Origin of the sequence: Pseudomonas sp. P1.31 (genome assembly GCF_001269815.1) — a bacterium.
GTDB lineage: Bacteria > Pseudomonadota > Gammaproteobacteria > Pseudomonadales > Pseudomonadaceae > Aquipseudomonas > Aquipseudomonas rustica.
Genome location: NZ_LHVN01000041.1, coordinates 1 through 56,321, shown reverse-complemented (window position 1 = coordinate 56,321; position 56,321 = coordinate 1). Strand labels below are relative to the sequence as shown.

Sequence of the window (56,321 nt, the reverse complement as noted above, 5' to 3'; positions counted from 1 at the left end):
ATGAAGTGTTGTCCGCCGAGCAGTTGACCCAGCGCCGAGTCGGGCAGCGGGTTTATCAGGCTCAAGGCGTGCTCTACCGGGTGATAGGCGTAGATGCCGGGTTTCAGGCCGCTGACGTTCTGCACCAGCGCAAAACCTTCGCACGCATTCAAACCGCCGCCGGAAGGACTGCTGCGACGGGCATCAAGCCCGAGGGCGATACTGCTGTCACGATCCTGCTGGCGTTCGTGCAGATAACCGAGGGAAAGATAGAGCAGGGTGGAAACGTCATTCATCGTGACCGCTCCACCGGTAAAGGAACGACTGGTTTTGCGCTGGCGCAGGACGTTTCCCAAGCGGTCGTTGCTCAGCACGGCAGGCGCCGGCAGCGCGATGCGTCGCGCGCCTTCCAGCGTGGGGCGCTCTTTATCGGGCGGTGGTTTGCTCAGTACGTCATTGCAATGATCCAGATATTGTCTGGACCATTCATTAATATTCTTGGGTGTCGCTTCGCAGGGAATGTTCTGCGTGCCTATATGAAATATCTTGGATAACTCATCCCAGCCCCAAGGCGGGTTGTCTATTTTTGCAATGGTTAAAATTCCCACGCTTAAAAGTTGTATGTCTATTATGTTGCGACTGTCGAATGCGTTCGGGTTGTCGATAAGTTTCGCCAGTCTTGAAGCGTAATCAAGATCAAGTTCATGTTGAGTGTGTTCTTTATAGTTCCAGACGATTTGTCCGGGCGTGCGCGGCAATATGAATAAGTACGGATTGATGTGCATGTTCAATGCTTCACTCTGGAAAGGGCTGATGGACGCTGGGGTGCCGGCACTCCCCAGCGTCCTGACTTACTTAGCGGGCTTTAGGCGCAACCAGAAAAGCGAGGTTTGCGATTTTGTTGGTTTCCAGAGTAATTGCTTTCATAGTATGAACTCCTTGTTCATTAAGATTGAATGCCACCTCGTGGTGACAACTCAATAATAGTTTGTAATCGATTAATGGCAAGTGGAGATTAAGTAGGAAAAATCCAGTAATTTTGTCGGAGCGATCTCGGCCCTTGTACAAACTTGTCAGTTGTTTTTCGCTAATTAACAGGTGCGCGGAAAATTCCTGCAAGACTGTAGGAAGTTAATTGTAGGAGTCGGCTGGATTTGAAGTGAAATAGACGGCCTTGCACCGCCCAAAAACAAACGGGGAGCCCTTGGGCCCCCCGTTTTTACTGACCAATCAGCTATTTGGCAGCAGACGGCAGGTGATGCTTTTGATGTAGCGGGTTTCGGCGATGGCTGGGTGCACCGGGTGATCCGGGCCCTGGCCGCCGCGCTCGAGTATCTGGATGTTGCGATCCAGGTGACGGGCGCTGGTCAGCAGAATGTTCTGCAGATCGTCTTCCGGCAGGTGCATCGAGCACGACGCGCTGATCAGGATGCCGTCCTTGTTGAGCAGGCGCATGGCTTGCTCGTTCAGACGACGGTAGGCGCCTTCGCCGTTCTTCATGTCTTTCTTGCGTTTGATGAACGCCGGCGGATCGGCAACGATCACGTCGAAACGCTCTTCGCTGGCTTTCAGCTCTTTCAGCGCTTCGAAAACATCGCCTTCGATGCAGGTCATCTTGTCGGCAAAGCCGTTCAGTGCGGCGTTGCGCTCAACGCCGTCGAGGGCGAAGGCCGAGGCATCGACGCAGAACACTTCGCTGGCGCCGAAGGCAGCAGCTTGCACGCCCCAGCCACCGATGTAGCTATAAAGGTCGAGAACGCGTTTGCCCTTGGCGTAAGGCGCCATGCGTGCGCGGTTCATGCGGTGGTCGTAGAACCAGCCGGTTTTCTGACCCTGAATGACCGGGGCTTCGAATTTCACGCCGTTCTCTTCCAGCGCCACCCACTCCGGTACCAGGCCGAACACGGTTTCGACGTAACGATTGAGGCCTTCAGCGTCACGCGCGGCGGAGTCGTTCTTGAAGAGGATGCCGCTTGGCTTGAGCACTTGGGTCAGCGCTGCGATCACGTCATCTTTGTGCGCTTCCATGGTCGCCGAGGCGATCTGGACTACGAGGATGTCGCCGAAACGGTCAACCACCAGACCCGGCAGCAGGTCGGAGTCACCGTAGACCAGACGGTAGAACGGTTTGTCGAACAGGCGATCGCGCAGCGACAGGGCCACGTTCAGGCGGTGCACCAGCAGCGACTTGTCCAGTTGCACCTTGATGTCGCGGGACACCAGACGGGCGCAGATCAGGTTGTTCGGGCTCATCGCAACGATGCCCAAAGTCTTGCCGCCGGCGGCTTCGAGGATCGCCTGATCGCCGGCCTTGAAGCCGTGCAACGGGGTGGCGGCCACATCGATTTCGTTGCTGTAGACCCACAGGTGGCCGTTGCGCAGGCGACGGTCGGCGTTGGCTTTGAGGCGCAGGCTAGGCAGGGACATGACGTCGCTCCGGAAAAAAGAGCGGGAGTATAGCGCGTCAGGCCGGCTGATTGGCCGGCAAATGGACATGTGGTGCGTTCCAGCGGCGATGGGATTTACTTGTGGCGAGGGGATTTATCCCCGTTGGACGGCGCAGCCGTCCCAAATCCATCTGACACGGTATGTCTGATACACCGCGCTGTCAGGTTTTGCGACTGCTGCGCAGCCGATCGGGGATAAATCCCCTCGCCACAATAGATCAGTGTGAAAGGAGAAATGCATTCCCATGTGGGAGCAACTGCCTTGAACGCTAAGCAGACAATGTGTCGATCAGCTCTCTGCTGAACGCCGGAATATCATCCGGCTGGCGGCTGCTGATCAGGTTGCCGTCCTTGACCACTTCTTTATCCACCCAATGTGCGCCGGCGTTGACCAGATCATCCTTGACGGTTTTATAGCTGGTCATGGTTTTGCCATTCACCAGCCCCGCCGAAATCAGCAGCCAGCTGCCATGGCAGATCACCGCGATCGGTTTGCCGGCCGAGGCGCCGGTCTTGACCAGATGCTGGGCGTCCTGATCGATACGAATGGTGTCGGAGTTCTGCACGCCGCCCGGCAACACCACCGCGTCGTACTGCTCAATGCTGGCAGCCTGGAAGGTCTGATCGACCTTGAAGTCATCCGCCGGTTTGTCGTGGTTCCAGCCTTTGACCGTGCCGGTCTCGGCCGAGAGGATGTCGACCTGTGCGCCAGCCTGTTCCAGCGCTTGCTTGGGGCCGGTCAGTTCGACCTGTTCGAAACCGTCGGTTACCAAAAAAGCGACGCGCTTGCCGTTGAGGGAAGTGGCCATCGATAAGCTCCTGAGTCAGTGGGAATTTGTTGGCGCAGCGGCCAGAAAATTTTCGCCGCGCCTTACCAAATCCGAAGCCTGAGCTTGAATGAAAGTTCCTCCGATGTGCCCGTCGGTGTGTCGCCCTGCGGTCTCAGCGGTTAGAATCGCCGCCTGTCCCTGAGTGTGTACATATGTCCCAAGAGCTGACCACCGAACAGATTCAACAATCGCTGCAAGGCATCAGTGTGCCGGCGCAACCGCAGATCATGGTGGATCTGCAAATGGAGCAGTACATGCCCGACCCGGATCTGGAGGTGATCGCCAAGCTGATCGCCCAGGATCCCGGCCTGTCCGGTTCGTTGCTGAAAATCGTCAACTCGCCGTATTACGGCTTGAGCAACAAGATCACTTCGATTCAGCGCGCGGTGAATCTGCTGGGCAGCCGTTCGATCATCAATCTGATCAACGCGCAGTCGATCAAGGGCGAGATGAACGACGACACCATCGTCACGCTCAACCGTTTCTGGGACACCGCCCAAGACGTGGCGATGACCTGCCTGACGCTGGCCAAACGCATCGGCACTCAGGCCGGCGATGAAGCCTACGCGCTGGGCCTGTTCCACGATTGCGGCGTGCCGTTGATGCTGCAGCGTTTCCCCAATTACATGTCGGTGCTGGAAGAGGCGTACGCCAACGCCAGCCCGACCTGTCGCGTGGTCGATACCGAAAACCGTACGTTCAACACCAACCATGCGGTGGTCGGCTATTACACAGCGAAGTCGTGGCGTTTGCCGGAGCATGTCAGTGCCGCGATCGCCAATCACCACAACGCCTTGGCGATCTTCAGCGATGAGTCGTCGCGCAACAGCCAGTTGAAGAATCTGTTGGCGCTGTTGAAGATGGCCGAACACATTTGTGCGTCGTATCGCGTGCTGGGCAACCAGACCGAAGACCACGAGTGGAACAGCATCGGCCCGCTGATTCTCGATTACGTCGGTCTGTCGGACTACGATTTCGAAACCCTCAAACAAACGATTCGCGACCTCGGCGCGCATTGATTCGAGGACACCATGCCTGAACTGCCGGAAGTCGAAACCACCCGTCGCGGGATTGCCCCGCATCTGGAAGGCCAGCGTGTCAGCCGAGTGATCGTGCGTGACCGGCGGTTGCGCTGGCCGATCCCCGAAGACCTCGATGTGCGCCTGTCCGGGCAGCGCATTGTGTTGGTCGAGCGGCGTGCCAAATATTTGTTGATCAACGCTGAAGTCGGCACGTTGATCAGCCATTTGGGCATGTCGGGCAATTTGCGTCTGGTCGAAGCAGGGCTGCCGGCGCTCAAGCATGAGCACGTCGACATCGAACTGGAGTCGGGGCTGGCGCTGCGCTACACCGATCCGCGCCGGTTCGGAGCGATGCTGTGGAGCACCGATCCGCTCAACCATGAATTGCTGATTCGCCTCGGGCCGGAGCCGTTGACCGATCTGTTCGATGGCGAGCGCTTGTTCCAGCTGTCACGCGGGCGGTCGATGGCGGTCAAGCCGTTCATCATGGACAACGCAATCGTGGTCGGCGTCGGCAATATTTATGCGACGGAAGCGCTGTTCGCCGCCGGCATCGATCCGCGCCGCGAGGCCGGTGGCATTTCCCGTGGACGCTATCTGAAGCTGGCGATCGAGATCAAACGCATCCTCGCCGCGGCCATCGAACGTGGCGGCACGACGTTGCGCGATTTTATTGGTGGCGACGGTCAGCCGGGGTATTTCCAGCAGGAACTGTTTGTCTATGGCCGCGGTGGTGAGCACTGCAAGGTCTGCGGCACCGGGCTGCGCGAAGTGAAGCTCGGCCAGCGCGCCAGTGTGTTTTGCCCACGCTGCCAGAGCTGAAAAAGTCCTGGGGTCTATAGTGAGGTGACTCACTGTTCAGCCCGAAGGATCGTGCCATGAAATCCCTGCAAGTCCTCTTTGTCACGTTGCTGCTGTGTTCCAGCCTGGCGGTTCAGGCCACGGAAAGCGGCAGCGGCGACCCGCGCTACACCATTCAAAACCCGCCTGCCTACGCCATGATCGGCGACTTGCTGATTGCCCGACCGTTATTGGTGGTGGCGACGGTGATTGGTGCGGGGGCGTTTGTGGTGTCGTTGCCGTTTACCGCGCTGGGTGGCGGGATTGGCGATGCGGGGCAGGCGCTGGTGGTGGATCCGGCGCGGGCGGCGTTTGTAAGGTGTCTGGGGTGTACGGGGGAGGGGTTTGAGCAGCGCGAGTGAAGGGCAAGATCAAAAGATCGCAGCCTTCGGCAGCTCCTACAGGAGAACGCGATCCTGTGTAGGAGCTGCCGAAGGCTGCGATCTTTTTAGCGATTCAGGCCTTGCCGGTGATGATGCGATATTTCTCCATCAACTGTTCTTCAGTCTCCGGGTGCGCTTCATCCAGTGGGATGCAATCCACCGGGCAGACCTGTTGGCACTGCGGTTCGTCGTAGTGGCCGACGCACTGGGTGCACAGGTTCGGGTCGATCACGTAGATCTCTTCGCCTTGGGAGATGGCGGCGTTCGGGCACTCGGGTTCGCAGACGTCGCAGTTGATGCAATCGTCGGTGATGATCAGGGACATGCTAACTCCAGCCGGGGCGGCAGGCCCGGGCGCTATAAATCAATGCGCGCAATTGTGCCGCATTGGCGAGCGCAGTGCACGTTGCTGCGATCAACTGCTGTGCGTGGCTGCGATCAAGATCAAAAGATCGCAGCCTTCGGCAGCTCCTACTTTTTGAAGCGTAGGGTCAGGGCGTCGGCCACGGCAGGGTGGACGAACTTGGTGATGTCGCCGCCCAGCGCAGCAATTTCCCGCACCAGCGTCGAAGAAATGAACGAGTAACGCTCGGACGGCGTGAGAAACAGGCTCTCCACATCCGGCGCCAACTGGCGGTTCATGTTGGCCAGCTGGAATTCGTATTCGAAGTCCGACACCGCGCGCAAACCACGCAGGAACACGTTGGCGTTCTGCTCTTTGGCGAAATGCGCGAGCAGCGTCGAGAAACCGACCACTTCCACGTTCGGCAGGTGTTTGGTGACCTCGCGAGCCAGTTCAACCCGTTGTTCCAGCGGGAACAGCGGGTTTTTCTTCGGGCTGGCGGCGACCGCAATGATCACGTGATCGAACAGGCGCGAGGCGCGTTCGACCAGATCGCCATGGCCCTTGGTAATAGGGTCGAAGGTACCTGGGTACAACACTCGGTTCATCGCGTCGTCCTGGCGGGAGTCCGTTGGGGAGTCGGATGGTATCGCAGCCGCCCCGGTCGGGAAAGTCGCCTGTTGGGTAAGAAAGCACTATAGACGACGGGAATAATCGGTTTTTTCATGGGTTTTTCAATCGATCGGCGAGGGCGGTCGCCAGTTGCGCAGTGAGGCCATACACCGACAACTGCGGGTTGGCGCCAATGCTGGTGGGGAACAACGAGCCGTCGTGGATCGACAGATTGCTCAGTTGATGATGGCGGCCGAGGCTGTCAGTGACCGCCGATTTCGCCTCTTCGCCCATCGCGCAACCGCCCATGACGTGGGCGCTGCCCAATCGTGTGCGGTACAGCTCAAGGCTCAGGCCATCGATCAGCGTTCGGGCTTCGGCCAGGGTTTTCACGTAACGCGCGTCGGCGTGCATCGGCATCACCGATTTTGCGCCGCCAGCAAACTGGATCTCGGCCATGACGTGGAACGCTTTGCGCAAACCTTCCCAGGCGTAGGGCGAAACCTGATAGTCGAGCACCGGCGTGCCGTCACCGCGTAATTCCACAGCGCCGCCGCTGCTGTCCGGGTGAAAACCATCGCGCAGCAGGGCGAGCATGGCGTGGGTGTGCGGCAGGTCGGCCATGTGCTGCGCGTTCTCCTGGCCGAAACCACCGAGCAACGTCGCCGCCAGCGCCGGGTGCAGTGGCGGCACTTCAAGTTTGAACGCCATCGGCCCGGTGGTGCCGTCCTTCCACTGGAAATGGTCGGAGTAGATCGACTGCGGCGCCCCGTAAAACGGATTGACCACTTCGTCGAAGCGCGCGGCCGACATGTTCACCGGATGCAGAAATGTACGCTTACCGACATTCTTGTGCGGATCCGGCGCATCGGAGCGCAGCAGCAACGCCGGGCTGTTGATGCCGCCGCCGGCCAGCACGTAATGCCGCGCCTTGACCGTGATGGTGCGCCCGGTCGGCGCGACACAGCGCTCGTCCATCGCCACGCATTGCAGGCCGGTGACCTTGTCGCCGCTGATCAACAGCTTTTCCGCGCGGGCCAGATAAAGCAGCTCGCCGCCCTTTTCCAACGTTGCCGGAATGGTGGTGACCATCATCGATTGTTTGGCGTTGGTCGGGCAGCCCATGCCGCAGTAGCCGAGGTTCCAGCAGCCGCGCACGTTGCGCGGAATCACGTGCCAGCTGTAGCCGAGTTGCTCGCAGCCTTTGCGGATCACGTCGTTGTTGGCGTTGGGCGGCACCAACCAGGGGGCGACGCCGAGGCGCTGTTCCATTTTCTCGAACCACGGCGCCATCTCGGCAACGCTGTGGCCTTTGACGTTGTGCTCGGTGGCCCAGTGTTCAAGGGTGGGTTCCGGGGTGCGGAAACTCGATGTCCAGTTGATCAACGTCGTGCCTCCGACCGCGCGGCCCTGCAGGATGGTGATCGCACCGTCCTTGCTCATGCGGCCGATGCCTTCCTGATAGAGGCTGCTGTAGGCCTGGTCTTCGAGCATTTTGAAGTCGGAACTGGTTTTCAGCGGGCCTTCTTCGATCAGCAGGACTTTGTAGCCGGCGGCGCTGAGGATTTCCGCCGTGGTGCCACCGCCGGCGCCGCTGCCGATGATCGCGACGTCGGCTTCCAGGGTCAGGTTATCGGTGAGTTGCGCGCCGTTGTAGGTTTTCCAGCCTCGGGCGAGGCCTTCGCGGAAGGGGTCGGGTACAGGCATCGGTCAGGTTCTCTTGTTTTTGTTGTTTTTGCTGGCCTCATCGCGAGCAGGCTCACTCCTACATTTGGAATGCAATCCCCTGTAGGAGTGAGCCTGCTCGCGATGGGCGCGACACGGTCTCAGACGGTAGGCGGCCCGGGATAGCCGCAGTGCCCCCACGATTCCGCGCGGGTGTACCAGGCCATCGTGACCATTTGCTGCAACGAGCTATGCCCCATTTTCAACAAACTCAACGAACTGTTTTCCCAGCGATCGAGGAAGTTGCGCATCGCCTCGGCACTGGCATTTTCCCAACTGCCCCAGATCCCGGTGAGCGGCCCGCGCGTCACGGCCATGCCGAGCACGTCGAACAATTGGCGAGTGAGTTTGAGCATTTCCGGCGACAGGTGATCGAGGCTGTAATCCAGCGTCTTCAGCGTGCCATCCACCGCGCTCGGCATCTTTTCAGTAGCCACGGCGCCATCGAGCATCACTGGAATCAGCGCGCGCAGAAACAGCAGATCGCCGTCGCGCAAGCTGATGAAGCCGTTGGCCGCGACGCTGGAGGAACAGCCACTCAGGCTGGCACCAAGGCCAGCGGTGGCGAGGAAGGCCGTGGCACCGAGGCTGAATTTCAGCAGGCCACGGCGCGACAGGGCAGGTGTTTCGGTCAGGCTTGGGTGCATTGTTTTTATTACCCGGCGGTGACAAGTGATTAGCGAATAAACAGCTTCTGGATCAGTTTCTGAATCGATTTGCCGTACGGCGGGTAGATCAGTTTGGCGGCGTTGAAGCGCTGTTTAATCAGCACGCCTTTGGCCTTGCTGAAGGTCAGAAAGCCTTCATGGCCGTGGTAATGACCCATGCCGGAAGGGCCGATGCCGCCAAACGGCATATCGTCCTGGGCGACGTGCAGCAGCGTGTCGTTCAGGCACACGCCGCCCGAATGGGTTTCGTGCAGCACGCGGGTTTGTTCGCGTTTGTCGTAGCCAAAGTAGTAAAGAGCCAGAGGTCGTGGGCGCTGATTGATGTAAGCGAATGCCTGCTCCAGATCGCGGTAGGGCACGATCGGCAGCAACGGGCCGAAGATTTCGTCCTGCATCACGGTCATGTCGTCGCTGACATTCAGCAGCACGCTGTGCGGCATGCGTCGGCCCTGACCTTGTTCGAAGAGCGGAATCAACAGCGCGCCTTTGCTGGTCGCATCGCTGACGTAACTGTTGAGCCGGGCCAATTGGCGTTCGTTGATGATCGCCGTGTAATCCGGGTTATCGGCGAGGGTTGGATAGAAGCTCTGCACCGCTTGGCGATAGGCTTCGACGAAGCCGCCGACGCGGTCTTCCGGCACCAAAACGTAGTCTGGAGCGACGCAGGTTTGCCCGGCATTGAGGGTTTTGCCGAAGGCGATGCGCTCGGCGGCGTCCTTCAGCGGCACGTCGCGGGAGACGATGGCCGGCGACTTGCCGCCCAGCTCCAGAGTGACCGGCGTCAGGTTTTCCGCGGCTGCGCGCATGACATGTTTGCCGATGCTGGTGGCGCCGGTGAACAGCAAATGATCGAAACGCAGACGGGAAAATGCCACGCCGATGTCGGCCTCGCCGAGCACCACGCAGACCAGATCTTCGGGGAAGATGCGCGCGAACAATTCCTTCATCAACTGCCCGGTGGCCGGGGTCGATTCACTGAGTTTGAGCATCACCCGGTTGCCCGCTGCCAGCGCGCCGACCAGCGGGCCGATGGCCAGATACAACGGGTAATTCCACGGCACGATCACGCCGACTACGCCCAACGGCTGGTACACGACTTTCGCCGAAGCCGGCTGGAATGCCACGCCGACCTTGCGCCGCGAATCCTTCATCCAGCCCTTGAGATGGCTGCTTGCGTAGTGAATGCCGTGCAGGCTCGGCATCAGTTCGGCGAGAAGGGTTTCGTCGGCACTGCGATGACTGAAATCCGCGCTGATCGCCTCGATCAAAGCCTGACGTTCATTGCTCAGCAGGTCGCGCAACGACTTCAGCCATTGCTGGCGCTGCGCGGCGGGCGGCATCGGGTTGGCGGCGTATGCGGCCCGTTGCGCCTCGAATAACCGGTCGAGCTCTTCCAGGGGCTGTTGCAGCGTTTGCAGGTAGGCAATATCGGCAGTCATCGTAGGCTCCGGATTTATTGTAGTGATGAACTTTTTAGAGTCTATGCTCTATAAAGTCAAATGACTTCCGTGTGCAGCTTTGTTTTATCCATTTCCGGATAGGTCGTAAGATGCCCCTCACCGCACTCTGAATTAAAGCTCAAGCCATGGCCCCACGAATAAAAACTAGCGAGCGCATCGTGCAGAACAGCCTCGAGCTGTTCAATCAGCAGGGCGAGCGCAGCATCAGCACCAACCACATTGCCGCCCATATGGAGATTTCTCCGGGCAACCTGTACTACCACTTCCCCAACAAGCAGGCGATTATCTCGGTGCTGTTCAGCGAGTACGAAGCCTTGGTGGACAGCTTTCTGCGCCCGCCGCAGGGGCGTGCCGCGACGGTCGAAGACAAGCGTTTCTATCTCAAGGAACTGCTCTCGGCGATGTGGGGTTACCGCTTTCTGCACCGCGACCTTGAACATTTGCTCGACAGCGACCCGGAACTGGCCGCGCGTTACCGGCGCTTTTCCCAGCGCTGCGTGATTCAGGGCGCGGCGATCTACGAAGGCTTTGTCGCCGCCGGCATCCTCAAGATGGATCGTGTGCAGATTGAATCCCTGACCCTCAACGCGTGGATCATCCTGACCTCGTGGGTGCGCTTTCTGTGCACCACCCGCGAGAATTCCAACCACCTCAGCGAGCAAGCCGTTAAACGCGGCGTGTATCAGGTGTTGGTGCTGGAAGCCGGGTTCGTCACTGATGAGTCGCGGGATGCGGTCAATGCACTGTTCGACGAGTTTTATGTACCGCTGGCCCAGGCCCTCGAAGACGTAAAGTAAACATTCCGTTGAAACTCCACAGGAGCTCGTTATGCCGATTGCGCAGTTGCTCAGCCCGCAAGCCTTGGATGCCCGCAAGGAACAGCCGGGGCTGGTGATTCTCGATTGTCGTTTTGCCCTCGAAGACCCGGATTACGGGCAGCGCAGCTACGCCGAAGGACACATTGCCGGCGCGCGCTTCGCCGATCTTGAGCGCGATCTCAGCGGTAAAGTCGTCAAGGGTGTGACCGGACGTCATCCGCTGCCCGAGCCGGCGGCGTTGATCGAGCGGCTGCAAGCGTGGGGCATCAACAACGACAGTGACGTGGTTTTGTATGACGACGGCCCGGGTGCTTATGCGGCGCGGGCGTGGTGGTTGCTGGCGTGGCTGGGCAAGCGCGATGGGGTGTTTATTCTTGATGGCGGGCTGAAGGCTTGGCATGCAGCGGGTTTGCCGTTGAGTCTGGATGCGCCGGAGGTCACTCGTGGGGATTTCAGTGGTCAGCCGGACATGGGCTTGTTGATCAGTGCCGAAAAACTGCAAAAGCGTCTCGGGCAACCAGCGTTGACCTTGATCGATGCTCGGGCCTTGCCGCGATTCAAGGGTGAGGTTGAGCCGATTGATCCTGTGGCCGGGCATATTCCGGGGGCGCAGTGTGCGGCGTTTACTGACAACCTGGGTAGTGACGGGCGGTTTTTGCCGGCGGATCAGTTGCAGCAGCGTTTTGCCGCGAAGCTGGGTGATCGTTCGCCGTCGGATCTTGTTGCGTATTGCGGCTCCGGGGTGACGGCGTGTCACAACTTGTTTGCGTTGTGTCTGGCGGGTTATCCGTTGGGTTCGTTGTATGCCGGGTCGTGGAGTGAGTGGATCAACGAGCCAGCGCGCGGCATCGCCACCGGCGAATAAGATCAAAGGATCGCAGCCTTCGGCAGCTCCTACATTGGAATGCATTTCCCTGTAGGAGCTGCCGCAGGCTGCGATCTTTTAGCTTTCCAGGCGGGCATTGCGATACGCCGCAGGCCCGACGCCATAAGCCTGCTTGAACTGTCGGCTCAAGTGGCTCTGATCGGCAAATCCCAACTGCGTCGCGACTTCCAGCGGCAAGCAACCACTCTGCAACAGTGCCCGCGCCTGGGCGATGCGTTGTTGCATCAGCCAGGTGTGCGGCGGCATGCCGGTCGCGCGGCGGAATACCCGGGCGAAATGGAAGGGCGACAGATTGACCGCCGCCGCCAGTTCTTCCAGCGATGGCGGCGCCGCCAGTTGTGCGTGCATGACGTCCTTGGCCAACAGCACCGCGCGGTGTTCTTTGCCGGGGTTGGCAACCTCGCGCACCGCCGCGTGACGCTGTAACAGCAGCAACATCATCTCGCGCCACAGCGTTTGCTGTTGCAGCGCGGTCGCGGGGCTTTCCAGCAAACGGTGCAACTGGCAGAAACCGTTGACCAGATCCGCATCGCGATACAGCGTGGCGCCGAAAGCCGGCAGACTGGTGGTCGACAACTCCAGCTCATCCAGCAGCGAAACAATCTTGCCGGTATCCGGATAAAACGCCCGGTACAGCCAGCCGTCCTCGGTGCCTTTGTGCCCGGTGTGCAATTCGTCCGGGTTGATCAGCACCAATGTGCCGCTGCCCGCCAAGTGTTCAGCGCCGCGATAGCGGTAGCGCTGAGCGCCGGCCATGATCATGCCGATCACAAAACCGTCGTGTACATGCGGGGCGAAGCGTTGCTCGATATAGCGCGCCGACAACAACTCGACTCCGGCCAGTGGCGCGGTTTGCCAGAATCGGATCGACTCGCCCTGATCGCTCATGCGGGCACGCTGGCCAGCCATTGCGGGATACGGCGTTCGAGGTAATAACCGGGCTGGCGCACTGAGCCGTCGACGAATCCAACGTGCCCGCCGCGCGCCTGCAATTCAAAAGCGGTCGAGGCCGACAGTTCGCTTTCCGAAGGCAGGCTGTGCGGGAACACAAATGGATCGTCCGCTGCCTGAATGATCAACGTCGGTGTGCGGATCTCGCCGAGGAAATAACGGCTCGACGCTCGACGGTAATAATCCTCGGCATCGGTAAAGCCGTGCAGCGGTGCGGTCACCCGGCCATCGAAATCCCAGAATGTGCGCATGTTCTCCAGCGAACCGAGCGCTGCCAGAGCCGCCAGTCCATCCTCGCGCCCGTCATGCTGAAACTGCCGTTGCTTGTTCTTGATGTAGGCGACCATCTCGCGCATGAAGTGCGCCTGATACACCTTGGAAAAGCCTTGGCCGATACGGTCGGCGCATTGATCGAGGCGGAACGGCACCGATACAGCCACCGCACCGACCACGCCACTGGCGCTGCCGGTTTCGCCGAGATGTTTGAGCAACACGTTGCCGCCCAGCGAATAGCCGACGGCGTACAACGGCGCCAACGGGCGTTTCGCGCGCAGGTGTTTGATGGTTTCGGCGAGGTCTTCGCTGGCGCCGGAATGGTAGCTGCGCGGCAGCAGATTCGGTTCGCCCGAACAACCGCGCCAGTTCAGCGCAACGCTGGCCCAGCCCTGATCGGCCAAGGCTTTTTGCACGCCGGCGACGTAAGGCGAATTGGAAGAACCGGTCAGGCCATGCAGCACCAGCACCAGTGGCGCATCGGCCGTGTGCGGGCCATGCCAGTCGAGGTCAAGAAAGTCGCCATCCTCAAGCCACAAGCGCTCGCGCTCACGCTGGATATGCACGGTTTTGCGCCACAGCGGCCCCCACAAGGTTTGCAGGTGCGGATTGCCAAGGCCGAGGGCGGGGATGAAGCGTTCTGAAGAGGCGGACACGATGGTTCTCGATGCAGCGCGGCGACCCTGTGGGAAGGGCCGCCGCTTATTCAGACCGGTCGATTAACCGGCGATCTCTGCCGTACGTTGCCACAGCGCGTAGTAAACCCGGCCGGATTTCTGTTCGCGGTGCAGGCGCCAGTTGCCCGGCAGGCCCAGCGTCGATGGCGCCGTTTCACTTTCAGTGTAGATCCACGAGTCGGCGGCCAGCCACTGACGTTCTTCGAGCAAGGTGCACACGGCAGGCAGCAGGTTCTGGTTGAACGGCGGGTCGAGGAACACCAGGTCGTATGCACTGGCGGTCTGGGTTTCCAGATAACGCAGCGCGTCCGCCGTCTGCACCTGGCCGTTGGTGCAGCGCAGGGTGCCGAGGTGTTCTTTCAGGCTCGAGACCGCAATGTTGCTGGCGTCCAGCGCCTGACCCATGGCCGCGCCACGGGACAGCGCTTCGAGAAACAGCGCGCCGCTGCCGGCGAACGGGTCGAGTACCTTGGCCCCTTCAACGTACGGCGCGAGCCAGTTGAACAGGGTTTCACGCACGCGATCCGGGGTCGGGCGCAGGCCCGGCGCATCGGGGAAGCTCAGCTTGCGGCTGCGCCATTGACCGCCAATGATGCGCAATTGGTTCACACCGTTGTGAACGTTGTGCGCAGGCTTTTTAGGGGAACGAGTTGCCATTAATGCTCCGGAACCCCGAGCGGTTGCTCGGCAGGTTTATCAGATGGGGCCGGTAACGGCTTTTGCGGCACGGTCGGGCCAGCGGTGACGATGACCATTTTGTCCGTGCTCAGGTGTTTGTTCAGGGCGTCGCGGACTTGTTCCACGGTCAGGCTTTGCGACTGACGCATGAAATCGTCCAGATAGCTCAACGGCAGATTATAGAAGCCCATCGCGCCGAGTTGGCCGACGATATCGGCATTGCTCGCGGTGGACAGGGGGAAACTGCCGGCCAGTTCGCGTTTGGCGTCGTCGAGTTCTTTCTGCGTCGGGCCGGTTTTCAGGTAGTCGGCGAGCACGTCTTGCACCAGTTTCAGGGTGCCTTCACTCATTTCCGCGCGGGTCTGCAGATTAATCATGAACGGGCCGCGCGCCTGCATCGGGCTGAAACCCGAATACACGCCGTAAGTCAGGCCACGCTTCTCGCGCACTTCGCTCATCAGACGTGTACCGAAACCGCCGCCGCCGAGGATCTGGTTGCCCATCGACAGCGCCGCGTAATCCGGATCGTCACGGTCGATGCCCAGTTGCGCGAGCAACAGGTTGGTTTGCTTCGACGGGAACTCGATGTGATTAACGCTGGCTTTCGGTTCCTGCGGCTGCGCGATCTTCGCCAGCGCCGGGCCTTTCGGCAGGGCTGAGGAAACCTGATTGGCAATCGCCTCGGCCTCAGCGCGAGACAAATCGCCGACCAATGCAATCACCACGTTGCCAGCCGCGTAGGCCTTGGCGTGGAACTCACGCAATTGCGCGAGGGTGATCTTCGGCACGCTTTGCGGATTGCCGTCGCTCGAGTGCGCGTACGGGTGATCGCCGTACAGACGCTTCATCAGCTCGAGGCTGGCGAGTTTGCCGGGGTTCTGTTTCTGGTATTCGAAACCGGCGAGCATCTGGTTTTTGATGCGTGCAAAGGAGTCAGCCGGGAAGGTCGGTTTGCCGACCACTTCCGAGAACAGCTCCAAGGCCGGTTCGCGCTTGTCGGCGGCACTCAGGCTGCGCAGCGAGGCCAGCGCCATGTCTTTGAAAGCACCGTTGCCGAAATCTGCACCGAGGCCTTCAAAGCCTTGAGCGATGGCGCCGACGTCTTTGCCAGCCACACCTTCGTTGAGCATCGCGTTGGTCAGCACTGCCAGACCCGACGCGCTGCCGTCCTGGCTGCTGCCGGCGGCGAAGATCAGGCGCATGTCGAACATCGGCAGCTCATGGGCTTCGACGAACAACACCTTGGCGCCGTCGGCGGTGTTCCAGGTCTGCACGTCGAGTTTGCGGCTGGCCGGGGCCTTGCCGTCGAGTTCGGCCAGCGATTGCAGCTTCTGGCTGGTCTTGGCGTTGTCGAGGGCTTCGCTGGCCTTGCTGTCAGCGCTTGGCGACAGATAGAAAGCAGCAGAGCCGATCACCGCCACGGCGATCAGGCCCAGCAGCATCAAACGTGGGGTTTTGCGCTCACTCATGAGTCGTCTCCAGTGGCAGGACGTGGGCGACGCTGAGACGTTCGCGGGTGAAATACAGCTTGGCGGCGTTCTGGATGTCTTGCGGGGTCACGCTTTCCAGATCGGCGAGTTCGGTGTCCATCAGTTTCCACGACAGGCCGACAGTTTCCAGTTGGCCAATCGCAGTGGCCTGGCTGCTGATCGAATCACGTTCGAAGACCAGGCCGGCAATCACTTGGGCACGCACGCGCTCGAGCTCTTCGGCTGACGGTGCGGTGGTTTTCAGCTGTTCCAGCAGTTTCCACAGACCGGCCTCGGCTTGCGCCATGGTCTTTTTCTTCTGCGTGTTCGGCGTTGCCGACAGGGTGAACAGGCTGTCGCCACGGGTGTAGGCGTCGTAGTTCGACGAACCGCCGGAGACCAGCTCTTCGCCGCGCTCCAGTTGTGTCGGGATGCGACCGCTGTAGCCGCCGTCGAGCAAAGCCGAGATCAGGCGCAGGGCGTTGACCGAGCGCTTGTCTGTAGCGGTGGCGATGCTTGGCACGTTGAAGCCGAGCATCAGGCTAGGCAGTTGTGTCTGCACGTGCAGGGTGATCTGGCGTTCGCCGGGTTCGGCCAGTTCCAGCGGTTTTTTCGCCGGTGGCACGTCGCGCTTGGCGATCGGGCCGAAATAGCGCTGGGCGAGGGTTTTCACTTCGTCCGGGGTGACGTCGCCGACTACCACCAGTGTGGCGTTGTTCGGCACGTACCAGGATTGGTACCAGTGGCGCAGCTCTTCGACCTTCATGCGGTCGAGGTCAGCCATCCAGCCGATGGTCGGCGTGTGGTAGCCGCTGGCCGGGTAGGCCATGGCCTTGTAGCGCTCGTAGGCTTTGGACATCGGCTTGTCATCAGTGCGCAAGCGGCGCTCTTCCTTGATGACTTCGATTTCCTTGGCGAACTCGTCGGCCGGCAGGCGCAGATTGGCCATGCGGTCGGCTTCCAGCTCAAAGGCTACGCCCAGACGGTCGCGGGCCAGCACCTGGTAATAAGCGGTGAAGTCGTCGCTGGTGAAAGCGTTCTCTTCGGCGCCCAGATCGCGCAGGATCAGCGACGCTTCGCCGGGGCCGACTTTCTCGCTGCCCTTGAACATCATGTGTTCGAGCGCGTGAGACAGACCGGTCTGGCCCGGGGTTTCGTAGCTGGAGCCGACCTTGTACCAGACCTGCGAGACCACCACTGGCGCGCGATGATCTTCGCGCACGACGACCTTGAGGCCGTTGTCGAGGGTGAATTCGTGGGTCGGTTGCGGGTCGGCCGCCAGGGCCGAAAGGGGCAGGCAGACTGTGCTGAGCAGCAGGCCTGCGGCGCGGCGGGCTAGAGCATTCATTCGTTTTTTAACCTGTTGGGCTGCCCGCTTGGTCTTAGCGTCGGCGGGCGAGAGGGTGCTAGGATACTGATCCGTTTTACTGGCGGCCACGCCTATCAAGCCACTGATCGGTAGATAGGTTGTATGGGTTCCCGGCAGAAGCTTTGAGTTTGTCAGCTAAACTCTGCGTTTTCGCCGAAGATGCCGTTCCAGTCCTTCGTATTAATCGACCTTTGAGGTGCCTCTGGCGCCTCGACAAAATGTTGCGCGTGAACAAGCTGGATGAAACACAGTCTGTTCTGCATCGAATATTTATTTGCCGGGGCGCCCTTATGGCGCGTCGCTACCGTGAGATAGCCGTCCTCCATGTTTGGTTCCAACGACGACAAGAAGACCCCAGCTGCGGCTGGCGAGAAGAAAAGCCTGTTCGGATGGCTGCGTAAGAAACCGCAGGAACCCGTCGTCGAACAGCCGCCCGCGATTCCTGAACCCGCTCCCGCGCCGGCGCCGGTAATAGAAGAAGAGCCGGCACCGATCGTTCTGCCGATTGCCGAACCGGTGTTGCAACCGGTTGAGCCGGAACCAGAGCCGGAAGTGCCAGTGGCGGCGGAATTGCCGCTGACCCCGGCGGCCGAGCCGTGGCTGACCTTGCCAGTGGCGGAAGAGCCGGTGGCGTTGGTTGAAGAGGCTGCGCCGCACGTTACGCCGGTGATTCCTGCACCAGTCGCGTTTGAGCCGGAAGTAGCTCCCGCGCCTGTGGTTGAGCCGATTGTCGAGCCTGTGCCGGTTGTTGCCGAACCTGTTGCTCCGGTATTCATCGAGCCGGTTGCTCCGATCGTTCAACAGCCTGCACCTGCACCGGTTGTCGCTACGCCAGTCGTGCCGGTCGAAGTGGTTGCTGAAGCCCCCGTCGAAGCCCCGCGCACCGAAGAATCCAAAGCCGGTTTCTTCGCCCGTCTGAAACAAGGCCTGTCGAAAACCAGCGCCAGCATCGGCGAGGGCATGGCCAGCCTGTTCCTCGGCCGCAAGACCATCGATGACGATCTGCTCGATGACCTCGAAACCCGTCTGCTCACCGCTGACGTGGGTGTCGAAGCCACCACGCAGATCATCCAGCGCCTGACCCAGAAGGTCGCTCGTAAAGAACTGGCCGACGCCGACGCGCTGTACAAATCCCTGCAGGCCGAACTGGCCGCGATGCTCAAACCGGTTGAACAACCGCTGAAAATCGCCTCGCAGAACAAGCCATTCGTGATTCTGGTGGTCGGCGTCAACGGCGCCGGCAAAACCACCACCATCGGCAAACTGGCGAAGAAGCTGCAACTGGAAGGCAAGAAAGTCATGCTCGCCGCCGGTGACACCTTCCGCGCCGCTGCCGTTGAGCAATTGCAGGTCTGGGGCGAGCGCAACAAGATTCCGGTGATTGCTCAGCACACCGGCGCCGACTCCGCCTCGGTGATCTTTGACGCAGTGCAAGCCGCCAAGGCCCGTGGCATCGACGTATTGATCGCTGATACCGCCGGTCGTCTGCACACCAAAGACAACCTGATGGAAGAGCTGAAAAAGGTTCGTCGGGTGATCGGCAAGCTCGACGCCGATGCGCCGCACGAAGTGCTGCTGGTGCTCGACGCCGGTACTGGCCAGAACGCCATCAATCAAGCCAAACAATTCAACCAGACCGTCGAACTGACCGGTCTGGCGCTGACCAAGCTCGACGGTACTGCCAAGGGCGGGGTGATTTTCGCCCTGGCCAAGCAGTTCGGCCTGCCGATCCGCTACATCGGCGTCGGTGAAGGCATCGACGACTTGCGTACTTTTGAAGCAGAACCCTTTGTCCAGGCACTCTTTGCCGAGCGGGAGCGTTCATGATTCGTTTCGAACAGGTCGGTAAACGCTACCCGAACGGTCACGTCGGCTTGCATGAGCTGAGCTTTCGAGTCCGTCGTGGCGAGTTCTTGTTTGTCACCGGCCACTCCGGTGCCGGTAAATCCACGTTGTTGCGCCTGTTGCTGGCGATGGAACGTCCGACCAGCGGCAAATTGCTGCTGGCCGGGCAAGACCTGAGCACCATCAGCAACGCGCAGATTCCGTTCCTGCGCCGGCAGATCGGCGTGGTGTTCCAGAATCACCAGTTGCTGTTCGATCGCACGGTGTTCAACAACGTCGCGTTGCCGCTGCAGATTCTCGGGCTGTCCAAGGCCGAAATCGCCAAGCGTGTCGATTCGGCGCTGGAGCGTGTGGCGCTGTCGGATAAAACCGATCTGTACCCAGGCGATCTGTCGACCGGTCAGCAACAGCGCGTCGGCATCGCCCGCGCCATCGTCCACCGCCCGGCCTTGCTGCTGGCGGACGAACCGACCGGTAACCTCGACCCGCGTCTGGCGGCCGAGATCATGGGCGTGTTCGAAGACATCAACCGGCTGGGCACCAGCGTGCTGATCGCCAGTCACGACCTGGCACTGATCGCGCGCATGCGGCACCGCATGCTGACCCTGCAACGTGGCCGATTGATCGGCGACGGGGAGGCTGGGGTATGAGTGCGACACGCAGCCCCAAGGTTTCCGAGCGCGTGGCGCCGAAAGCCGCCGATCCGCAGCCGCAGAAAAAGAAAAAGCACGACGATGACGATGGCCCGGACTTCGCCACGCTGTTCCGCGCGTGGATCGAAAGCCATCGCGCCAGCCTGCTCGACAGCCTGCGTCGCCTCGGCAAGCAGCCGATCGGCAGCTTCTTCACCTGCATGGTGATGGCCGTGGCCTTGAGCCTGCCAATGGGCTTGTCGTTGCTGCTGAACAACGTCGAGCGTCTCGGTGGTTCGTGGCAGCGTGCGGCGCAGATCTCGTTGTATCTGCAACTCGACGCCAGCCCGGAACAGGGCGAGTCGTTGCGCGAGCAGATCAAAGGCATGCCCGGCGTTGCTGATGCTGAATATGTCGGCCGTGATCAGGCGCTGGAAGAATTCCAGCAACAGTCCGGACTGGGCGAAGCCCTGCGCGAGCTGCCTGAGAACCCGTTGCCGGGCGTGGTGCTGGTGACGCCGAACGAAGTCGACAAGCCGACCCTGGAAGCATTAAGACAAAAACTTTCCGAGCTGCCCAAGGTACAACAGGCGCAACTTGATCTAGTCTGGGTCGAGCGTCTGGCCGCCATCCTCAAGCTTGGCGATCGTTTTGTCTTCGGTCTGACGGTGCTGCTGGTTTCTGCATTACTTTTGGTGATAGGCAATACCATTCGTCTTCATATTGAAAACCGCCGCACCGAGATAGAAGTGATTAAACTCGTCGGCGGCACTGACAGTTATGTGCGACGTCCCTTCCTCTATATGGGGGCGTTGTATGGCTTCGGTGCGGGGCTGTTGTCCTGGGGTGTATTGGCGTTCGGCCTGAACTGGCTGAACGATGCGGTGGTTGGGCTGGCCGGGTTGTACGGCAGTGATTTCGCACTGGCCGGCGTGCCAGTTGCCGACGGTCTGTCGCTCTTGCTTGGCGCGGTGCTGTTGGGTTATATCGGTGCATGGATTGCAGTCGCACGTCATCTCAGGGAGCTGGCGCCGAAGTAGAATCTTTTTTGCGCGTGATTGACCTCGCGGTTTTTATGGGAACTCTCGTTTGAATTCCCGGTCAATTTTTCGCAGTGCTGAGAAGCACGAGTATGTAAGTCGGAGGTTTTTTCGTATGACCAATTCTTTGCAACCTGCGTATGCGTTGGTTCCGGGTGCGAACCTGGAAGCTTACGTGCACACCGTCAACAGCATTCCATTGCTGACGCCGGAGCAGGAGCGTGAACTGGCCGAGAGTCTCTACTATGAGCAGGATTTGGGGGCGGCTCGGCAGATGGTGCTCGCCCACCTGCGTTTTGTCGTACACATTGCCCGTAGCTATTCCGGCTACGGTCTGGCTCAGGCTGACCTGATCCAGGAAGGTAACGTCGGCCTGATGAAGGCAGTCAAGCGCTTCAACCCGGAAATGGGTGTGCGTCTGGTGTCGTTCGCTGTGCACTGGATCAAGGCGGAAATTCACGAGTTCATCCTGCGCAACTGGCGCATTGTGAAAGTCGCGACCACCAAGGCCCAGCGCAAGCTGTTCTTCAACCTGCGCAGCCAGAAGAAACGTCTGGCGTGGCTGAACAACGAGGAAGTCCACCGTGTGGCGGAAAGCCTCGGCGTGGAACCGCGTGAAGTGCGCGAGATGGAAAGTCGCCTGACCGGCCATGACATGGCCTTCGACCCGGCTGCTGAAGCCGACGACGACAGCGCTTTCCAGTCGCCGGCCAACTACCTGGAAGACCACCGGTACGACCCGGCGCGTCAACTGGAAGATGCTGACTGGAGCGACAACTCCAACAACAACCTGCACGAGGCTCTGGAAGTGCTGGACGAACGCAGCCGTGACATCCTCTATCAGCGCTGGCTGGCAGAAGAGAAAGCCACGCTGCACGACCTGGCGCAGAAGTACAACGTGTCGGCTGAGCGTATCCGTCAGCTCGAGAAGAGCGCGATGAACAAGCTCAAGTTGTCGATCGCTGCGTAACCGGCGAACAGGCAATAAAAAACGCCCCGATCAGCAATGATCGGGGCGTTTTTGTATGTCGCGTTTAAAGCTGAATCAGATCAGCGCTGAACGACGCGCAATTGCTTGCTGGCCGGTTCATTAGGCAATACGCGCTTGGCGACGACGTAATGCTTTTCCCAATACGGCTTGTTCAGCGTATCGATGCTCACCGACTTGCCGCGACGCGGCGCGTGGATGAAGCGATCATTGCCCAGGTAGATGGCAACGTGGTTGACTCGACGGCTCTTGATGTTGAAAAAGATCAGGTCGCCGGGCTTGAGATCATTGCGCTCGACCTTCACCCCATGACCGCTGGCCATGGCGTTGGAAGTGCGTGGCAGGTCGAATGTGGCGTCGTTAAACGCGTATTTCACCAGACCGCTGCAATCGAAGCCTTTACTTGGGCTGCTGCCGCCCCAACGATAAGGTGTACCGAGGACGTTTACAGCGCGGCTGAGCACGTTGCTGCTCTCCTTGCTCGCCATCGGTGGCACCAGCTTGCTGTGGTTCTTGCTGCTCAGCGTGGTGGTTTTGCTTTTGCTGCTTTTGCTCGAAGGAGCCGAAGCATGGGATTTAGGAGTAAAGCCGTTAACGTTAGGAAGACGTTGCTCACGATTGGTGGCGTGGGCGGCCAGTGGCATTAATAGGCAGATGGTTAGCCATGTCTTGAAAAATGGTCGCATTAGGCGTGGCTCTTAAGTGGTAGCGCGCAACTTTATAACAGCTTTTTTGTCCCTTCCGAGGCCGTTGGTCGATTCAACCCGGTGGTCAATTTCGCTCAACAAGCGGCAAATTGACTCAATTGTCGGACAGAACCCAAGTCCCACAAGGCTTTGCGCAATGTGTAACAGTGAAGAGCCACTTGTCGGCTCGACACAAAAAAGTCACAAAGATGCAGAAAATATTTATCTATCGAGGCAAATGAGGTCATTCATGAACCGCTATCAGCAGGTTGCTCAACCGCAGGACACGCACAGCAAGGTGATCGGTTATCTGCTGTGGATTCTTGGCTTCACCGGCGCTCACCGCTTCTATTACGGCAAACCGGTGACCGGGACGATCTGGTTTTTCACCTTCGGTTTGCTCGGCATCGGCTGGCTGATCGACCTGTTCCTGATCCCGGCGATGGATCGTGAGGCCGATCTGCGTTTTACCGCAGGGCCGATCGAATACAACGTCGCGTGGATTCTGCTGACGTTCCTCGGGGTCTTCGGCGTACACCGGATGTATCAGGGGAAATGGATCAGCGGGCTGGTGTATCTGCTCACGGGCGGGTTGTTCTTTATTGGCGTGCTGTATGACTTCTGGACGCTGAATGATCAGGTCTCGGTGCGTAACGCGCAGAATCGCGGCGCTTTCCAGTAACCTGTGGCGAGGGGATTTATCCCCGTTGGGCTGCGAAGCGGCCCTGAAATATGAGAACGCGGTGGAGATGATCCACCGCGTGCCATGGCTTCGCGACTGCTTCGCAGCCGAACGGGGATAAATCCCCTCGCCACAATATCCCTCAGCATCAAGCCTGGTGGCTAATCCGCCCATCCACCAGCGTATAGCGAACCACACCCGGCAGACTGTGCCCCAGGAACGGGCAGTTCTCGCCCTTCGACAGCCAGTTCTCACCCACCACCGTCGAAGCCTGCGGGTCGAACAGCACGATATCCGCCGCACCACCCACCGCTAGCTTGCCCGCCGGCAGCCGCAACGCCTCAGCCGGGCCAGCACTCAGGCGCGCGAGCAAGGTCGGCAGATCGAGCAAACCATCCTCCACCAGCGTCATCGCCAATGGCAGCAACAACTCAACACTGCTGATGCCCGGCTCGGTCGCGCCGAACGGTGCCAGTTTGGCGTCACGTTCGTGTGGCTGGTGATGGCTGGAAATCGCCGAGATCACCCCGGACTTCACTGCCTCTCGCAGACCGTCGCGGTCAGCGCGGGTACGCAGCGGCGGTTGCACGTGATAGAGGCTGCTGAAGTCGATCAACGCTTCGTCGGTCAGAATCAGTTGATACAGCGCGACATCCGCCGTCACCTTCAAACCACGGGCCTGCGCCTGAGCAATCAGGGCAACGCCGCGCGCGCTGGTCAACTGGCTGAAGTGCGCACGCACGCCGGATTGCTCGACCAGCAGCAGATCCCGAGCCAATGCCACCGTTTCAGCGGTTTCCGGAATCCCCGGCAGGCCGAGGAAGCTGGCCACCGCGCCCTCGTGAGCCAAACCACCTTCGGCCAGATCATGATCCTGCGAGTTGAAAATCACCGTCAGATCAAACGTCGCCGCATATTCCAGCGCCCGGCACAGCGTGCGCGTATTGCGGAAGCTCTCCAGACCGTTGCCGAACGCCACACAACCGGCGTCGCGCAGTGCCACCAGTTCAGCCAGTTGCTCGCCGTCCAGACCTTTGCTCAACGCGCCAATCGGGAACACCTTGGTGTTGCCGGCTTCGCGGGCGCGGTCGAGGATCAGTTCGGCCACGGCGGAGGTGTCGAGCACCGGTTTGGTTTTCGGCGGGCAGCACAGGCTGGTCACGCCACCGGCAGCGGCGGCGCGGGTTTCGCTGATGATCGAGCCTTTGCGGCTGTAACCCGGCTCGCGCAGGGCCACGTTGAGGTCGACCAGGCCCGGAGCGGCAACCAGGCCTTGGGCGTCGATGGTTTCTACTGCCGTGAAACCCGCTGGAGCGGCGCCGAGGGCGACGATCTTGCAGGCTTCAACGTGAATGTCGGTGATTTGATCCAGGCCGCTGCTTGGATCGATGACGCGTGCGCCGAGAATGCTGAGCTTCACTGGGCGTTCTCCTGCTCGAATTGACGCTGCGCGGTTTGTCCGCTCATGGCCATGGACAGCACAGCCATACGAATTGCGATGCCGTAGGTGACCTGATTGAGGATCACCGAGTGCGGGCCGTCGGCCACTGCCGACTCGATCTCCACGCCGCGGTTGATCGGCCCCGGGTGCATGACGATGCAATCGGGTTTGGCCCCGGCCAGGCGCGCGGTGGTCAGGCCGAACAGGCGGTAGAACTCGCCCTCGCTCGGCAGCAGGCCGCCGGTCATGCGTTCACGCTGCAAGCGCAACATGATCACCACGTCGACGTCTTTCAGGCCTTCGGTCATGTCGGTGTAGACCTTCACGCCGTATTGCTCGATGCCGATCGGCAGCAGGGTTTTCGGCGCGATCACGCGGATGTCCGGGCAGCCGAGGGTTTTCAGCGCGAGCATGTTCGAGCGCGCAACTCGCGAGTGCAGGATGTCGCCGACGATGGCCACCGAGAGGTTTTCAAAGCCGCCCTTGTGCCGGCGAATGGTGAGCATGTCGAGCATGCCTTGCGTCGGGTGCGCGTGACGGCCGTCGCCGCCGTTGATGATCGCCACTTGCGGGCAAACGTGTTCGGCGATGAAGTGTGCAGCGCCGGAATCACCGTGGCGCACGACGAACATGTCGGCGGCCATGGCTTCGAGGTTGCGCAGGGTGTCGAGCAGCGTTTCACCCTTGCTTGCCGACGAAGTCGACACGTTCAGGGTGATCACGTCCGCCGACAGCCGCTGGGCCGCCAGTTCGAAGGTGGTGCGGGTGCGCGTGGAGTTCTCGAAGAACACGTTGCACACGGTCTTGCCGCGCAGCAACGGGACTTTCTTCACCGCCCGGGCACCGACTTCGAGGAACGAGTCGGCAGTGTCGAGGATTTCCGTCAGCAACTCGCGGCGCAGGCCGTCGAGCGAGAGGAAGTGGCGCAGCTGGCCCTGATCATTGAGCTGCAGCGGGCGCTTGGTATCTAGAGGCGTCATCGCGAAGGGGACTCTCAATAGGGCGGATTAAAGGGACATGTCTTGCAGTTCGAGCGTCAACGGCTCGGGGCCGGACAGCTTCACCCGTTCGTGAGCGGCCAGCGCCAAGGTCGCGCCGACCACGTTCGGGCGGATCGGCAGCTCACCAGCGTCCAGATCCAGCAGGCAGACCAGGGTCACGCTGGCCGGGCGGCCGTAGTCGAACAATTCATTGAGGGCGGCGCGGATGGTGCGGCCGCTCATCAGTACGTCGTCGATCAGCACCAGATGCTGGCCTTCGATCTCAAAGGGCAGGGCGGACGGGCGCACTTGTGGGTGCAGGCCGTTCTGGCTGAAGTCATCGCGGTAGAAGGACACGTCCAGCGTGCCCAGTGGCGCGTCGCTGCCCAATTCCTTGAGCAAGGCCTGCGCGACCCAGATGCCGCCAGTGCGGATACCGATGTAGCGCGGTTCGGTGATGTCACGCTGGGCAAGGTGCGCCTTGAGGCGGGTCGCCATCTGACTGATCAGATCGGCGGGATTTGGCAGGCTCATGGTTGCTCCTTGTTGGGGGCGAGTCGGATCCTTGGACACGACTCGGTTTTTCACTCAAAAGAAAAGCGCCGAAGCGCTTGTCAGGATTCAAACAATGCAGTGTTTTCATCGAGCCAGCCCTGCAACAGCAGCGCGGCAGCGATGGCGTCCACCGGGTTGTCGCGGTAACTGCCTTTTTGGCCGCCGCGCACCAGACGCTCGCCCTTGGCCTCGAAGGTGGTCAGGCGTTCGTCGTGGGTATAGAAGGGCACATTGAAGCGGCCGTTGAGGCGGCGGGCGAATTTCTCCGCGCGCAGGCACATTTCGCTCGGCGTGCCGTCCATGTTCAGCGGCAGGCCGACTACCACGGCGTCGGGTTTCCATTCCTTGAACAGCGCTTCCACCTGATTCCAGTCGGGAATGCCGTTTTGCGCTTTCAGTGTGCACAGCTCGCGGGCCTGGCCGGTAATGACCTGGCCGACCGCAACGCCGATCTGTTTGGTGCCGTAGTCGAAGCCGAGAATCAGACGCAGCGCCATCAGGCGTGACCTGCCTGGCTGGTCAGCAGGCTGAGGTTGATCCCCAGGTGCTTGGCCGCCGCTTCGAGACGCAGTTCGCTGCTGGTGTTGAAGAGGATGTCGGCGTCGTACGGGCAGGTCAGCCAGGCGTTGTCGGCCATTTCCGCTTCCAGTTGCCCGGCTTCCCAACCCGCATAGCCGAGGGCGATCAGGCTTTTCGCCGGGCCGACGCCGTCCGCGATGGCGAACAACACGTCTTGCGAGGTCGACAGCGACAGGTCGCCGTCCAGCTGTGCGGTGGCCTGGAAGGTTTTACCGGCCGGGTGCAGGACGAATCCGCGATCAGTCTGTACCGGCCCGCCGATGAAGATCGGCACGTGCTGGCACAGTGCTGGCGGGTCGATGTCCGGGCGCAGTTGCTCGAGAATGTCGGCCAGATTCAGCTCTTGCGGTCGATTGACCACAATCCCCATCGCGCCATTGGCCGTGTGCTCGACGATGTAGGTCAAGGTATGGGCAAAGTTCGGGTCGGCCATGTGAGGCATGGCGATCAGGAAGTGATGCTTGAGGTAGCTGGGGCTGACGTTTTTCATGTGCGCTAGTGTGGCGTTCGGGGGGCAAACTGACAAGCTGAAGCCGCCAAAAGATCGCAGCCTTCGGCAGCTCCTACAGGGGAGCACAGGCCAAACTGTAGGAGCTGCCGAAGGCTGCGATCTTTTGATCTTGCCCCTAATTGCTGGACAAGCGGTCACCGCGGGCGAATTTCCAGGTGCGGATGATTTCCAGGCGGTCGATGTCCGACAGGTCGCCGGTAAACGGTGCAAACGGTGCCGCCAGGCGGACGATGCGCTGCGCCGCTTGATCCAGTAGCGGCTGGCCAGACGATTCCAGCACCAGCACTTCATACAGCGAGCCATCGCGGTTGATCGAGACCATCAGGCGCAAATTGCCGTAGATCTGCTTGCGCCGCGCTTCGTCGGGATAATTCAGGTTGCCGATGCGCTCGACCTTCTTGCGCCATTCGTCTTTATACCAGGCGCCCTTGTCGCGCATGGTCGACGCAGCGCTCAAGCGATGAATGCGCGGGCGTTTGGCGTACAGCTGTTGTTCTTTGGCCAGTTCGGCTTCAAGGCTGGCGATGTCGCTGGACAGCTGCGAGCTGTCGAACGTCGGCGCGTCGACCGACGGTTTCACTTCAGTCTTGGTCTCTTCTTTCTTGGTCGGCGCCTTTTTCGGCTTCGGTGCCACCGTGGTCACCGCTGCTTTGGGCGCGGCTTCCTGGACTTCCGGCTTGGCGGCCGGTGGCGGCGTGACTTTTTTGACCTGATTGTCCTGGAACGGCGCGACCTCAGTGGTCTTCGGAATCGCCTTTTTGTCCAGCGTGCCGCTGCCTTCCTGATTTTCCTGAGCGAGAAAATCCGCCTTTTCCGGCTTCTTTTCGCTCTTGAAAGTGGCGAGGGTAATTTCCAGGGTTTTGCTGATTTGCTTGGGCTCGACCATCGTGAAGCCGACGCCAAGCAGCAACGCCAAATGAATCAGCGCCGCAAGGAATAGGGTAAAACCGAGGCGATCGGCCGGGCGCACGCCACGATGGGCGAGTTCAGCGGGCAGATCGGACGGGAGGGTCATTTCAAGAAAACCAACATCGCGTTTTTCAAAGGCCGGGCATGATAACGCAATGTTGGTCGCATCTTGGTTGTTCTATCTCAACGAGCTTTAAGCTTCTGATCGATGGCATCCATGAGCATGCCGCCGATATCAGTGCCAAACGCATTGTCGATTTCACGGATGCAGGTCGGGCTGGTCACGTTGATTTCGGTGAGGCTCTCGCCGATCACGTCGAGACCGACGAACAGCAGGCCCTTCTCACGCAGGGTCGGGCCGACTTGGGCGGCGATCCAGCGATCTTTCTCGGTCAGCGGACGCGCTTCGCCACGACCACCGGCGGCGAGGTTGCCACGGGTTTCGCCCTGCGCCGGAATCCGCGCCAGGCAGTAATCCACCGGCTCGCCGTCGATCATCAGGATGCGTTTGTCGCCGTCCTTGATCGCTGGCAGGTAGGCCTGGCCCATGATCTGCTGGCCACCGAGGGCGGTCAGGGTTTCCAGAATCACCGACAGGTTCGGGTCGCCCGCGCGGTGACGGAAGATCGAAGTGCCGCCCATGCCGTCCAGCGGCTTGAGGATCACGTCGCCATGTTTGGCGGCAAATTCGCGCAGCACATCGGCACGGCGGCTGACAATGGTTGGCGGCGTGCACTGCGGGAATAGCGTGGCGAACAGCTTTTCATTGCAGTCGCGCAGGCTCTGCGGCTTGTTCACCACCAGTACGCCGGCGGTTTCAGCCTGTTCAAGCAGGTAGGTGGAGTAGACGAACTCCATGTCGAACGGCGGATCCTTGCGCATCAGGATCACGTCCAGATCGCTCAGCAGGTTGTCCTGCTCGGCGTCCAGTTCGAACCATTTTTCCGGGTTGGCGAAGACTTTCAGCGGCTTCATGCGCGCCCGCGCCTGACCTTCGCCCTGATACAGGTCGCGCTGTTCCATATAGAACAGTTCCCAGCCGCGCTTTTGCGCGGCCAGCAGCATGGCCAGCGAGCTATCCTTTTTATAGGAGATGCTGGCGATAGGGTCCATGACAATCCCGACGCGAACGCTCATTGGGTTTTCCTCGAAAATTGGCTACCGGATCGGTATTGAAAAAGTGCCGCCAGAGTGGCGCCGGGTGGGTTTTCGGTCAAGGGAAAACCCGTCGATAGATTGGATCTGGAGACTGTGCTAAAAAGGCTGGCATATCGTGCTGGCCCTTAAGCATCAAGGGTTTCCGGCCATTACTCATAGCAAAACGGACAATTTGATTCGCAAAGGCGACGGTAGAGCCCTCTTATGGAACAGCAGTCCAGCGCCTTGAAGGTCATGGTGATCGACGACTCGAAAACGATTCGTCGCACCGCCGAAACATTGTTGAAGAATGTCGGTTGCGAAGTGATCACGGCGATCGACGGTTTCGACGCCCTGGCCAAGATCGCTGATAACCACCCCGGGATCATTTTTGTCGACATCATGATGCCGCGTCTGGATGGTTATCAGACCTGCGCTTTAATCAAGAACAACAGCGCGTTCAAGGCGACACCGGTGATCATGTTGTCATCGCGCGACGGGCTGTTCGACAAGGCCAAGGGGCGGATTGTCGGTTCTGATCAATTTTTGACCAAGCCTTTCAGCAAGGAAGAACTGCTCAACGCGATTCAGGCCCATGTTCCGGGCTTTGCCGCCGTTTTGCCGCAGTAAGACACGTACAGAGACGCGCGGTCAGCGGGCCGGGCGTCGACAAGAAAAATGGGGAAAACCATGGCACGTATCCTGATCGTCGATGATTCGCCGACTGAAATGTACAAACTCACCGGCATGCTGGAAAAGCACGGCCATGAAGTGTTGAAGGCCGAAAACGGCGCGGACGGCGTGGCCCTGGCCCGGCAGGAAAAACCTGACGCGGTACTGATGGACATCGTCATGCCCGGCCTCAACGGTTTTCAGGCAACCCGTCAGCTGACCAAGGATGCCGACACCACGCACATCCCGGTGATCATCATCACCACCAAGGATCAGGAAACCGACAAGGTCTGGGGCACTCGTCAGGGCGCCAAGGACTACCTGACCAAACCGGTCGATGAAGACACCCTGATCAAGACCCTGAACAACGTACTCAAAGGCTGATCGCGCAACCATGAGCGAATCGCTGACCGCGTTCGAACTGCTCTGGCAGATCGACCAGCGCTGCCGCTTGCTGGCGGCGGACTTGCCGTCGCAACCGGCGCGCCAGGATCGCTGGAGCGGCATCGGCTTTCGCCTCGGCGAACACTGGTATGTGGCGCCGATGGGCGAAGTCAGCGAAGTGCTGCACGAACCGCGCTTCACCCAGTTGCCCGGGGTCAAGCCGTGGGTCAAGGGTGTGGCTAATCTGCGCGGGCGGCTGCTGCCGATCATGGATTTGTGTGGTTTCTTCGGGCATGAACTGTCGCCGTTGCGCAAACAGCGGCGGGTGTTGGTGGTGGAGCATGGGGACGTGTTTGCCGGGCTGATGGTCGATGAGGTTATTGGCTTGCAGCACTTTGAACAGGGCAGCTTCGAACCGATCTCGATCAGCAAGCGCCAGGGCTCGAAGGCCGAGTTCGTCAAAGGCTATTTCCGGCGTGAGCAGAACTGGCGGGTGTTCAGCCTGTTTGCCTTGGCCAAATCCCCGGTATTCATGAGCGTCGCGATATAACAGATTCAACACCGTCCCTTGTAGGAGCCGAGCTTGCTCGAGAAGAGGGCGTGTCAGGCGCAATCAATGTTGGCTGACCCACCGCTTTCGCGAGCAAGCTCAGCTCCTACAGGGTAAGTGAACCGTTCCCAAGGCGAGGACCGATGATAAAAGCAAAAACAGGCAAGCCGGCGGAAGGATCGCGCAGTCGCTCGCAGATCATCGTGCTGTTCATCGCACTGATCGTGTTCATCATGCTGCTGTTCGCCAACTTCGCTTACCTCAACACCCAGGCGAACTACGACAAACAGTACATCGGCCACGCCGGTGAGCTGCGCGTGCTCTCGCAACGCATTGCCAAGAACGCCACCGAAGCCGCCGCCGGCAAGGCTGCCGCGTTCAAGTTGCTCAGCGATGCGCGCAACGATTTCGCCCTGCGCTGGGGTTACCTGAAGAAAGGCGACCCGGTCACCGGCCTGCCGCCAGCCCCTGCCACCGTGCGCCCGGAAATGCGCGCCGTGCAGCTGGACTGGGAACGTCTGCTGAAAAACACCGACGCGATTCTCTCCAGCGAACAGACCGTATTGTCGCTGCATCAAGTCGCCGCGACCCTGGCCGAAACCGTGCCGCAGTTGCAGATCGAATACGAAAAAGTCGTCGAAATCCTCCTCCAGCGTGGTGCCCCAGCTGCACAAGTGGCGATGGCCCAACGTCAGTCGTTGCTGGCTGAGCGCATTCTTGGCGCGGTCAACACCGTGCTCGCCGGTGACGAAAACTCGCAGCAAGCCGCCGATGCCTTTGGCCGCGACGCTACCCGTTTCGGCCAAGTGCTCAATGGCATGCTGCAAGGTAACCCGACGCTGAAAATCACTCAGGTCGAAGACCGTGACGCCCGTGCGCGTTTGAGTGAAATCTCCGAGCTGTTCCAGTTCGTCTCCGGTTCCGTCGATGAAATCCTCGAAACCTCGCCCGAGCTGTTCAAGGTTCGCGAATCGGCGAGCAATATCTTCAGCCTCTCGCAAACCCTGCTCGACGAAGCCTCGCATCTGGCCACCGGTTTCGAGAACCTCGCCGGCGGGCGCAACACCGACACCATCGGCGGTTACGTCCTCGGTTTGCTGGCACTGGCCTCGATCATCCTGATCGGCATGGTCATGGTGCGCGAGACCAACCGGCAACTGCGCGAAACCGCCGAAAAGAATGAGCGCAACCAGAACGCGATCATGCGCCTGCTCGACGAGATTGAAGACCTTGCCGACGGCGACCTCACCGTCACCGCCTCGGTGACCGAAGACTTCACCGGCACCATCGCCGACTCGATCAACTATTCCGTCGACCAACTGCGCGATCTGGTCGCCACCATCAACCTCACCGCCGGCCAGGTCGCCGCCGCCGTGCAGGAAACCCAGGCCACCGCCATGCACCTGGCGCAGGCTTCGGAGCATCAGGCCCAGCAGATCTCCGAAGCCTCGACGGCGATCAGCGATATGGCTGAATCCATCGATCAGGTCTCGGCCAACGCCGCCGAGTCTTCGGCGGTAGCCGAGCGTTCCGTGGAGATCGCCAACAAGGGCAACGAGGTGGTGCACAACACCATCCATGGCATGGACAACATTCGCGAGCAGATCCAGGACACCGCCAAGCGCATCAAGCGTCTCGGCGAGTCGTCGCAGGAAATCGGCGACATCGTCAGCCTGATCGATGACATCGCGGACCAGACCAACATCCTCGCCCTCAACGCCGCGATTCAAGCGTCGATGGCCGGTGATGCCGGGCGCGGTTTTGCCGTGGTTGCCGACGAAGTGCAACGGTTGGCCGAGCGCTCATCCGCCGCCACTCGGCAGATCGAAACCCTGGTGCGGGCGATTCAGACCGACACCAATGAAGCCGTTATTTCCATGGAGCAAACCACCACCGAAGTGGTGCGCGGCGCGCGACTGGCGCAGGATGCCGGTGTGGCCCTGGAAGAAATCGAAGGCGTGTCGAAAACGCTCGCGGCGCTGATTCAAAGCATCTCCAACGCGGCGCAGCAGCAGACGACGTCGGCCGGGCAGATTTCCCTGACAATGAATGTGATCCAGCAGATCACCTCGCAGACCTCGTCCGGCTCCACCGCCACCGCTGAGAGCATCGGCAACCTGACGAAAATGGCCAGCCAGCTGCGGCGCTCGGTGTCCGGATTCACCTTGCCGGCGGCGAAAGACAAAGCGTGAGTGGAGTGGTTATGGGTGATCGGCACGACTATGTGGCCCTCGAATGGGTCAAAGGCGAAATTGCCGAAACGCTGAAACAGGCGCATCAGGCGATTGAAGCCGTGCTCGATGATCCACAGGCGTTTCCCGGTCTGGACGAATGTCTGGATTACATCCATCAGGTGCACGGCAGCCTGCAGATGGTCGAGTTCTACGGCGCAGCCTTGCTCGCCGAAGAGATGGAACATCTGGTCGAAGCCCTGCAGCAAGAGCGCGTCAGCCATCGCGACGAAGCGCTGCATTTGTTGCTGCAAGCGCTCGGACAATTGCCGATCTACCTCGACCGCGTGCAAAGCGCCCGGCGTGATTTACCGCTGGTGGTGCTGCCGCTGATCAACGATCTGCGCAGCGCCCGGGGCGAAAGCCTATTGTCAGAAACCAGCCTGTTCAGCCCGCAATTGCCCGAGCTGCCGCCGCTGAGCGCAGAGGCCTTGGCGCTGCTGGAACCGCCAGAGTTGCCGAACGTGCTGCGCAAACTCCGGCAGACACTGCAAATGGCCTTGGTCGGCTTGCTGCGTGAACAGGACGACCAGACCCACCTCGGTTATCTGGCGAAAGTCTTTACTCGCCTCGAAGCGTTAAGCGGCGACACACCGCTGAGTCCATTGTGGCAAGTCGCCTCGGCGCTGGTCGAAGGCATGCGCGAAGGCGTGATCGCCAACAGCCCGGCGCTGCGCAGCCTGTTCAAGGACGCCGACAAAGAGCTAAAGCGTCTGCTCGATCAAGGCATGGCCGGCCTCAACCAGCCGCCACCGCCGGAGCTGCTGAAAAGCCTGTTGTTCTATATTGCCAAAGCCGAACATCCCACCGGGCAGATGCTGACCATGAAAGATCGCTACTCCCTGGACGACGCGCTGCCCGACAGTGCGATGGTCGATGAAGAACGCGCACGCCTCGCTGGCCCCGACCGCGACGCAATGCGCTCGGTGTTGGCGGCATTGTGCGAAGAGCTGGTGCGGGTCAAGGAACGCCTCGACCTGTTCGTGCGCAGCGACCGCCAGCACACTTCGGATCTGGAAAGCCTGCTCGCGCCGCTGCGACAAATCGCCGACACCCTCGCCGTGCTCGGATTCGGTCAGCCGCGCAAAGTCATCATCGATCAATTGGCGGTGGTGCTGAGCCTTGCCCAGGGCCAGCGCGAACCGAACGACGCAATCCTGATGGACGTCGCCGGCGCACTGCTCTACGTCGAGGCGACGCTGGCCGGGATGGTCGGCACCGTCGAGCCGGAAAGCCCGGAAGACGCGCGCCTGCCGACCACCGACCTGACGCAGATTCATCAGATCGTCATCAAGGAAGCGCGCATCTGCCTGCAACAGGCCAAGGACATGATCGTCGACTACATCGACGCCGATTGGGATCGCCAACACCTGCAACCGTTGCCGGCGCTGCTGACTCAAGTGCGTGGTGCACTGGCGATGATTCCGCTGAACCGCGCGGCGAGTCTGGTCGAGGCCTGCAACGGTTTTATCCGCGAACATTTGTTGCTCGATCCGCACGAACCGGGTTGGGAACAACTGGATCATCTGGCCGATGTCATCAGCAGCCTTGAGTATTACCTTGAACGCTTGAGCGACGACCCGCAGGCACCGGGCGAACACCTGCTGGATGTCGCGCATAAATCCCTCGCCAGTCTGGGGTTCTTTCCAAATGAGCCGCATGTTCCCGTGCTCGAGGATGTGCTCAGCCCTAGCGAAGCGTTGGTGATGCAGGACATGCAGGCGCTCGACGATCCGGACATCGTGCAGTCGCTGGCCGACGTGTTGGCCAGCCCGGTGTCAGCGCTCAACCCGCCGGCGCTGATCACCCCCGGCAGTCTGATGCCGCCGCCGGCCGATGAAGAGCCGGTCGACGATGAGCTGCGCGAGGTGTTCCTCGAAGAGACCGATGAAGTCCTCGAAGTCCTCCACGAATACCTGCCGCGCTGGGCTGCCAATCCGCAGGATCGCGATGCGCTGACTGAACTGCGCCGCGCCTTCCACACCTTGAAGGGCAGCGGGCGCATGGTGCGCGCGCTGATCCTCGGTGAACTGGCCTGGTCGGTGGAAAACCTGCTCAATCGCGTGCTCGAACAAAGTGTCGAACCCGGCTCGGTCGTCCAGCAACTGCTGACCGACACGGTGCTGTTACTGCCGGAACTGATCAGCGAATTTGCCATCAACCGCCAGCGTCAGCGCAGCGATGTCGATCAACTCGCCGCCCGCGCGCACGCCTTGGCCAAGGGTGACGAGCCGATGGCCGCTGAAGACGTCGACGATGTCGCGGCGCTTGATCCACTGTTGCTGGAGATCTTCCGCAACGAAGCGGAAACCCACCTCGCCAGCCTCAACCGTTTCCTCGATCAAGCCGCCGAGCATGTGCCGTTGCAAGCCAGCGACGAATTGCAGCGCGCCTTGCACACGCTCAAGGGCAGCGCGTCGATGGCCGGCGTGTTGCCGATTGCCGAACTGGCCGCGCCGCTCGATCAACTGGCCCGCGAATTCAAGGCGCACCAGTTGCCGCTGGATCTCGACGAAGTGGAATTGCTCCTTGAAGCCGAGGGCTTGTTTCGCGTCGGTTTGCGTCAGCTCAAACACGATCCGCTGGCGCCGATTGTCGGCGCGCAGTCGCTGATCAAGCGCACCGATGAACTGCTGGCCGAGCGGCTGGCGTCGATCCTCGATGCGCCGAACACCGGCCTGCGGATCAAGCGCGACCCGCAACTGATCAACAACTTTCTCGCCCAAGGCATGGACATCCTCCTCGACGCCGAAAGCCTGTTGCAGCGCTGGCAGCAGCACCCCGGCGAGCGTCAGGAACTCAGCGCACTGCTGGATGAATTGACCACGCTGGGCGAGGGCGCGCACCTCGCCGATCTGCTGCCGGTCGATGTGTTGTGCGAGGCCTTGCTCGATCTTTACGGCGCCGTCGAAGAAAGCAGTCTGGCGGTCAGCGAGCGGTTTTTTCACGAAGCGCAAAATGCCCACGAAGCGCTGATCAACATGCTCGACGAACTGGCTGCCGGCCAGGAAGTCACCCCGCAGCCTGAGCGGATTCGCGCCCTGCATGATCTGCTCGATGAAAGCCTCGACCCGTCGTCGATGGGCCTGATTCGCAGCGACGGCAGCCGCACCCTGAGCATCCGCGAACTGGGCAGCGCCACCGCCGAACTGCAACAAACGGCCAGCGCTCTTGAAGCGGACGACGAGATCGTCGAGATCTTCCTCGAAGAGGCCGTGGATATTCTCGACAGCGCCGGCCAAGCCTTGCAGCGCTGGCTGAGTGACCCGGACAACAGCGCGCCGTTGTCATCCTTGCAGCGCGATTTGCACACGCTCAAGGGCGGCGCGCGCATGGCTGAAGTCGAGGCCATCGGCGATCTCGCTCAGGAGCTGGAAAGCCTCTACGAAGGCCTGGTCGATCGTCGCTACAACTACAGCGAAACCCTGGGCCGCTTGCTGCTCAAGAGTCACGACCGCTTGGCGCTGTTGCTTGATCAGTTGCAAAACCATCAGCCACTGACGCCGGCGCACGATCTGATTGAAGCGATCCGCCAAGTGCGGCAGGGGCCAGGCATCGCCGAAACGCCGCCAGCCACCGCCGATCATGACAGCGCCAGTCACGATCCGGAGCTGCTGGAGATCTTCCTCGAAGAAGGTTTCGACATCATCGAAAACTCCGGCGCCGCGCTGCTGCGCTGGCAGGCCGAGCCGGGTAATCGACAGGAAATCGAAACCCTGCTGCGCGATCTGCACACCCTCAAGGGTGGCGCGCGGATGGTCGAGATCGGCCCGATCGGCGACCTCGCCCATGAGCTGGAATACCTTTACGAAAGTCTGTCCGCCGGTTCGCTGCAAGCCTCGACCGAACTGTTTGCGCTGGTGCAGCGCGGGCATGACCGACTGGCGCAGATGCTCGATGCGGTGCGTGCGGGGCAACCGTGCCCGCCGGCCGATCGGCTGATCAATGCGATCCAGAATTTCAGTCATCCGGCGACCATTGAAACGCCGCCGGTGCTGCTGCCGGTTGCGGCTAAAACCGAGGCCGCACCGCCGGCGGCCGATGTTGGCGCGGACATGGTCAAGGTTTCCGCCGAACTGCTCGATGAGCTGGTCAACCTGGCCGGGGAAACCTCGATCTTCCGGGGCCGTATCGAGCAGCAGGTCAACGACGCACAGATTGCCCTGAACGAGATGGAAACCACCATCGAACGGATGCGCGATCAGTTGCGCCGTCTCGACACCGAAACCCAGGGACGGATTCTCAGTCGCCAGCAAGCAGATGCCGAACGCCTCGGTTACGAAGAATTCGATCCGCTGGAAATGGATCGCCATTCGCAGTTGCAGCAACTGTCGCGAGCGCTGTTCGAATCCGCCTCTGACTTGCTCGATCTGAAAGAAACCCTCGACCGCCGCAACCACGACGCGGAGAACCTGTTGCAGCAACAGGGCCGTATCAACACCGAGTTGCAGGAAGGCCTGATGCGCACGCGCATGGTGCCGTTCGAGCGCATGTTGCCGCGCCTGAAACGCATCGTCCGTCAGGTCGCCGAAGAGCTGAACAAAGACGTCGCGTTTGTCGTCGGCAACGCTGAAGGCGAGATGGATCGCAACGTGCTCGAACGCATGGCGGCGCCGTTGGAACACATGCTGCGCAACGCCGTCGATCATGGTCTGGAGTCCGCCGAAGTGCGGCTGGCAGCGGGTAAACCGGCGCAAGGGCAGATCAGCCTCGACCTGTCTCGTGAGGGCGGCGACATCGTTTTCGACATCCGCGATGACGGCGCCGGGGTGCCACTGGAAGCGGTGCGCAACAAGGCGATCAAGCGTGGTTTGCTCGCCCCGAATGCCGAGATCAGCGACCGCGACGTGTTGCAGTTCATCCTTCAGCCGGGCTTTTCCACAGCGGAAAAAATTACGCAGATTTCCGGGCGTGGTGTCGGCATGGACGTGGTGCACGAAGAGGTGCGGCAACTCGGCGGCACCATGAGCATCGACTCGGTGCCGGGGCAGGGCGTGCATTTCCGCATTCGTCTGCCGTTCACCGTGTCGGTCAACCGCGCGTTGATGGTGCAGTGTGGCGAGGATCAATACGCGATTCCGCTGAACACCATCGAAGGCATTGTTCGCGTGTTGCCGAATGATCTCGAAGGGCACTTCCGTCAGGATCCGCCGCGCTATCAATACGGCGGCCAGACCTATGAACTGTGCTACCTCGGCGAACTGCTGAAAACTGCGCCACGGCCGAAACTGCTCGGGCAGAACCTGCCATTGCCGGTGCTGCTGGTGCACTACAACGACCGGCATATCGCGGTGCAAGTCGACGTGATGGCGGGTACCCGCGAAATCGTCGTGAAGAGTCTCGGCGCACAATTCTCGGCGCTGCAGGGCGTATCCGGGGCGACGATTCTTGGCGATGGCCGGGTGGTGCTGATTCTCGATCTGCTCGCACCGATCCGGGCGATGCAGGCACGGATAGCGCAGACGCCGACGCTGCCGGAGATCGACAGCGAACCCCAGAAACCGCTGCTGGTGATGGTGGTCGACGACTCGGTCACCGTGCGCAAGGTCACCAGCCGCTTGCTCGAACGCCACGGCATGAACGTGCTGACCGCCAAGGACGGTGTCGATGCGATGCTGCTGCTCGAAGAACACATGCCCGACCTGATGCTGCTCGACATCGAAATGCCGCGCATGGACGGCTTCGAAGTTGCCACCCAGGTGCGCAACGACGAGCGCCTGCAACACCTGCCGATCATCATGATCACCTCGCGCACCGGGCAGAAACACCGGGATCGTGCGATGGCGATTGGCGTCAACGACTACCTCGGCAAGCCGTACCAGGAATCGGTGCTGCTCGAAAGCATTGCCCAATGGAGCAAGAAACATGCATGAGCGCCGGCACAATCAGCGCAGCAGCCAACTGACCGGGCTGCTGTTGCCGTTGGCGGATCGCAATTTGATCCTGCCCAACGTCGCTGTCGCTGAGCTGATCGACTATCAGGCCAGTGCCTTCGATCTGGACACGCCGCCGTGGTATCTGGGCAGGGTGACGTGGCGTGAGCGGCGGATTCCGTTGCTGAGTTTTGAATCGGCGTGTGGGCAGAAAATTGTGATTGGCGAGCGCGCGCGGATCGTGATTTTGAATGCGCTGGGCGGGTTGCCGGAGTTGAAGTTCATTGCGTTGCTGGTGCAGGGGATTCCGCGGTCGTACAAACTTGATAGCCAGTTGAGTTATGTCGACGTGCCGTTGTGTGCGCTGGAGCAGGCGGCGGTGCAGGTCGGGGAGCAGGTGGCTAAGGTGCCGGATTTGTTGGGGCTGGAGCGACTGTTGGTTGAGGCAGATCTGGTTTAACGGCCTGACCCTCACCCCAGCCCTCTCCCGCATGGATTCGGCAAACCGAATGAATTTCTGGCTTGGGAATACGTTCCCCTGTAGGAGCTGCGGCACGCTGCGATTTTTGATGTTGAAGATCAAAAGATTGCAGCCTCGTTTCACTCGACAGCTCCTACAGGGCGTTTCTCAACCATTACTCTGAGCGTAATGATTCACCACCGTGCTTGATTGATGCCCCCACCCCACACGCCTACCTTAGCTCCACGACAGCGAACCCCGTGGAGTGAGCATGACAACAACAATTTCCCCCGACTCGCGCTGGACGCGGCGGCGCGATGAGAAGCAGCGCCGCCTCGACAAGGTGCTCGGGCTGGCCGACGGTGTGGTGTTGCCCACCGACAAGATCGTCGCCGCGCTTGAAGCGCTGATCCATCCCGGCGACCGTGTGGTGCTGGAGGGCAACAACCAGAAGCAGGCGGATTTCCTCTCCCGTTCGCTGGCCAAGGCCAACCCGGAAAAGCTCCACGACCTGCACATGATCATGCCCAGTGTCGGCCGCTCTGAGCATCTGGATCTGTTCGAACGCGGCATCGCCCGCAAGCTTGATTTCTCCTTCGCCGGCACCCAGAGCCTGCGCATCAGCCAGTTGCTGGAAGACGGCCTGCTGGAAGTCGGCGCGATCCACACTTACATCGAACTCTACGCCCGGCTGGTGGTGGACCTGATCCCCAACGTCGTGCTCTCCGCCGGGTTCATGGCCGACCGCGCCGGCAACATCTACACCGGCCCGAGCACCGAAGACACCCCGGCACTGATCGAACCGGCGGCGTTCAGCGACGGCATTGTCATCGTTCAGGTCAACCAATTGGTCGACGACGTCAGCGAACTGCCTCGCGTAGATATTCCTGCGTCATGGGTCGATTTCGTCGTGGTGGCCGACAAGCCGTTCTACATCGAACCGCTGTTCACCCGCGACCCACGGCACATCAAGCCTGTGCACGTGTTGATGGCGATGATGGCGATTCGCGGGATCTACGAAAAACACAACGTGCAGTCGCTCAACCACGGCATCGGTTTCAACACCGCTGCCATCGAGCTGATCCTGCCAACCTACGGCGAATCCCTCGGCCTCAAAGGCAAGATCTGCCGCAACTGGACGCTCAATCCGCATCCGACGCTGATCCCGGCGATCGAGAGCGGCTGGGTCGAAAGCGTGCATTGCTTCGGCACCGAACTGGGCATGGAAAACTACATCGCCGCGCGCCCCGACGTGTTCTTCACCGGTCGCGACGGCTCGCTGCGTTCCAACCGGATGTTCTGCCAACTCGCCGGGCAATACGCGGTGGATCTGTTTATCGGCGCGACGTTGCAGGTCGATGGCGATGGCCATTCCTCGACCGTCACCCGAGGCCGCCTCGCCGGTTTCGGTGGTGCGCCGAACATGGGCCACGACCCGCGCGGTCGGCGTCACGGCACCCCGGCGTGGCTGGACATGCGCCACGACGACTCGCAGCAACCGATGCTCGAACGCGGCAAAAAACTCGTGGTGCAAATGGTCGAGACCTTCCAGGAGGGCGGCAAACCGACCTTCGTTGAAACCCTCGACGCGGTAGAAGTGGCGAAGAAAAGCGGCATGCCGCTGGCACCGATCATGATCTACGGCGACGACGTCACCCACCTGCTCACCGAAGAAGGCATCGCCTACCTGTACAAGGCGCGCTCGCTGGAAGAGCGCCAGGCAATGATCGCCGCCGTCGCGGGTGTCACCGCCATCGGCCTGCGCCACAACCCGAAAGACACCGAACGTATGCGCCGCGAAGGCCTTATCGCCTTGCCCGAAGACCTCGGCATCCGCCGCACCGACGCCACTCGCGAATTGCTCGCGGCGAAAAGCGTGGCCGATCTGGTCGAGTGGTCCGGCGGCTTGTACAACCCGCCCGCGAAATTCAGGAGCTGGTAATGCACGCATTTAACCTGCAAGCGAAACCGCTGTCCCTGGCTGATCGATTGGCCGATCTGGCGGTGGACGCGTTGATCGACGAAGCCGATCTGTCGCCGAAACCGGCACTGGTCGACCGTCGCGGCAACGGCGCGCACACCGATCTGCACTTGGGTCTGATGCACGCTTCGGCGCTGTCGTTGTGGCCGGCGTTCAAGGAAATGGCTGAAGCGGCGGTTGCAATCGGTGAAGTCGATTCAACGTTGCGCGAAGCGATTGGCCGTATCGGGCGCGAAGGCGAACAAGCGATGCTCACCACCACCAACGGCGTGAACACGCATCGTGGGGCGATCTGGGCCTTGGGATTATTGCTGACCGCCGCTGCGCTGAAACCACAATCATCCAGCGCTAACGCCGTGACCCTACGCGCCGCACGTCTGGCCTTGCTGGACGATCGCCACGCACCCAAACCCCTAAGCCACGGCGCCCAAGTCGCTCTGCGTTACGGCGCACGCGGCGCTCGCGAAGAAGCACAACTCGGCTTCCCTTCGGTGTTGCAACGCGGTCTGCCACAACTCAAACGCAGCCGCGCCAACGCCAGCGGCGAACAGAACGCCCGGCTCGACGCCTTGCTCGCAATCATGACCAATCTGGCCGACACCTGCGTGCTCTACCGCGCCGGCGAAGAGGGTTTGCAGGCCATGCAACTCGGCGCGCAAGCGGTGCTCGACGCCGGTGGCAGCGCCAGCCTCAGCGGTCGCCGCCGGCTGCACGAACTGGATCAACAACTCATCGCATTGAATGCCTCGCCCGGTGGCGCCGCCGACTTGCTCGCCGCCACGCTGCTGCTCGACCGTATCGAGCACAACGGCATCCTTCAGGGAGCGTTTTGATGGAAACCCTATCGTTTGAATTCCCCGCCGGGCAGCCGCCACGCGGTCGCGCGCTGGTCGGTTGTGTCGGCTCCGGTGATCTGGAAGTGCTGATCGAACCGGGCCTGGCCGGCAAGCTGACGATCAATGTGCAGACCTCGGTCAACGGCGCACAGCTGCGCTGGCAGCATCTGTTTGCGCGGATGTTCGACGGCACCACGCCGCCAGCAATGGCCATCGATATCCACGACTTCGGCGCGACGCCGGGGGTGGTGCGTTTGCGACTGGAACAAGGTTTCGAGGAGATCGGCCATGACTGACAGCGCCGCGTTGCTCAACAAACACAGCTTCGTCGAACTCGGCGCGCGGCAACGGGCGAAAGCCTTGCTCGATGCCGGCAGTTTTCGCGAATTGCTTGATCCGTTTCAACGGGTGATGTCGCCGTGGCTTGAACGTCAGGGCGTGGTGCCGCAGGCCGATGACGGTGTGGTGATCGCCAAGGGCAGCCTCGACGGGTTGCCGGTGGTGATTGCCGCGATTGAAGGCGCGTTTCAGGGTGGCAGCCTTGGCGAAGTCGGCGGGGCGAAGATTGCCGGCGCGCTGGAACTGGCGGCTGAAGACAACCGCAAAGGCATTCCGACCCGCGCGGTGTTGCTGCTGGAAACCGGTGGCGTGCGCTTGCAGGAAGCCAATCTCGGGCTGGCGGCGATTGCCGATATTCATGCGGCGATTGTCGATTTGCAGCAGTACCAACCGGTGGTCGGTGTGGTCGCCGGCAGCGTTGGGTGTTTCGGCGGCATGTCGATTGCGGCGGCGCTGTGCAGCTATTTGCTGGTGACTCAGGAAGCGCGCCTCGGTTTGAACGGCCCGCAGGTTATTGAACAGGAAGCCGGGATTGAGGAATACGACTCCCGCGACCGGCCGTTCATCTGGAGCCTGACTGGCGGCGAGCAGCGGTTTGCCAGTGGTCTGGTCGATCGTTATGTCGCCGATGACGTGGCGAAGATTCGTCAGCAGGTGGGTGAATTACTGCAGCAGGGTTTGCCGGCACAGCCACGCAGCCAGCGCGCCGAGTGGTTTCTGCAACGCCTCGGCAATCTGAACACTGACCCGCAAATCGAACCGTCGGTGGTTCGCGATCTGTATCAAGGAGAGCGCTCATGAGCGGCTATTCATTGCGCGGTTTGAACTGGTTCAACGCCTTGAGCGCGGGCGCTAGAAGTGTCGAAGGACTGCCGCCATCGTTGAGGGTTGCTGACGGTGAACTGGGGCGTTTTATCGCTGTGGTCGCTGACCCGGACAATCGTTTTTCTCGCGCTCGCAATGGCGAAGTCGGCTTGCTCGAAGGTTGGGGTTTGGCCAAGGCTGTGGATGACGCGATCACGGCTGACCGCGATAAAGCGCAGAAGCGCCCGATCATCGCCATCGTCGATGTGCCGAGCCAGGCTTATGGTCGCCGCGAAGAAGCGCTCGGCATTCATCAGGCGCTGGCCGGTGCGGCGGACAGTTATGCCCGTGCGCGTCTGGCCGGGCATCCGGTGATTGCGTTGTTGGTGGGCAAGGCGATGTCCGGGGCGTTTCTGGCTCATGGTTATCAGGCCAATCGTTTGATTGCGCTGCGTGATCCGGGCGTGATGGTGCATGCGATGGGCAAGGCGTCGGCGGCGCGGGTGACCTTGCGCAGTGTTGAAGAACTGGAAGCGCTGGCCGCCAGTGTGCCGCCGATGGCTTATGACATCGACAGTTACGCGAGTCTCGGATTGCTCTGGGAAACCTTGTCGGTGCAGCAGATTGAACAGCCAACGGCGGAGGATCTATCAAGGGTCAACGAGTGCCTCAAACAAGCCATCGGTGATATCACCGGTGTTGACTTGAGCAATCGTCTCGGCGCAAAAAATCGTGCTGCCTCCAGCCGTGTGCGCGAACTGTTGAGGGCGCAGTGGTGAGCAGCCCTCTGGCCCACGATCTGCTTTGGGGTATGACTCCAGCGCAGCTGCCGGCGGATGTGCCGCTGTGGGCCGTCGAGTCGCTGGCCGCCGGGCAACCGGTGGTGGTGCGGCGGGCGCTGAGCGATGAGGGTTGTATCGCGGTCGGCGTGCGCGGTGTGTTGCGCGAGCAGCGCTTGGCGGCGTTTATGGCGGTCGATTCGATTGCCTGTCGCGTCAGTCCCGAAGCGCTGTGTCAGGTCGACAGCGAGCGCGATCTGCCAGTCATGCAGGCGCTCAAACAACTGCGGCCGATGCTCGACGATTGCGGTTGGGTCTGGGGAGTCAGCGGCAGTGTCGGGTTTGAATTGGCCAGTGGTTTTACCGCGATGCACGCGGCCAGCGATCTCGATTTGATTCTGCGGACACCGCAGATGATCACGCGTAATCAGGCACGCAAGTTCGTTGAGCTTTTCGATCAAGCCGCGTGCCGGATCGACATGCAATTGCAGACGCCATTCGGTGCTGTGGCGTTGCGTGAGTGGGCCGGCGGCTCGGCGCGCGTGCTGCTGAAAAACGCTCATCAGGCCTGTCTGGTGATTGATCCGTGGAACCCGCAGGAGCAGGCAGCGTGAGCAGCTTGTTGGTATTCCCCGGCCAGGGCGCGCAGCAGGCGGGCATGCTTCAACGTTTGCCTCGGGAAACGCTGGTCGAGGCCAGTGATGTGCTTGGTGAAGATGTTTTGCTACTCGATTCTGCTCAGGCGCTGCGCACGACAAGAGCGGTTCAACTCTGCCTGCTGATCGCTGGTGTCGCGGCTTCACGGCAGTTGTTGCAGGACGGACTCACGGCGGATTACGTCGGCGGTCTGTCCATCGGCGCTTATCCCGCAGCGGTGGTTGCGGGCGCATTGAGCTTCAGCGATGCGTTGCATCTGGTCAGCCTGCGCGGTGAGTTGATGCAACAGGCTTATCCACAGGGCTACGGCATGACCGCGATCATCGGCCTGCAATTATCCACAGTCGAAACGCTGCTGGCGCAAGTACACAGCGAGGATTCGCCGGTGTATCTGGCCAACATCAACGCCGACAACCAAGTGGTGATTGCTGGCAGTGACGAGGCGATGCAAGCGGTCGCGGAACTGGCGCGCAGTAGTGGCGCTGGTCTGGCAAAACGTCTGGCGGTGAGCGTGCCGTCGCACTGTCCGCTGCTGGAGAAACCGGCGCAAACCCTCGCTGAGGCCTTCGCCAAAGTCGAGTTGAAGACACCGCAGATCGCCTACCTGAGCGGCAGCCGCGCACGTCCTGTGAGCAAAGTAGAAGCGCTGCGCGACGACCTCGCCTTCAACATGTGCCGCGTGGTGGATTGGCGCGGCACCGTGCAAAGCGCTTTCGAGCGAGGCGTACGGCTACAGATCGAATTACCACCCGGTGCGGTACTCACCGGACTGGCGCGCCGGGTGTTTGAACAAGGCACCGTGACGGCCTTCGACAGCGCTCGCCTCGACACCCTGCAAGCGCTGCTGCGTGAGGAGGGTAGCCGCCAACCCTAAACCGCCGCGACTCAAGCTTCGAACAACAAAAACAACATTCGACGATGCACTTTGAGGACTACAACAATGATTATTTACGGTGTGGCGCTGCTCGCGATCTGTACGCTGGCAGGGGTGATCATGGGTGACATGCTCGGCGCGTTGTTGGGCGTCAAATCCAACGTCGGCGGGGTCGGCATCGCCATGATCCTGCTGATCTGCGCGCGCTTGTGGATGCAGAAACGCGGCGGCATGACCAAGGATTGCGAGATGGGCGTCGGCTTCTGGGGCGCCATGTACATTCCGGTGGTGGTGGCGATGGCCGCGCAACAGAACGTCGTCACCGCGCTGCATGGCGGCACGGTGGCGGTGCTGGCCGCGATTGGTTCGGTGGTGGTCTGCGGCTGCACGATTGCCTTGATCAGCCGCACCCACAAAGGTGAACCGTTGCCTGACGAACCGCTGGAAATCTCCCCGGTCGGCACGCCAGTAGGGGGTCGCTGATATGTGGGATCTCATCGAAAAAGGTCTGGAACACAACGGTCTGGTCACTGCATTCGCTTTTGTTGGCGTGATCATGTGGGTGTCGGTGGTGCTCTCCAAACGCCTGACGTTCGGACGCATTCACGGCTCGGCGATTGCCATCGTTATCGGCCTGGTATTGGCGTGGGTCGGCGGCACCATGACTGGCGGGCAGAAAGGCCTGGCGGACCTGACGTTGTTCTCCGGTATCGGCCTGATGGGCGGGGCAATGCTGCGTGACTTTGCGATTGTGGCCACGGCGTTTGAAGTGCAGGCGACCGAGGCGAAAAAGGCCGGGTTGATCGGTGTGGTCGCGCTGTTGCTGGGCACGATTCTGCCGTTCATTGTTGGCGCGTGTATGGCTTGGGTATTTGGATATCGTGATGCGGTGAGCATGACCACCATTGGTGCGGGCGCGGTGACTTATATTGTCGGGCCGGTGACGGGTGCGGCGATTGGTGCGACGTCGGATGTGATGGCGTTGTCGATTGCGACCGGGTTGATCAAGGCGATTCTGGTGATGGTCGGTACGCCGGTGGCGGCGCGCTGGATGGGGCTGGATAACCCGCGTTCGGCGATGGTGTTTGGTGGCTTGGCCGGGACTGTCAGCGGCGTTACAGCTGGGCTGGCGGCGACGGATCGGCGGTTGGTGCCTTATGGCGCGTTGACGGCGACGTTCCATACCGGGCTGGGGTGCTTGCTGGGGCCATCGCTGTTGTTCTTCATTGTTCGCGGGATTGTGGGCTGAGCCTCTAACTGATCGTTCCCACGCTCTGCGTGGGAATGCAGCCCGGGACGCTCTGCGTCCCAAAGCGGACGCGGAGCGTCCATTGAGGCATTCCCACGCGGAGCATGGGAACGATCATGGGGTGATCTGCCGATTCGCATACATCCGACACTCCGCCAACAACGCCAGCAAATTCGGATCGCGCTCCTTGGCCTTCAAAAACACCACCCCGATGTGCTGCTGCAACCGGTACTTCGCCTGCAACGGAATCAGCTTCACCCGGTTCTCATACACCGCTGCAATCCGCCCCGGCAGCAACGCATAACCCACCCCCGAACTGACCATGCTTAACAGCGTGAAAATGTCATTCACCTGCATTGCCACTTTCGGCTCGAACCCCGCCTGCTTGAAAACCCGGTTGCCGTCCTGATGCGTGGCAAAGCCCTGGGTCAGGGTGATGAACGTTTCATCACGCACTTCCGCCAGATCGACTTCACTGCGCTGAGCAAACTTTGAATCCGCCGGGGTGGCGAGGAAGATGTCGTCGGAGAACAGCGCAATCTGCTCGCAGTCCGGGTCGTTGATGCTGTCGTCCAGCGACACCAGAATCGCGTCGACTTCCATGTTTTTCAGCTTGTAGAGCAGGTCGATGTTCGAGCCGAGGATCAGGTCGATGTTGAGTTCGCTGCGGCGGATTTTCAGGCCCATGATCAGTTGCGGCACGGTTTTTACCGTCAGCGAATACAGGGAGCCGAGTTTGAAACGTTCGGCGGAGAATCCGGCAGCTTCGCGGGTCAGGCGTACGCTTTCTACCACGTCGTTGATTAACTTCTGCGCGCGTTCTTCGAGGACGTAAGCGCTTTCCAGCGGCGTCAGGTTGCGGCCTTCGTGTTTGAACAACGGGCAGCGCAAGGCACTTTCCAGCGAATGAATGGCGCGGTGCACGCTGACGTTGCTGGTCTGCAGCTCGGCCGCAGCACGGGCGAGGTTGCCGGTGCGCATGAAAGCGAGGAACACCTCGAGTTTTTTCAGGGTCAACTCTTCGTCGATCAGCATGGCGCGGACTCTTTTTGGTATCGGCCGATTGTGCACGGAAGATCAAAAGATCGCAGCCTTCGGCAGCTCCTACATTGGAATGCGATCACCTGTAGGAGCTGCCGAAGGCTGCGATCTTTTGATCTTGGCTTTGAACAGAAACATTGCGCTTTTACGCTCAAGGCCCGAGCCTTGCGCGCTGCGGTAATGAATGTGAGGTGAGCAATACATGTATCACGGAGAACGATTGAACGCCTGGACCCATCTGGTCGGGGCGGTGGCAGCATTTGTGGGTGGCGTGTGGATGTTGGTGATCGCCTGCCTCGACGGCAGCCCGTGGAAGATTGTCAGTGTGGCGATTTACGCGTTCACCTTGCTGGTGCTCTACAGCGCCTCGACCGTGTACCACAGCGTGCGCGGGCGCAAGAAAGCGATCATGAAGAAGGTCGATCACTTTTCGATCTACCTGTTGATCGCCGGCAGTTACACGCCATTCTGCCTGGTAACCCTGCGCGGGCCGTGGGGCTGGACGTTGTTCGGGATTGTCTGGGGGCTGGCGCTGATCGGCATTCTGCAAGAGATCAAACCGCGTTCGGAGGCGCGGATTCTGTCGATCGTGATTTACGCGGTGATGGGCTGGATTGTGTTGGTAGCGGTGAAGCCTTTGATTGCGGCGCTGGGTACGACCGGGTTTGCCTGGCTGGCGTCGGGCGGGGTTTTGTACACGGTGGGGATTATTTTTTTTGCCCTTGATCATCGCTTGCGGCATGCGCACGGGATCTGGCATTTGTTCGTGATCGCCGGGAGTCTGCTGCACTTTGTGGCGATTATGTTTTATGTCCTTTAGGCACGCCACCATCCCCCTGTAGGAGTGAGCCTGCTCGCGATAGCGTCAGGTCAGGCGACAGAGTTTTAGGCTGATCCACCGCCATCGCGAGCAGGCTCACTCCTACAGGGGAACGAGTTCATCCAGTTGCTTTTGCGCACGATCGCTGAAGATTTTCAGCAGATCGTTGAGGGTATGCGGCGGTGGTTCGCTGGCGCGGGTCACGGCGTATAGCGTGATCGGCAACGGCGGGGCCAACGGGCGAATCGTGGTGGTCGCCGATGACGCGCCCAGCGCAGTAAACGGATCAATCACCGCCACCCCCGCACCGGATTCCACCATCGCCCGCGCCAGTGAATACGTCTGCACGGCAATCCGCACCAACGGCGGCGGTTCGACCGCTTCCAGGTAACTGTCGAGCCGCGCCGCCAACGGATCGGCACTCGACAAACCAATCAACGACGCCCCCGCCAGCGCCATCAACGGCAACGGTTTTCCTGCCTCTTCAACCGGCCAGAAATCCTTCGGCGCCAATGCCACCAACACCCCAGACGCCAGCGCTTGCGCCTTCAATCCCGGGTGATCGGGCAACTGCAACGTCAGCGCGACATCCACTTCACGCATCAACAAATTCTGCATCAGCTCGCGGCTGTGTGCGCTGGACAGTTCGCAGGCGATGTCCGGGTAGCGCGTTGTCCACTGATGAATCGCCGGCGGCAGCAGCGACAAGGCCAGCGCCGGCGTCGCGCCGATGCGCAAACTGTGTCCCGGCTCGCGACGCAGACTCTGCGCCAGACGCCGCACGCCTTGCAGGCTTTCCGTGACCTTGTCGACTTCGCGCTCCAGCTCCAGCGCTTCCGGGGTCGCCTGCAACTTGCCACGCACGCGCAGGAACAACGGAAACCCCAGTTGCTGTTCAGCGTGCTGCAACACCTTGCTCACCGCCGGTTGCGAGACGTGCAGCAACTGCGCGGCGCCGCTGACCGAGCCGGTCTGGCGAATGGCCTGGAAAATCTCGATGTGACGTAGACGCATGGCGAGTCCATAACCTTTGTTTATGGTTCAGGCATCTTTATTCATTGTCCGGCGGCTGTCACCTGGCTCTAACCTCGGATGCGTATTTAGCAGAATTCAGAGGCAGCGATGGCTCAGCGTGTGTGCATCATCGGCGGTGGCGTGATCGGTCTGGCAACGGCGTATGCGCTGGTGCGCGACGGTTTTGAGGTGACGGTGATCGAGGCGCGGGATTCCCTCGGCAGCGAGACCAGTTTTGCCAACGGCGGCCAGTTGTCCTATCGCTACGTCGCGCCGCTGGCCGATGCCGGGGTGCCGGTGCAGGCGATTGGCTGGATGCTGCGCGGCGACTCACCGCTCAAGCTGCGTCCGCGTCTGGATCCTGCGCAGTGGCGCTGGATGGCGGCGTTTCTCGCCGCCTGCCGCACCTCGGTCAACCGTGAAAATGCCGCGCATCTGCTGCGTTTGGCGCTGTTCAGTCAGAGCACGCTGAAGCGCTGGCGCGAGGACGATGGGCTGGACGGATTTCACTGGCGGCGCAACGGCAAACTGGTGACCTTCCGCAATGCCGGCAGTTTTGAGCATGCACGCAAAGGTCTGGCCGATCCGCAGCAACAGCAGGTGTTGTCCGCCAGCGAATGCGCGCAACTGGAACCGGCGCTGGCCGATGCGCCGTTCGTGGGTGCGATCTATACGCCGGACGAAGAGGTCGGCGATTGCCACGGTTTCTGTCAGCAACTGGCGGCGCGATTGAAGGCGTCCGGGCGTTGCGAGTTTCGCCTCGGCCAAGCGGTGACCGCGATTCGGCACAGTAACGGCGCGGTCACCGCTATCGAGTTGGGCGGTGAAACGCTGCCCGTCGAGCAACTGGTGATCGCCGCCGGCCATCGCAGTTCATTGCTGGCGCTGCCCGGTTTGCGTTTGCCGCTGTATCCGTTGAAGGGCTACAGCCTGACCGTGCCGATCGGCAGCGAGCACCGCGCGCCGGACGTGAGCATCACCGACTACGACCGCAAGATCGTCTACGCGCGCATCGGCGAACAGCTGCGCGTGGCGGCGATGGTGGATATTGTCGGCTTCGATCCGGCGGTCGATCCGCAGCGATTGGCGCTGATCAAACGTCAGGCCCGCGACACTTTTCCCGAGGCCGGAAACTACGACGCCGCAACCGAGTGGGCTGGTATGCGCCCGGCGACTCCAACCGGTGTGCCTCTTTTGGGCGCCACGGCCTATCGCAATCTGTGGCTGAATCTCGGTCACGGTGCGCTCGGTTTTACCCTCGCGTGCGGCAGCGGGCAGTTGCTCCGCGAGCTGATCGGCCTACAACACACGTCGATTGATCTGCACGGTTTCAATCCCCGTGCGGCTTGATTGATCAACGCTTTACCGTTCAAACAACCACACCGACAACGGAGAATAACAATGCAAAAAATCACGTTGCTTGCCTGTACGTTGGGACTGCTGATCGGCAGTCAGGCCCACGCCAATGAGGCGCCGCTGACCGGCACGCTCGGCAAGATCGCCAGCGCCAACAGCATCACGCTGGGCTATCGCGATGCCTCGGTGCCGTTCTCTTACGTGGGCGACAACACTGGCAAACCGATGGGTTATTCGGTGGATCTGGCCGGCAGGATTGTCGAGCGCATTCAGCAGCAACTGGCGCGGCCGGATTTGAAAGTGAAGTACAACCTCGTCACTTCGCAGACACGGATTCCGCTGGTGCAGAACGGCACGGTCGACCTTGAGTGCGGCTCCACCGGCGTCACCGCCGAGCGGCAGAAACAGGTGTCGTTTTCCTATGGGTTCATTTACGTCAAAGGCCAGTTGCTGACGGCCAAGGACAGCGGCATCAAAAGCTTCGACGACCTGCGCGGCAAGAACGTGGTGACCACGGCGGGCACGACCAACGAGCGCTACCTGAAGAGCTACAACCACGATCACAAACTCGATATGTCAGTGATCAGCGCCAAGGATCATGGCGAGGCGTTCCAGATGCTCGAGTCGGGACGTGCAGCGGCGTTCTATATGGACGACGCGCTGCTCTACGGCGAGCGGGCCAAGGCGCGCGATCCGCATAACTGGGTGGTGGTGGGGGAGGAGCAGTCGCGGGAAATCTACAGCTGCATGGTGCGCAAGGATGATCCGCAGTTTCTGGCGCTGGTGAATGGCGCGTTGGCGGATCTGTATCGTTCGGGGGAGATCAACGGGATTTATCAGCGCTGGTTTGAACAGCCGATTCCGCCGAAGGGGTTGAACCTGGAGTTTCCGATGACCAGCGAGTTGAAGGCGATTATTGCCAAGCCTGTAAGTGATCCGGTTCAGTAAAATCAAAAGATCGCAGCCTGCGGCAGCTCCTACAGGGGAATACTGTGTACGAGCTGCCGAAGGCTGCGATCTTTTAAGGCCCTAAAAATCACCCCATAACTGCTGAGCCACCGCCAGTGCAACCACTGGCGCAGTCTCGGTGCGCAATACCCGAGGCCCAAGCCGGGCCGCATGGAAACCGTTGCCCTTGGCCTGCTCAACCTCAGCATCCGTCAACCCGCCCTCAGGCCCGATCAGAAACGCCAGCGTCGCCGGTTTGGCATGACTCACCAACGGCTCCGCCACCGGGTGCAGCACCAGTTTCAACTCGGCTTCGGTCTGCTTGATCCAGTCCGCCAGCAACACCGGCGGATGAATCACCGGCACTCGCGAACGACCACATTGTTCACACGCACTGATCGCCACCTGACGCCAGTGCAGCAGGCGTTTGTCGGCGCGTTCGTCCTTGAGGCGGACTTCGCAGCGGTCGCTGAAGATCGGCGTGATTTCATTCACGCCCAGCTCGGTGGCTTTCTGAATCGCCCAATCCATGCGCTCGCCACGGGACAGACCCTGACCGAGGTGGATGTGCAGCGGCGATTCAACCTGACCGGCGAACTGCTCGTTGATCTGCACGGTCACGCGTTTCTTGCCGACGTCCAGCAGGACGCCGCGAAACTCATGGCCGGAACCGTCGAACATCTGCACCGCATCGCCCTCGGCCATGCGCAGCACGCGGCTGATGTAATGCGCCTGGGCCTCCGGCAATTCGTGTTCGCCGGTGCTCAGGGGGGCGTCGATAAAGAAGCGGGACAGTCTCATTTCGGGTCTCTAAAAAATTGGCGCGTAGTCACTGTAGTGAAGAGCTTCTGTGGCGAGGGGATTTATCCCCGATCGGCTGCGCAGCAGTCGTGAAATCAGAGAATGCGATCATTCTGGTTCACCGCGATTGCTGATTTTAGGGCGGCTTCGCCGCCCATCGGGGATAAATCCCCTCGCCACAGGGTTCTTTTCAAACCTTTAGATGGCAATCAACCCGGATCGCGGAAGCCGGGGTGGAAGTCTTTTGGCACGGCGACGCTGACGCTGTCACGCGTAGCAATGTCGATGCCTTCGCTGGCGACTTCGGCGAGGAAGTCGATCTGCTCCGGGGTGATCACGTACGGCGGCAGGAAATACACCACGCTGCCCAGCGGTCGCAGCAACGCGCCGCGTTCCAGCGCATGCTGGAACACTTTCAAACCACGACGCTCCTGCCAAGGGTAGGCCTCTTTCGTAGCCTTATCCTTGACCATCTCGATGGCCAGCACCATGCCGGTCTGGCGCACTTCGGAGACGTTCGGGTGATCGACCAGATGCGCCGTGGCCGAGGCCATGCGCTGCGCGAGGGCCTTGTTGTTCTCGATGACGTTGTCGTGCTCGAAGATATCCAGCGTCGCCAGTGCCGCCGCGCACGCCAGCGGGTTGCCGGTGTAGCTGTGCGAATGGAGGAAGGCACGCAGGGTTGGATAGTCGTCGTAAAACGCGCTGTAGACCTCATCGGTGGTCAGGCACGCCGCCAGCGGCAGATAGCCGCCGGTCAGCGCTTTCGACAGGCAGAGGAAGTCCGGGCGAATGCCGGCCTGTTCACAGGCAAACATCGTCCCGGTGCGACCGAAACCAACGGCGATTTCGTCGAGAATCAAATGCACGCCGTAGCGATCGCAGGACTCACGCAGCAGCTTGAGATACACCGGGTGATACATGCGCATGCCGCCAGCGCCCTGAATCAGCGGCTCGACGATCACTGCCGCGACGCTGTCATGATTCTCTGCCAGTGTCTGTTCCATGGCGGCGAACATGTTGCGCGAATGTTCTTCCCAGCTCATGCCGTCGGGGCGCCCGTAGCAATCCGGGCTCGGCACTTTGATGGTGTCCATCAATAGCGCTTTGTATGTCTCAGTGAACAGCGGCACGTCGCCGACCGCCATCGCTGCCATGGTTTCGCCGTGGTAGCTGTTGGTCAGGGTGACGAAGCGCTTTTTGTTCGGATGGCCGCGATTGAGCCAGTAGTGGAAGCTCATTTTCAGCGCGACTTCGATGCAGGACGAACCGTTATCGGCGTAGAACACCCGGTTCAGGCCTTGCGGCGTCATCTTTACCAGACGCTCGGACAGCTCGATCACCGGTTGATGGCTGAAACCGGCGAGAATCACGTGCTCCAGTTGATCGACCTGATCCTTGATGCGCTGGTTGATCCGCGGGTTGGCGTGGCCGAATACGTTGACCCACCACGAGCTGACCGCATCGAGGTAGCGCTTGCCTTCGAAGTCTTCGAGCCACACGCCTTCACCGCGCTTGATCGGGATCAGCGGCAGCTGTTCGTGGTCTTTCATCTGGGTGCAGGGATGCCACAACACCGCGAGGTCGCGTTGCATCCACTGGTTATTCAGGCCCATTTACAGTCTCCTCGAGGCGGCTCGCGTCAGGCGCGGGCAAACAATCGCGCAAGCCTATGCAATGCGTCGCGCGGGAACAACCCATTGTGTCGATTGAGCTACTTTGTATGAGCCGATAGACGTCGCTGGCGGCGTTTTGATGGCTAACGTATTCTTCGCGGTTCTTTGGGTCGTCTGACCCGCACAACTGCTTTTTTCTGTGGTATTTCCGGAGTTCGCTGAATGTCTGTCGGTTGGCTGCGCGCCTGTGCGCTGGTGATGTTGGGGCTGTTCAGCGTTACGGCGCTGGCCAAGGATAAAACTGCAATCGTGATCGGCGGCGGCCTGTCGGGTCTGACCGCTGCTTACGAACTGCAAAACAAGGGCTGGCAGGTCACGCTGCTGGAAGCCAAACCGAGCATGGGCGGGCGCTCGGGCATGGCCACCAGCGAGTGGATCGGCAACGACAAGACGCAGCCGGTGCTGAACAAGTACGTGTCGACGTTCAAGCTGGGCACCACGCCCGCGCCGGAATTCGTGCGTACGCCGAGTTATCTGATCGACGGCGAGTATTTCTCCGCCGCTGATCTGGCAACCAAGCAACCGGCCACCGCCGAAGCGATCAAGCGTTACGAGAAAACCGTCGATGACCTGGCGCGTTCGATCGATGATCCGCAGAACCCGGCCGCGACCAACACCCTGCACGCGCTGGACCAGATCACCGTGGCAAGCTGGCTCGACCGGCAGAACCTGCCGGCCACTGCGCGGCAGTTGATCAACCAGGACATCCGCACTCACTACGACGAACCTTCGCGTCTGTCGCTGCTGTACTTCGCGCAGCAGAACCGCGTTTATCGCGGCGTTTCCGACCGTGACCTGCGTGCTTCGCGTCTGGTCGGCGGCAGCCAGGTGCTGGCGCAGGCGTTCGTCAAACAGATCAAAACCATCAAGACCAACTCGCCGGTATCGGCGATCGTTCAGGACAAGGACGGCGTGACCGTCAAAGTCGGCAGCGTTGGTTATCAGGCTGACTACGTCGTGTTGGCCGTGCCGCTGCGTGCGCTGAACAAGATTGCCCTGACGCCGGCGCTGGACGCCCAGCACATGGCCGCGATCAAAGGCACCAACTACGGCTGGCGCGACCAGATCATGCTGAAGTTCAAGACGCCAGTGTGGGAACCGAAGGCGCGCATGTCCGGCGAGATCTACAGCAACACCGGTCTCGGCATGCTCTGGATCGAGCCTGCGCTGAAGGGCGGCGCCAACGTGGTGATCAACCTGTCCGGCGACAATGCCCGCGTGATGCAGGCGTTCGGCGACAAGCAGATGGTCGATCAAGTGCTGATCCGTTTGCACGCGTTTTATCCACAGGCCCGTGGCTCGTTCACCGGTTATGAAATCCGTCGCTACAGCACCGACCCGTCGATGGGCGGCGCGTACCTGGCTTACGGCCCGGGCCAGATCAGCAAGTTCTGGCGCCTGTGGGAACGTCCGCTGCAACGCGTAGGGTGAGCTGGCGAAAAAAGAAACAAATTGGACCCGGGCACGCTGGAAGGCGCACTGCGCGCCGGTCAGCGTGCGGCCAGTCAGGTTGAAGATCTGGCGGCGGGCAAATCCTTTGAGCCATGGAAATTGGTGCCGG

General features: G+C 60.7%; 54 protein-coding genes and 1 pseudogene (1 of these 55 running past the window's edge). 29 read left to right on the top strand and 26 right to left on the bottom strand.

From position 1 onward, the window contains the following. The 3 genes from AD669_RS25645 to AD669_RS25630 form a co-directional block, all read right to left on the bottom strand. Window positions 1-764, bottom strand: the 5' portion of a protein-coding gene (locus tag AD669_RS25645; RefSeq protein WP_053124751.1) for a SagB family peptide dehydrogenase. Its footprint begins 310 nt before the window's first position; the window shows 764 of its 1,074 coding nt (coding positions 1-764); its start codon is at window positions 762-764; the stop codon falls past the left edge of the window. Between the two features lie 445 nt (window positions 765-1,209). Then, window positions 1,210-2,406, bottom strand: a complete 1,197-nt coding sequence (locus AD669_RS25635; protein WP_053124748.1) for a class I SAM-dependent rRNA methyltransferase — start codon at window positions 2,404-2,406, stop codon at window positions 1,210-1,212. A gap of 289 nt (window positions 2,407-2,695) precedes the next feature. Continuing rightward, a complete protein-coding gene (locus tag AD669_RS25630) occupies window positions 2,696-3,235 on the bottom strand; it encodes a type 1 glutamine amidotransferase domain-containing protein (RefSeq protein WP_053124746.1) in 540 nt (179 codons plus the stop codon). Window positions 3,236-3,462: 227 nt separating this feature from the next. Here AD669_RS25630 and AD669_RS25625 point away from each other — a divergent pair, with 227 nt between their 5' ends. Genes AD669_RS25625 through AD669_RS25615 form a run of 3 tightly spaced genes read left to right on the top strand, consistent with a single transcriptional unit; the run spans window position 3,463 to window position 5,480 of the window. Beyond that, entirely contained in the window at window positions 3,463-4,275 is an 813-nt protein-coding gene (locus tag AD669_RS25625) for an HDOD domain-containing protein (protein ID WP_172680168.1), read from the top strand. A gap of 12 nt (window positions 4,276-4,287) precedes the next feature. Then, window positions 4,288-5,100, top strand: a complete 813-nt coding sequence (gene mutM / locus AD669_RS25620) for a bifunctional DNA-formamidopyrimidine glycosylase/DNA-(apurinic or apyrimidinic site) lyase (protein ID WP_053124742.1) — start codon at window positions 4,288-4,290, stop codon at window positions 5,098-5,100. Between the two features lie 56 nt (window positions 5,101-5,156). Further along, a complete protein-coding gene (locus tag AD669_RS25615; RefSeq protein ID WP_053124741.1) occupies window positions 5,157-5,480 on the top strand; it encodes a hypothetical protein in 324 nt (107 codons plus the stop codon). Between the two features lie 94 nt (window positions 5,481-5,574). On the opposite strand, the gene AD669_RS25610 is transcribed toward AD669_RS25615, so the two are convergent. The 5 genes from AD669_RS25610 to AD669_RS25590 all read right to left on the bottom strand — a co-directional run bounded on the left by AD669_RS25610 (window position 5,575) and on the right by AD669_RS25590 (window position 10,306). After that, window positions 5,575-5,826: a YfhL family 4Fe-4S dicluster ferredoxin gene (locus AD669_RS25610; protein ID WP_038358877.1), complete on the bottom strand. Its 252-nt coding sequence runs from the start codon at window positions 5,824-5,826 to the stop codon at window positions 5,575-5,577. A 146-nt stretch (window positions 5,827-5,972) separates the two neighbouring features. Further along, window positions 5,973-6,452, bottom strand: coding sequence for a pantetheine-phosphate adenylyltransferase (coaD, locus tag AD669_RS25605; protein WP_003176711.1), 480 nt, complete (start codon window positions 6,450-6,452; stop codon window positions 5,973-5,975). Window positions 6,453-6,567: 115 nt separating this feature from the next. Beyond that, the gene (locus AD669_RS25600) at window positions 6,568-8,163 is read right to left on the bottom strand and encodes a GMC family oxidoreductase N-terminal domain-containing protein (protein WP_053124738.1); all 1,596 of its coding nucleotides are present in this window, start codon (window positions 8,161-8,163) and stop codon (window positions 6,568-6,570) included. 119 nt (window positions 8,164-8,282) lie between these two features. Beyond that, window positions 8,283-8,828 (bottom strand): hypothetical protein, encoded by a 546-nt coding sequence (locus AD669_RS25595; protein WP_053124736.1) that lies wholly within the window; start codon window positions 8,826-8,828, stop codon window positions 8,283-8,285. Between the two features lie 29 nt (window positions 8,829-8,857). Beyond that, on the bottom strand, window positions 8,858-10,306 hold the full coding sequence (locus AD669_RS25590) for a coniferyl aldehyde dehydrogenase (RefSeq protein ID WP_305728908.1): 1,449 nt from the start codon (window positions 10,304-10,306) through the stop codon (window positions 8,858-8,860). A gap of 128 nt (window positions 10,307-10,434) precedes the next feature. Here AD669_RS25590 and AD669_RS25585 point away from each other — a divergent pair, with 128 nt between their 5' ends. Both AD669_RS25585 and AD669_RS25580 read left to right on the top strand, forming a co-directional pair. Further along, a complete protein-coding gene (locus AD669_RS25585; RefSeq protein WP_053124733.1) occupies window positions 10,435-11,106 on the top strand; it encodes a TetR/AcrR family transcriptional regulator in 672 nt (223 codons plus the stop codon). 31 nt (window positions 11,107-11,137) lie between these two features. Further along, entirely contained in the window at window positions 11,138-11,992 is an 855-nt protein-coding gene (locus tag AD669_RS25580) for a sulfurtransferase (protein ID WP_053124731.1), read from the top strand. A gap of 78 nt (window positions 11,993-12,070) precedes the next feature. Here AD669_RS25580 and AD669_RS25575 read toward each other — a convergent pair whose 3' ends face one another. The 6 genes from AD669_RS25575 to AD669_RS25550 form a co-directional block, all read right to left on the bottom strand. Next, a complete protein-coding gene (locus AD669_RS25575) occupies window positions 12,071-12,901 on the bottom strand; it encodes an AraC family transcriptional regulator (RefSeq protein WP_053124761.1) in 831 nt (276 codons plus the stop codon). After that, on the bottom strand, window positions 12,898-13,893 hold the full coding sequence (locus tag AD669_RS25570; protein WP_053124729.1) for a hydrolase: 996 nt from the start codon (window positions 13,891-13,893) through the stop codon (window positions 12,898-12,900). Before AD669_RS25570 ends, AD669_RS25575 begins: the two co-directional genes overlap by 4 nt. A 63-nt stretch (window positions 13,894-13,956) precedes the next feature. Then, on the bottom strand, window positions 13,957-14,571 hold the full coding sequence (gene rsmD, locus AD669_RS25565; RefSeq protein ID WP_053124727.1) for a 16S rRNA (guanine(966)-N(2))-methyltransferase RsmD: 615 nt from the start codon (window positions 14,569-14,571) through the stop codon (window positions 13,957-13,959). Beyond that, the gene (locus AD669_RS25560; protein WP_053124725.1) at window positions 14,571-16,061 is read right to left on the bottom strand and encodes a pitrilysin family protein; all 1,491 of its coding nucleotides are present in this window, start codon (window positions 16,059-16,061) and stop codon (window positions 14,571-14,573) included. The genes rsmD and AD669_RS25560 overlap by 1 nt, the downstream gene beginning before the upstream one ends. Beyond that, entirely contained in the window at window positions 16,054-17,409 is a 1,356-nt protein-coding gene (locus AD669_RS25555) for a pitrilysin family protein (protein WP_053124723.1), read from the bottom strand. The genes AD669_RS25560 and AD669_RS25555 overlap by 8 nt, the downstream gene beginning before the upstream one ends. 152 nt (window positions 17,410-17,561) lie before the next feature. After that, window positions 17,562-17,756: a hypothetical protein gene (locus AD669_RS25550; RefSeq protein ID WP_053124721.1), complete on the bottom strand. Its 195-nt coding sequence runs from the start codon at window positions 17,754-17,756 to the stop codon at window positions 17,562-17,564. On the opposite strand from AD669_RS25550, the gene ftsY reads away from it, so the two are divergent. The 4 genes from ftsY to rpoH all read left to right on the top strand — a co-directional run bounded on the left by ftsY (window position 17,755) and on the right by rpoH (window position 21,917). Further along, window positions 17,755-19,257: a signal recognition particle-docking protein FtsY gene (ftsY, locus tag AD669_RS25545; RefSeq protein WP_053124719.1), complete on the top strand. Its 1,503-nt coding sequence runs from the start codon at window positions 17,755-17,757 to the stop codon at window positions 19,255-19,257. The two genes, AD669_RS25550 and ftsY, sit on opposite strands and share 2 nt — an antisense overlap. Further along, a complete protein-coding gene (gene ftsE / locus AD669_RS25540) occupies window positions 19,254-19,925 on the top strand; it encodes a cell division ATP-binding protein FtsE (protein WP_003229148.1) in 672 nt (223 codons plus the stop codon). The genes ftsY and ftsE overlap by 4 nt, the downstream gene beginning before the upstream one ends. Continuing rightward, window positions 19,922-20,947, top strand: a complete 1,026-nt coding sequence (gene ftsX, locus AD669_RS25535) for a permease-like cell division protein FtsX (RefSeq protein ID WP_053124717.1) — start codon at window positions 19,922-19,924, stop codon at window positions 20,945-20,947. Before ftsE ends, ftsX begins: the two co-directional genes overlap by 4 nt. Window positions 20,948-21,062: 115 nt before the next feature. Next, window positions 21,063-21,917, top strand: a complete 855-nt coding sequence (gene rpoH, locus AD669_RS25530; protein WP_042561557.1) for an RNA polymerase sigma factor RpoH — start codon at window positions 21,063-21,065, stop codon at window positions 21,915-21,917. 80 nt (window positions 21,918-21,997) lie between these two features. On the opposite strand, the gene AD669_RS25525 is transcribed toward rpoH, so the two are convergent. Continuing rightward, window positions 21,998-22,621, bottom strand: coding sequence for a C40 family peptidase (locus AD669_RS25525; protein WP_053124715.1), 624 nt, complete (start codon window positions 22,619-22,621; stop codon window positions 21,998-22,000). Between the two features lie 250 nt (window positions 22,622-22,871). On the opposite strand from AD669_RS25525, the gene AD669_RS25520 reads away from it, so the two are divergent. Further along, a complete protein-coding gene (locus tag AD669_RS25520) occupies window positions 22,872-23,303 on the top strand; it encodes a TM2 domain-containing protein (RefSeq protein WP_053124713.1) in 432 nt (143 codons plus the stop codon). Between the two features lie 148 nt (window positions 23,304-23,451). Here the strand turns inward: AD669_RS25520 and AD669_RS25515 are convergent, their stop codons facing one another. The 7 genes from AD669_RS25515 to gshB form a co-directional block, all read right to left on the bottom strand. Next, window positions 23,452-24,723: a dihydroorotase gene (locus AD669_RS25515; RefSeq protein ID WP_053124711.1), complete on the bottom strand. Its 1,272-nt coding sequence runs from the start codon at window positions 24,721-24,723 to the stop codon at window positions 23,452-23,454. Beyond that, complete coding sequence (locus AD669_RS25510) at window positions 24,720-25,724, bottom strand: aspartate carbamoyltransferase catalytic subunit (RefSeq protein WP_007913665.1); 1,005 nt, start codon at window positions 25,722-25,724, stop codon at window positions 24,720-24,722. Before AD669_RS25510 ends, AD669_RS25515 begins: the two co-directional genes overlap by 4 nt. Before the next feature lie 27 nt (window positions 25,725-25,751). Next, window positions 25,752-26,258 (bottom strand): bifunctional pyr operon transcriptional regulator/uracil phosphoribosyltransferase PyrR, encoded by a 507-nt coding sequence (pyrR, locus tag AD669_RS25505; protein WP_053124709.1) that lies wholly within the window; start codon window positions 26,256-26,258, stop codon window positions 25,752-25,754. An 80-nt stretch (window positions 26,259-26,338) separates the two neighbouring features. Further along, window positions 26,339-26,776 (bottom strand): Holliday junction resolvase RuvX, encoded by a 438-nt coding sequence (gene ruvX / locus AD669_RS25500; protein WP_007913667.1) that lies wholly within the window; start codon window positions 26,774-26,776, stop codon window positions 26,339-26,341. Further along, window positions 26,776-27,348 carry a YqgE/AlgH family protein gene (locus tag AD669_RS25495; RefSeq protein WP_053124707.1) on the bottom strand — a complete coding sequence of 191 codons (573 nt, stop codon included), beginning with the start codon at window positions 27,346-27,348 and terminating at the stop codon, window positions 26,776-26,778. Before AD669_RS25495 ends, ruvX begins: the two co-directional genes overlap by 1 nt. Window positions 27,349-27,484: 136 nt before the next feature. Next, window positions 27,485-28,384 carry an energy transducer TonB gene (locus tag AD669_RS25490; protein ID WP_053124705.1) on the bottom strand — a complete coding sequence of 300 codons (900 nt, stop codon included), beginning with the start codon at window positions 28,382-28,384 and terminating at the stop codon, window positions 27,485-27,487. Between the two features lie 77 nt (window positions 28,385-28,461). Further along, a complete protein-coding gene (gene gshB, locus AD669_RS25485) occupies window positions 28,462-29,415 on the bottom strand; it encodes a glutathione synthase (RefSeq protein WP_053124703.1) in 954 nt (317 codons plus the stop codon). A 225-nt stretch (window positions 29,416-29,640) separates the two neighbouring features. On the opposite strand from gshB, the gene pilG reads away from it, so the two are divergent. From pilG to madM, 15 genes are all read left to right on the top strand, one after another. Then, complete coding sequence (gene pilG / locus AD669_RS25480) at window positions 29,641-30,045, top strand: twitching motility response regulator PilG (RefSeq protein WP_007913673.1); 405 nt, start codon at window positions 29,641-29,643, stop codon at window positions 30,043-30,045. Window positions 30,046-30,105: 60 nt separating this feature from the next. Beyond that, window positions 30,106-30,471 carry a twitching motility response regulator PilH gene (gene pilH, locus AD669_RS25475; RefSeq protein WP_053124759.1) on the top strand — a complete coding sequence of 122 codons (366 nt, stop codon included), beginning with the start codon at window positions 30,106-30,108 and terminating at the stop codon, window positions 30,469-30,471. A 10-nt stretch (window positions 30,472-30,481) separates the two neighbouring features. After that, window positions 30,482-31,021 (top strand): chemotaxis protein CheW, encoded by a 540-nt coding sequence (locus AD669_RS25470; protein ID WP_053124700.1) that lies wholly within the window; start codon window positions 30,482-30,484, stop codon window positions 31,019-31,021. A 143-nt stretch (window positions 31,022-31,164) separates the two neighbouring features. After that, on the top strand, window positions 31,165-33,213 hold the full coding sequence (locus tag AD669_RS25465) for a methyl-accepting chemotaxis protein (protein ID WP_053124698.1): 2,049 nt from the start codon (window positions 31,165-31,167) through the stop codon (window positions 33,211-33,213). Between the two features lie 11 nt (window positions 33,214-33,224). Beyond that, entirely contained in the window at window positions 33,225-39,125 is a 5,901-nt protein-coding gene (locus tag AD669_RS25460) for an Hpt domain-containing protein (RefSeq protein WP_053124696.1), read from the top strand. Beyond that, window positions 39,118-39,585 (top strand): chemotaxis protein CheW, encoded by a 468-nt coding sequence (locus tag AD669_RS25455; protein WP_053124693.1) that lies wholly within the window; start codon window positions 39,118-39,120, stop codon window positions 39,583-39,585. The genes AD669_RS25460 and AD669_RS25455 overlap by 8 nt, the downstream gene beginning before the upstream one ends. Window positions 39,586-39,856: 271 nt before the next feature. Next, complete coding sequence (gene mdcA, locus AD669_RS25450) at window positions 39,857-41,527, top strand: malonate decarboxylase subunit alpha (RefSeq protein ID WP_053124691.1); 1,671 nt, start codon at window positions 39,857-39,859, stop codon at window positions 41,525-41,527. Continuing rightward, on the top strand, window positions 41,527-42,399 hold the full coding sequence (locus AD669_RS25445; RefSeq protein WP_053124689.1) for a triphosphoribosyl-dephospho-CoA synthase: 873 nt from the start codon (window positions 41,527-41,529) through the stop codon (window positions 42,397-42,399). The genes mdcA and AD669_RS25445 overlap by 1 nt, the downstream gene beginning before the upstream one ends. After that, on the top strand, window positions 42,399-42,698 hold the full coding sequence (locus tag AD669_RS25440; protein WP_007913697.1) for a malonate decarboxylase subunit delta: 300 nt from the start codon (window positions 42,399-42,401) through the stop codon (window positions 42,696-42,698). The genes AD669_RS25445 and AD669_RS25440 overlap by 1 nt, the downstream gene beginning before the upstream one ends. After that, window positions 42,691-43,542, top strand: coding sequence for a biotin-independent malonate decarboxylase subunit beta (locus AD669_RS25435; protein ID WP_053124687.1), 852 nt, complete (start codon window positions 42,691-42,693; stop codon window positions 43,540-43,542). Before AD669_RS25440 ends, AD669_RS25435 begins: the two co-directional genes overlap by 8 nt. After that, a complete protein-coding gene (gene mdcE / locus AD669_RS25430; RefSeq protein ID WP_053124685.1) occupies window positions 43,539-44,324 on the top strand; it encodes a biotin-independent malonate decarboxylase subunit gamma in 786 nt (261 codons plus the stop codon). Before AD669_RS25435 ends, mdcE begins: the two co-directional genes overlap by 4 nt. Continuing rightward, the gene (locus AD669_RS25425) at window positions 44,318-44,938 is read left to right on the top strand and encodes a malonate decarboxylase holo-ACP synthase (RefSeq protein ID WP_053124683.1); all 621 of its coding nucleotides are present in this window, start codon (window positions 44,318-44,320) and stop codon (window positions 44,936-44,938) included. The genes mdcE and AD669_RS25425 overlap by 7 nt, the downstream gene beginning before the upstream one ends. After that, window positions 44,935-45,855: a malonate decarboxylase subunit epsilon gene (gene mdcH / locus AD669_RS25420; RefSeq protein ID WP_053124681.1), complete on the top strand. Its 921-nt coding sequence runs from the start codon at window positions 44,935-44,937 to the stop codon at window positions 45,853-45,855. Before AD669_RS25425 ends, mdcH begins: the two co-directional genes overlap by 4 nt. Window positions 45,856-45,921: 66 nt before the next feature. Further along, window positions 45,922-46,338, top strand: coding sequence for a malonate transporter subunit MadL (madL, locus tag AD669_RS25415; protein WP_053124679.1), 417 nt, complete (start codon window positions 45,922-45,924; stop codon window positions 46,336-46,338). A 1-nt stretch (window position 46,339) separates the two neighbouring features. Then, window positions 46,340-47,104, top strand: coding sequence for a malonate transporter subunit MadM (gene madM, locus AD669_RS25410; RefSeq protein WP_053124677.1), 765 nt, complete (start codon window positions 46,340-46,342; stop codon window positions 47,102-47,104). A 114-nt stretch (window positions 47,105-47,218) separates the two neighbouring features. On the opposite strand, the gene AD669_RS25405 is transcribed toward madM, so the two are convergent. Then, window positions 47,219-48,139 carry a LysR substrate-binding domain-containing protein gene (locus AD669_RS25405; protein WP_053124675.1) on the bottom strand — a complete coding sequence of 307 codons (921 nt, stop codon included), beginning with the start codon at window positions 48,137-48,139 and terminating at the stop codon, window positions 47,219-47,221. 208 nt (window positions 48,140-48,347) lie between these two features. On the opposite strand from AD669_RS25405, the gene AD669_RS25400 reads away from it, so the two are divergent. Continuing rightward, window positions 48,348-48,965, top strand: coding sequence for a hemolysin III family protein (locus tag AD669_RS25400; protein WP_053124673.1), 618 nt, complete (start codon window positions 48,348-48,350; stop codon window positions 48,963-48,965). Between the two features lie 102 nt (window positions 48,966-49,067). Here the strand turns inward: AD669_RS25400 and AD669_RS25395 are convergent, their stop codons facing one another. Next, window positions 49,068-49,979: a LysR family transcriptional regulator gene (locus AD669_RS25395; RefSeq protein WP_053124671.1), complete on the bottom strand. Its 912-nt coding sequence runs from the start codon at window positions 49,977-49,979 to the stop codon at window positions 49,068-49,070. A 108-nt stretch (window positions 49,980-50,087) separates the two neighbouring features. On the opposite strand from AD669_RS25395, the gene AD669_RS25390 reads away from it, so the two are divergent. Both AD669_RS25390 and AD669_RS25385 read left to right on the top strand, forming a co-directional pair. Continuing rightward, complete coding sequence (locus AD669_RS25390; protein ID WP_053124669.1) at window positions 50,088-51,329, top strand: D-amino acid dehydrogenase; 1,242 nt, start codon at window positions 50,088-50,090, stop codon at window positions 51,327-51,329. A 51-nt stretch (window positions 51,330-51,380) separates the two neighbouring features. Further along, window positions 51,381-52,283 (top strand): transporter substrate-binding domain-containing protein, encoded by a 903-nt coding sequence (locus tag AD669_RS25385; protein WP_053124667.1) that lies wholly within the window; start codon window positions 51,381-51,383, stop codon window positions 52,281-52,283. A gap of 81 nt (window positions 52,284-52,364) precedes the next feature. On the opposite strand, the gene AD669_RS25380 is transcribed toward AD669_RS25385, so the two are convergent. After that, a complete protein-coding gene (locus AD669_RS25380; RefSeq protein WP_053124665.1) occupies window positions 52,365-53,084 on the bottom strand; it encodes a 16S rRNA (uracil(1498)-N(3))-methyltransferase in 720 nt (239 codons plus the stop codon). 209 nt (window positions 53,085-53,293) lie between these two features. Then, complete coding sequence (locus AD669_RS25375; protein ID WP_053124664.1) at window positions 53,294-54,700, bottom strand: adenosylmethionine--8-amino-7-oxononanoate transaminase; 1,407 nt, start codon at window positions 54,698-54,700, stop codon at window positions 53,294-53,296. A 222-nt stretch (window positions 54,701-54,922) separates the two neighbouring features. On the opposite strand from AD669_RS25375, the pseudogene AD669_RS25370 reads away from it, so the two are divergent. Beyond that, window positions 54,923-56,321 (top strand): annotated as a pseudogene (locus AD669_RS25370) (flavin monoamine oxidase family protein); the annotation flags it as partial.

Coding starts and splice junctions, on each gene's coding strand:
- gshB (WP_053124703.1), bottom strand. CDS start 29,415: ATGAGCGTTCGCGTCGGGATTGTCATGGACCCTATCGCCAGCATCTCC.
- AD669_RS25490 (WP_053124705.1), bottom strand. CDS start 28,384: ATGACCCTCCCGTCCGATCTGCCCGCTGAACTCGCCCATCGTGGCGTG.
- AD669_RS25550 (WP_053124721.1), bottom strand. CDS start 17,756: ATGGAGGACGGCTATCTCACGGTAGCGACGCGCCATAAGGGCGCCCCG.
- AD669_RS25585 (WP_053124733.1), top strand. CDS start 10,435: ATGGCCCCACGAATAAAAACTAGCGAGCGCATCGTGCAGAACAGCCTC.
- madL (WP_053124679.1), top strand. CDS start 45,922: ATGATTATTTACGGTGTGGCGCTGCTCGCGATCTGTACGCTGGCAGGG.
- AD669_RS25470 (WP_053124700.1), top strand. CDS start 30,482: ATGAGCGAATCGCTGACCGCGTTCGAACTGCTCTGGCAGATCGACCAG.
- AD669_RS25580 (WP_053124731.1), top strand. CDS start 11,138: ATGCCGATTGCGCAGTTGCTCAGCCCGCAAGCCTTGGATGCCCGCAAG.
- ftsY (WP_053124719.1), top strand. CDS start 17,755: ATGTTTGGTTCCAACGACGACAAGAAGACCCCAGCTGCGGCTGGCGAG.
- AD669_RS25635 (WP_053124748.1), bottom strand. CDS start 2,406: ATGTCCCTGCCTAGCCTGCGCCTCAAAGCCAACGCCGACCGTCGCCTG.
- AD669_RS25375 (WP_053124664.1), bottom strand. CDS start 54,700: ATGGGCCTGAATAACCAGTGGATGCAACGCGACCTCGCGGTGTTGTGG.
- AD669_RS25555 (WP_053124723.1), bottom strand. CDS start 17,409: ATGAATGCTCTAGCCCGCCGCGCCGCAGGCCTGCTGCTCAGCACAGTC.
- AD669_RS25495 (WP_053124707.1), bottom strand. CDS start 27,348: ATGAAAAACGTCAGCCCCAGCTACCTCAAGCATCACTTCCTGATCGCC.
- AD669_RS25610 (WP_038358877.1), bottom strand. CDS start 5,826: ATGTCCCTGATCATCACCGACGATTGCATCAACTGCGACGTCTGCGAA.
- AD669_RS25435 (WP_053124687.1), top strand. CDS start 42,691: ATGACTGACAGCGCCGCGTTGCTCAACAAACACAGCTTCGTCGAACTC.
- AD669_RS25380 (WP_053124665.1), bottom strand. CDS start 53,084: ATGAGACTGTCCCGCTTCTTTATCGACGCCCCCCTGAGCACCGGCGAA.
- ftsX (WP_053124717.1), top strand. CDS start 19,922: ATGAGTGCGACACGCAGCCCCAAGGTTTCCGAGCGCGTGGCGCCGAAA.
- AD669_RS25615 (WP_053124741.1), top strand. CDS start 5,157: ATGAAATCCCTGCAAGTCCTCTTTGTCACGTTGCTGCTGTGTTCCAGC.
- madM (WP_053124677.1), top strand. CDS start 46,340: ATGTGGGATCTCATCGAAAAAGGTCTGGAACACAACGGTCTGGTCACT.
- AD669_RS25395 (WP_053124671.1), bottom strand. CDS start 49,979: ATGCGTCTACGTCACATCGAGATTTTCCAGGCCATTCGCCAGACCGGC.
- AD669_RS25455 (WP_053124693.1), top strand. CDS start 39,118: ATGCATGAGCGCCGGCACAATCAGCGCAGCAGCCAACTGACCGGGCTG.
- coaD (WP_003176711.1), bottom strand. CDS start 6,452: ATGAACCGAGTGTTGTACCCAGGTACCTTCGACCCTATTACCAAGGGC.
- rsmD (WP_053124727.1), bottom strand. CDS start 14,571: ATGGCAACTCGTTCCCCTAAAAAGCCTGCGCACAACGTTCACAACGGT.
- AD669_RS25445 (WP_053124689.1), top strand. CDS start 41,527: ATGCACGCATTTAACCTGCAAGCGAAACCGCTGTCCCTGGCTGATCGA.
- AD669_RS25440 (WP_007913697.1), top strand. CDS start 42,399: ATGGAAACCCTATCGTTTGAATTCCCCGCCGGGCAGCCGCCACGCGGT.
- AD669_RS25465 (WP_053124698.1), top strand. CDS start 31,165: ATGATAAAAGCAAAAACAGGCAAGCCGGCGGAAGGATCGCGCAGTCGC.
- AD669_RS25575 (WP_053124761.1), bottom strand. CDS start 12,901: ATGAGCGATCAGGGCGAGTCGATCCGATTCTGGCAAACCGCGCCACTG.
- ftsE (WP_003229148.1), top strand. CDS start 19,254: ATGATTCGTTTCGAACAGGTCGGTAAACGCTACCCGAACGGTCACGTC.
- AD669_RS25520 (WP_053124713.1), top strand. CDS start 22,872: ATGAACCGCTATCAGCAGGTTGCTCAACCGCAGGACACGCACAGCAAG.
- mdcA (WP_053124691.1), top strand. CDS start 39,857: ATGACAACAACAATTTCCCCCGACTCGCGCTGGACGCGGCGGCGCGAT.
- AD669_RS25390 (WP_053124669.1), top strand. CDS start 50,088: ATGGCTCAGCGTGTGTGCATCATCGGCGGTGGCGTGATCGGTCTGGCA.
- ruvX (WP_007913667.1), bottom strand. CDS start 26,776: ATGGCGCTGCGTCTGATTCTCGGCTTCGACTACGGCACCAAACAGATC.
- AD669_RS25400 (WP_053124673.1), top strand. CDS start 48,348: ATGTATCACGGAGAACGATTGAACGCCTGGACCCATCTGGTCGGGGCG.
- AD669_RS25405 (WP_053124675.1), bottom strand. CDS start 48,139: ATGCTGATCGACGAAGAGTTGACCCTGAAAAAACTCGAGGTGTTCCTC.
- pyrR (WP_053124709.1), bottom strand. CDS start 26,258: ATGAGCCTGCCAAATCCCGCCGATCTGATCAGTCAGATGGCGACCCGC.
- pilG (WP_007913673.1), top strand. CDS start 29,641: ATGGAACAGCAGTCCAGCGCCTTGAAGGTCATGGTGATCGACGACTCG.
- mutM (WP_053124742.1), top strand. CDS start 4,288: ATGCCTGAACTGCCGGAAGTCGAAACCACCCGTCGCGGGATTGCCCCG.
- AD669_RS25630 (WP_053124746.1), bottom strand. CDS start 3,235: ATGGCCACTTCCCTCAACGGCAAGCGCGTCGCTTTTTTGGTAACCGAC.
- mdcE (WP_053124685.1), top strand. CDS start 43,539: ATGAGCGGCTATTCATTGCGCGGTTTGAACTGGTTCAACGCCTTGAGC.
- AD669_RS25595 (WP_053124736.1), bottom strand. CDS start 8,828: ATGCACCCAAGCCTGACCGAAACACCTGCCCTGTCGCGCCGTGGCCTG.
- rpoH (WP_042561557.1), top strand. CDS start 21,063: ATGACCAATTCTTTGCAACCTGCGTATGCGTTGGTTCCGGGTGCGAAC.
- AD669_RS25510 (WP_007913665.1), bottom strand. CDS start 25,724: ATGACGCCTCTAGATACCAAGCGCCCGCTGCAGCTCAATGATCAGGGC.
- AD669_RS25600 (WP_053124738.1), bottom strand. CDS start 8,163: ATGCCTGTACCCGACCCCTTCCGCGAAGGCCTCGCCCGAGGCTGGAAA.
- pilH (WP_053124759.1), top strand. CDS start 30,106: ATGGCACGTATCCTGATCGTCGATGATTCGCCGACTGAAATGTACAAA.
- AD669_RS25525 (WP_053124715.1), bottom strand. CDS start 22,621: ATGCGACCATTTTTCAAGACATGGCTAACCATCTGCCTATTAATGCCA.
- AD669_RS25385 (WP_053124667.1), top strand. CDS start 51,381: ATGCAAAAAATCACGTTGCTTGCCTGTACGTTGGGACTGCTGATCGGC.
- AD669_RS25560 (WP_053124725.1), bottom strand. CDS start 16,061: ATGAGTGAGCGCAAAACCCCACGTTTGATGCTGCTGGGCCTGATCGCC.
- AD669_RS25460 (WP_053124696.1), top strand. CDS start 33,225: ATGGGTGATCGGCACGACTATGTGGCCCTCGAATGGGTCAAAGGCGAA.